The organism is Enterobacter sp. PL1, from assembly GCF_945957325.1.
Taxonomy (GTDB): domain Bacteria; phylum Pseudomonadota; class Gammaproteobacteria; order Enterobacterales; family Enterobacteriaceae; genus Enterobacter; species Enterobacter roggenkampii.
Window position 1 is genome coordinate 55,100 of the sequence record NZ_CAMFKT010000020.1, and the last position, 50,263, is coordinate 105,362.

Genomic DNA, 50,263 nt, shown 5'->3' on the forward strand with positions numbered 1-50,263 from the left:
ACGGCACTCGATGCGCGCACCGTGCAGATCCGTACCTCTACCGGCAGCAGCAATCAGGTGCGCATGCTGGCCGATATCCAGAATATGGAAGTGAACGTTCCGGTCCAGGATGCGAAGGTGATCATCAACTCCCGTACGGGCTCGGTGGTGATGAACCGGGAAGTGTCGCTCGACAGCTGTGCCGTGGCGCAGGGGAACCTGTCGGTGACGGTAAACCGCTCCGCGAACGTGAGCCAGCCGGATACGCCGTTTGGCGGTGGTCAGACGGTGGTAACCCCGCAAACGCAGATTGATTTACGTCAGAGCGGTGGGTCTTTACAGAGCGTGCGATCAAGCGCCAACCTGAACAGCGTGGTGCGCGCCCTGAACGCCCTGGGGGCAACGCCGATGGATCTGATGTCCATCCTGCAATCGATGCAAAGCGCGGGCTGCCTGCGCGCCAAACTGGAAATCATTTAATGCTGACCGATAGCAAATTGTTGACCAGTGCAGCCTGGGACGCCCAGTCGCTCAACGAACTGAAAACCAAAGCAGGTAAAGACCCGGCGGCGAATATCCGCCCGGTCGCCCGCCAGGTGGAAGGGATGTTTGTACAGATGATGCTGAAAAGCATGCGCGAAACCCTGCCGAAAGACGGGATGTTCAGCAGCGATTCAACGCGTCTCTACACCAGCATGTATGACCAGCAGATTGCGCAGCAGATGACCGCCGGGAAAGGCCTCGGTCTGGCTGACATGATTGTCAAGCAGACCGAAGCGGCGCAGGGCATTCAGCCTCAGGAGCAGCCGCAGCAGGTACCGATGAAATTCGACCTGGAAACGGTGACCAGCTATCAGAACCAGGCTCTGACGCAAATGGTGCGTAAAGCCATGCCGAAAGCCACGGGCAGCGGCGATGAGCCGCTCTCCGGTGACAGCAAAGACTTCCTGGCGCAGCTTTCTCTGCCTGCGCGCCTTGCCAGCGAACAGAGCGGCGTGCCGCATCACCTGATTCTGGCGCAGGCCGCGCTGGAGTCGGGCTGGGGTCAGCGCCAGATCCGCAAGGAAAACGGCGAACCGAGCTTCAACATCTTCGGTGTGAAAGCCACCTCCAGCTGGAAGGGGCCAACTACGGAGATCACAACCACCGAATACGAGAACGGTGCGGCGGTGAAGGTCAAAGCCAAATTCCGCGTCTACAGCTCGTATCTGGAAGCCTTGTCCGATTATGTTGGCCTGCTGAGCCGAAATCCGCGCTATACCGCCGTGACGCAGGCGGCGACGGCGGAGCAGGGCGCTCAGGCGCTGCAAAACGCGGGCTACGCGACCGACCCGAACTACGCGCGCAAGCTCACCAGCATGATCCAGCAGCTGAAATCCATGGGCGAGAAGGTCAGCAAAGCCTATAGCACAGATATTGAAAATCTGTTCTGAAAGTTCTCAAGTCCCGGTGGAGGTTGCCGATAACCTTCATCAGGACTCGTGTCTGAACGTATAAAAGGAACCCCCATGTCCAGTTTGATTAACAGCGCCATGAGTGGCCTCAGTGCTGCGCAGTCGGCACTCAATACCGTCAGTAATAATATTTCAAGCTATAACGTGGCAGGCTATACCCGCCAGACCACGGTGCTGGGCGCATCTAACAGCACGCTGACCGGCGGTGGCTGGGTGGGTAACGGGGTGTATGTCTCCGGTGTCCAGCGTGAGTATGACGCCTTCATCACCAATCAGCTGCGCGCCGCGCAGACGCAGAGCAGCGGCCTGACGACGCGCTATCAACAGATGTCAAAAATCGACGATGTGCTCTCCGATACCACCAACTCGCTCTCCACCACGCTGCAGGACTTCTTCAAAAGCCTGCAAACGCTGGTGAGCAACGCGGAAGATCCGGCAGCGCGTCAGACGGTGCTGGGTAAAGCGGGCGGTCTGGTCAATCAGTTCAAAACCAACGATCAGTATCTTCGTGACCAGGATACGCAGGTGAACACCGCGATTTCAACCAGCGTGTCGCAGATCAACAACTATGCCAAACAGATTGCCAACCTGAACGATCAGATTTCCCGTCTGACCGGCGTCGGTGCGGGCGCATCGCCTAACGATCTGCTTGACCAGCGCGATCAGCTCGTCACTGAGCTGAACAAAATCGTCGGCGTGGAAGTGTCTGTTCAGGATAGCGGCACGTATAACATCTCTTTCGGCAACGGTTACAGCCTGGTGCAGGGCAGCAAAGCTAACCAGCTGGCGGCCGTGAAGTCCAGCGCCGATCCGTCCCGTACCACCGTGGCCTATGTCGATGACGTGGCCGGGAACGTAGAGATCCCGGAAAAGATGATCACCACCGGTTCTTTGGGCGGTTTACTGACCTTCCGCACGGAAGATCTGGATAAAGCTCGTAACACCCTGAACCAGATGGCGCTGGCCTTTGCCGATTCGATGAACACGCAGCATGAAGCCGGCTTTGACGCTAACGGTGATGCGGGCGGTAAGCTGTTCAACTTTGGTTCTCCGGCGGTGCTGTCCAACAGCAAGAACGGCGGGTCGGCGGTTGTTACGGCCTCTGTGACCGACAGCAAACAGGTCCAGGCGACAGACTATAAGCTGCAGTTCAACGGCACTGACTGGACGATCACCCGTACATCAGACAAAACCAGCTTTACGATGAGCCCGGATGCTAGCGGCAACCTGTCGTTTGATGGTCTTAACGTCAACGTGAGCGGCACGGCAAATACCAAAGACAGCTTTACCGTGAAGCCAGTTTCCGACGTCATCATGAACATGGATCTGGCGATCAGCGACGAGTCCAAACTGGCGATGGCGTCAGTGCAGAACGGCGGCGAAAGTGATAACCGTAATGGCCAGAAACTGCTTGATCTTCAAAACGCGAAAGTTGTGGGTGGGAATAAAACCTTTAACGATGCGTATGCCTCTCTCGTCAGTACAGTCGGTAGCTCAACGGCGTCACTGAAGGTGAGCAGCCAGACGAAAGCGAATGTGGAAACACAGTTAACCAAACAACAGCAGTCCATCTCAGGGGTAAACCTCGACGAAGAGTATGGCAATTTGCAGCGTTATCAGCAGTATTACCTTGCCAACGCGCAGGTGTTACAAACTGCTAGTACGCTCTTCGACGCAATTATCAATATTCGCTAAGGTTGAGGTGAACAATGCGTATTAGCACCCAAATGATGTACGACCAGAACATGCGGGGGATCACCGATTCCCAAAGCAAATGGCTAAATTTCGGGGAACAAATGTCCACCGGTAAGCGCGTTAATCGTCCGTCGGACGATCCTATCGCGGCGTCGCAGGCGATTGTTCTATCACAGGCTCAGGCGCAGAATAGCCAATTCGATCTTGCGCGTACCTTTGCAACGCAGAAAGTATCGCTTGAGGAGAGTGTCCTTTCACAGGTTACAACGGCCATTCAGAGCGCTCAGGAAAAAGTCGTTTATGCGAGGAATGGGACATTAAGTGACAGCGATCGGGCATCTCTGGCGACAGACCTGCAAGGCATACGCGATCAGCTTATGAACCTCGCCAACAGCACTGACGGTAATGGACGATATATCTTCGCAGGGTACAAGACGGAGAATGTCGCTTTTGACCAAACCAGCGGCAATTATATCGGTGGTACTACCCCAGTTAACCAACAGGTGGATTCTGCACGAAATATGCAAATCAGCCACACTGGCACAGAGGTTTTCGCCACGTTTACCAGCAATGCAACACCGGAGCCGGGTGGTGGAACACCTGAAAAGAATTTATTCAAGATACTGGATAATGCTATCACCTCGTTGAACACACCGGTCGGTGACGATCAAGCGAAGGTCGATCAGGAAAATGCAGCCATTGATGCTGCGAACCGGGGGTTGCGTAACTCGCTTGATAATGTATTAACTGTACGGGCCGATTTGGGTACCAAACTTAACGAACTGGATAAACTGAACACACTGAGTAACGACCGGTCACTCGCACAGACTTCGCAAATGAGTGACCTTGTGGACGTTGACTGGAATGCGGCAATTTCCTCTTACACCATGCAGCAGGCGGCCTTGCAGGCGTCTTATAAAGCGTTTAGCGATATGCAGGGCATGTCTCTGTTTCAGCTGAACAAATAACATCTTGACCTCTTAGAACATGTCTTGAAACTGTGCATGTTTTGCTGCCCAATCCGTCTGGATTGGGCATTTTTTTTATGCGACTTCTACCGTTACTGAGGCGACACGCGCGCTTTCTATCAGACGGATGACCAGCGCAATGACGCCACAGACGGTGGCCAGTGCGACCACACCCGTCCAGCCAGCCAGCGAGTAGATATTGCTGCCTAACGCGGACCCCAGCGCCATCCCGATAAAGACGACCGTAAAGAGCAGGGCGTTGAGACGACCACGCGCCTGCGGTTCAAGGCTGTACACCAGGTTCTGATGGGCGACCAGGCTGGACTGCAGGCCCAGGTCGAACCCGACGGCAGAGATGGCGATCAGCATCAGCTGCCCATGAACGCCCAGCGCGGGCATCAGGAACATCAGGGCGAAAGAGACGGTCACAAGAACGGCACCAAGCTGCGTGACTTTTCCTGCCCCCAGTTTGTCCGCCAGCCCCCCCGCCAGTGGGGCAGCTAACGCACCCGCGGCACCGGCAATACCAAAACCACCTGCGACGGCACTACCCAGGTGATAGCGTTCCAGCAGCATGACCGCAAGCGTTGACCAGAAGGCGCTAAAGGCAATCGACAGGAAACCCTGAGCCAGCGCCGCGCGGCGCAGCGCCGGGTAGCGACGCCACAGGTGTTCCATCGAGCGCATCAGCGCGGGGTAGCTCAGCGTGGAGTGAATGGCAAAACGGGGAAGTACAAACCACATCATTACCCCGATGAACGCAATGCTCGCCGCTGCCAGCTGGTACATGACGCGCCAGCCAAACGCTTCGCCCACCACGCCGCTCACGGTTCTTGATAATAAGATACCCATCAGCAGCCCGGTCATTACCGTGCCCACGGTTTTCCCCTGTTTACCTTCCGGCGCAAGGATGGCCGCGGCAGGGACGATATCCTGTGCCATGGTGGCGGCCATGCCGATAAGCAGGCTTGCCAGCAGCAGGGAATGGATCTGCCCGGTCAGGCTACAGCCGAGAAGAAACAGCGCCAGCGCCGCGCTTTTGATCAAAATTAACGTCCTGCGGTCGTGGCGATCGCCCAGAGGAAGCAGGAACAGGATGCCAAGCGCGTAGCCTGCCTGCGTTAATGTTGGCACCAGGCCCATACCTTCAATACTCAAATGCAGGTCGGCACCCATCAGCGGCAGCAGGGGCTGCGCGTAATAGATTGATGCCACGCTGAAGCCAGCCCCCAGAGCCAGCATAAAGATCACCCAGCGGCTTACAGCATGGGAAGTCGTTGTTGTGTTCATAATTTGTTCCTCATTCATCGTGTGAGGCTATTTTTTATCAGTACGCCTTGCGACGGTAGCGGGCCCGGTGGTAAAACGCTTATACGTTGAACGTATAAATGAAAATGCGATGAAAAGAGTTGAGCGTATAGACAGGGTAGAGCTAATGCGGACGTTTGTCCGCATTGTCGAGGCGGGTTCGCTCTCAGCGGCGGCGCGACAGCTGGCAACAACCCAGGCCACGGTAAGCCGACGGTTGCAGTCGCTTGAAACCATGCTGGGCGTGCGCCTGTTGTTGCGCACCACCCACACGACGCGGCTAACGGATGACGGCGAGCGCTGCTATCAGCACGCCCGTCGGGTGATTGACAGCTGGCTGGCGCTGGAGGATGAGGTAGGGCAGACGGAAGATGAGCCGGTAGGCGTGCTGCGGGTGCGGGCGCCGCACGCGTTTGGTCAGGATCAGCTTCTGAAACCCGTAACCGAATTTTTGCAACGCTATCCGCAGCTTTCGATTGAGTGGATGCTCAACGATCGGTCGGCGGATTTCCTCGGCGACAACCTTGACTGTGCTATTCGGGTGGGCGTGGAGGTCGATCCGGCAACCGTATCCGTACTGCTGGCGGAGGTGCCGCGCTCGGTGGTGGCTTCTCCGGCACTGCTGGCCCGCTTCCCGGCGGTGAATACGCCGGAGGATTTGCAGCAGTTTCCCTGGATAGCCATCAGCTCTTTCTACCAGCGCCACGTGGAGCTTTTTCACGATGCCACGTCCGCCACCGCGCGGATTGCTATTACGCCACGGCTCAGCACCGACAGCCTGTATGTCGCACGCAATACGGCACTTACCGGCCTTGGCGTGGCCGTGGTATCCAGCTGGACGGTACAGGACGATATTCGGGAAGGGCGGCTGGTGCATTTGCTGCCCGAGTGGCAGCCCGCGGCGCTACCGGTACATCTGGTCTATCCCTGGTCCCGTTATTATCCGGCACGCTTGCGGCGATTTCTGGAGTTGATGCGGCAGGTCATGCCGGAGGTGACCGGGATGAGAAAGCCTGTTCAGCAACCATAAAAAAGCCGACCCAAGGGTCGGCTTTTTACTTCAGTGTCGTTTGTCGTTATTCGACAGACTGTGGACGCGTTGCCGGTGCAGTCGCCTGATGCGTTGCACTGTGACCACCGGCTGCGCCTTTACCTTCGAAGCTGAAGGCCGGGCGAACCCAGTCGCTGTGACGCGGCGCTTCAGGCACGTAATCCGGCGCCGGGGCGCGGGTCATCGGTGCAGTCGCCACGTGGGCAGCGGCTGGCGCAGAAACAACCGGCTCAGGCTTCACTTCTGGCGCTTTCGGCTCTTCAACAACCGGTTCAACCTGAATCTCAACATCCTGAACGACCTCTTCAGCGGTGGTTTCGACGAGGGTTTCAGCGGCTTCTTCTACCGCGGCTACAGGTTCAGCCTCTTCAGCAATTTCCTCAGCCACCACGACATCTTCTTCAGCAATAAGCTGCGGTGCGGCATCAACCGGCGCGGCAATCACTTCCGGATGCGTGGTTTCGACGTCCGCGGCCTGAGGTGCTTCAGTTTCAACAACCTGAGGTTCAACCACGGTTGCCGTTTCAGTCACGACCTCTTCTACCGCTGCTACAGGTGCAATGACCTCTTCCGTTACCGGCTGTTCTTCAACAACCTGCTCCGGGCGAGCAACAGGGTAGCGGATCCAGACTTTGCCGGAAGCCATTTCTGGTGAAGCACAGGCAACGGTCAGCGGCATTGGAGACTGAGTCGGGTACCGCTCGTCACGATAGCGACGACGGCGCTGACCGCTGACGCGCAGATGACGTGGGGAACGACGTGAACGGCGCGGCATACCGGCGTTATCACGGTTTTCACCGTTTTCATCCTGCTCAATGTTGTTATCAACGACCGCTGGCAGGTCAACTTTTGCCAGCTGCGTACCGGTTGCGCTCTCGCGAGTTTCAACCGCAACGTTTGCTGTCTCTTCGGTTGCTTCAGAGGCGAAGCGGACTTTCTGAGCAAGCTGGCGCTGCTTACGGCGCGGCATGACCTGAGTACGTTCTTCCTGCTCGCCGTCCTGCTGCTCAACAGGCTCTTCGCGGTTCAGGTTTTTGACTTCCTGCTGTGCCTGACGCTTCTCGTCGTTACGACGACGGTTGCGTTCACGGCGCGGCTGCTGGTCGTCACGCTGTTTGCTCTTCTCAGACTCATCGCCCGCCTGCTGGCGAATTTCACGATCTTCAACATTCTGCTGCTGTTTCTCGCGACGGTTGCGACGGTTGTCTTCGCGTTGCTCACGGCCTTCGTTATTGTCAGAGCGGTTGTCACGGTTGTCACGACGCTCGTTGCGCTCATTACGATCGCTACGGTCATTACGGTCGCGGCGGTTGTTCTGACGCTTACGGCGGTCCTGCTGACGTTCAGGCTTGGCCGCTTTTGGCTCTTCTTTCGGCTGCTCTGGCTGAACTTCCTCACCGGCAAACATCTTCTTCAGCGCGCCGAAGAAGCGGCTCAGCAGACCCGGCTGCGCTGGCTGTGCTTTCGCTGCCGTCGCTTCTGGTTTCTGCGCCGCAGGTTTGGCCGCTGGTTTTTCCAGGGCGGCTTCCGGTGGGGCTTCTGGCATGATGAAGGTCGCTAACGCAGGCTGCTCTGGCAGCTTACGCTCTGCTGGCTCGTCATCAGATGGCAGGGCCATCTCTTCTTCGTGCAGCTTCGGCAGCAGGTAGCTGAGCGTTGACGTCTCTTCGCCTTTACGGACACGCAGCACGTGGTAGTGCGGGGTTTCCATCTGATCGTTTGGCACGATGATGCAGCGAACACCACCCTGACGTGCTTCAATGGCACTGACCGCAGCACGTTTTTCGTTCAACAGGTAGGACGCAATTGGCACAGGCACAATCGCGTGAACCTCTTTGGTATTCTCTTTCAGCGCTTCTTCTTCAATCAGACGCAGGATAGAGAGGGACAGCGACTCGTTATCACGCACGGTGCCGGTGCCGGAGCAGCGTGGGCAGACGTGATGGCTGGACTCACCCAGCGATGGGCTCAGACGCTGACGGGACATCTCCAGCAGGCCAAAGCGTGAGATATGGCTAATCTGAATACGCGCACGATCCTGACGCACCGCTTCGCGCAGACGGTTTTCTACCGCACGCTGGTGACGAACAGGGGTCATGTCGATGAAGTCGATAACAATCAGACCACCCAGGTCGCGCAGGCGGAGCTGGCGGGCGATTTCATCAGCGGCTTCAAGGTTGGTGTTGAAAGCGGTCTCTTCGATGTCGCCGCCGCGGGTTGCACGCGCGGAGTTGATGTCGATAGCGGTCAGCGCTTCAGTGGTATCGATAACGATAGAACCGCCGGATGGCAGACGCACTTCACGCTGGAAGGCGGACTCAATCTGGGATTCGATCTGATAGTGGCTGAACAGCGGGATTTCACCGGTATACAGCTTAATTTTGCTGGTGAAATCCGGACGGCCCAGCGCGGCGATGTGCTGGCGTGCCAGCTCAAGCACTTTCGGGTTATCGATCAGAATCTCACCGATGTCCTGACGCAGGTAGTCACGGAAGGCACGCACGATCACGTTGCTTTCCTGGTGGATCAGGAACGGAGCAGGGCGGCTTTCCGCTGCTTTCTGGATGGCTTCCCAGTGCTTCAGACGGAAGCTGAGGTCCCACTGCAGCGCTTCGGCGGATTTCCCGACGCCTGCGGTACGCACGATAAGCCCCATGCCGTCAGGCAGTTCAAGGCTTGCCAGTGCTTCTTTCAGCTCGGTACGGTCATCACCTTCGATACGGCGAGAGATACCACCCGCACGCGGGTTGTTTGGCATCAGCACCAGATAGCTCCCCGCCAGGCTGATAAAGGTTGTCAGTGCGGCACCTTTGTTGCCACGCTCTTCTTTATCAATCTGAACGATAACTTCCTGACCTTCACGCAGAACATCTTTGATGTTTGGGCGGCCATGGGCGTTGTAGTTTGCAGGGAAATATTCGCGGGCGATTTCTTTCAGAGGGAGGAAACCATGACGCTCAGCACCGTAATCGACAAATGCAGCTTCAAGGCTTGGTTCAATGCGGGTGATTTTGCCTTTGTAAATGTTCGCTTTTTTCTGTTCGTGTCCAGGACTTTCGATATCCAGATCGTACAGGCGCTGCCCATCCACAAGGGCGACACGCAACTCTTCTTGCTGAGTTGCGTTGATTAACATTCTTTTCATCGTAACTTACTCGTTATTCTTACATTGACGACAAAGCTGCGGGCAAGGTGACGCTTTCCGGGGTATGAACCGATGGCCTCGTGTCTGTTCACGTCGCCAACCTCACGGTTGTCGCTCGCTTAAGAGGCGCAGAGTGTCGGTTGCCTGTGTTTCATACGGAAACACAGCGCAATTATCAGGGGAATTGCCTGGGTAGAACTCTCCAGAGAACAATCCTTATACCGGGAAGTACTGCAACCCGCAGCCCGCTAACTGCCTGAAAGATCAATACGTCTTACGCCATTGCTGCGTGGATGATCGGTCAGACAAAATTGGTCATTCCGTCGACATCCTTACAAAACCCGGATTTAACGCGGAAAACGACCTCATTATTCCACTGCTCGCCGGGTTATAGCAAGATGACTTTTACCAATTATCACCCGGTTACTCACAGTTTCTTCACCTCAAGGTGGTGATTGGTTTAATAACCACCAAATCGATTGCGTGAAACGGGGCGCAGGCCGGATAAAAGTAAATATAAGCATAGAAAAATGAGTGGCGCTAATGGCTGACGATATTTAGAATCGCCAACCATGAAAACAGAGACTCCAGCCGTAAAAATGGTTGCCATCGCCGAAGATGAAGCGGGGCAACGTATCGATAACTTCTTGCGCACCCAGTTGAAAGGGGTGCCAAAGAGCATGATTTACCGCATCCTGCGTAAGGGCGAAGTGCGGGTGAACAAAAAACGCGTGAAGCCCGAGTACAAACTCGAGGCGGGCGATGAAGTGCGTATTCCGCCGGTGCGCGTGGCAGAGCGTGAAGAAGAGACCGTTTCACCGAAGCTACAGAAAGTGGCGGCCCTGAGCGATGTCATCCTTTACGAAGATGACCACATTCTGGTGCTGAATAAACCGTCAGGAACGGCAGTCCATGGCGGTAGCGGCCTGAGCTTCGGTGTGATTGAAGGGCTCCGCGCCCTGCGCCCGGAAGCGCGTTTCCTTGAACTGGTGCACCGTCTTGACCGTGACACCTCTGGCGTGCTGCTGGTAGCGAAAAAACGTTCTGCGCTGCGTTCCCTGCATGAACAGCTGCGTGAAAAAGGGATGCAGAAAGACTACCTGGCGCTGGTGCGCGGCCAATGGCAGTCCCATGTAAAAGTGGTGCAGGCGCCGCTGCTGAAGAACATTCTGCAAAGCGGCGAGCGTATTGTCCGCGTCAGCCAGGAAGGGAAACCGTCTGAGACGCGGTTTAAGGTTGAAGAGCGCTATGAGTTTGCCACGCTGGTGCGCTGCAGTCCGGTGACCGGTCGTACCCACCAGATCCGCGTACATACGCAGTTTGCAGGGCACCCCATCGCGTTTGATGACCGCTATGGCGACCGCGAGTTTGATAAGCAGCTGACGGGGACTGGGCTATCGCGTCTGTTCCTGCATGCGGCAGCGCTGAAATTTACCCACCCAAATACCGGTGAAGTCATCCGTATTGAAGCGCCGCTGGATGAGCAGTTGAAACGCTGCCTGAAGGTTCTGCGCGGCTGATTTTGCCCGGCGGCGCTGCGCTTGCACGGGCCTACGGTTTTGTAGGCCGTGTAAGCGCAGCGCCACCCGGCGAAGGTCACATCGTCAGCGGATTACACTCTTCTCGCCGTAACATCTGACACAAGGCAATCAGCGGTAACCCCACCAGGGTGTTCGGATCCCGACCGTCCAGCTTGTCGAACAGCGCAATCCCCAGCCCCTCACTTTTAAAGCTCCCCGCGCAGTTCAGCGGACGCTCACGACGCACATAATCCATAATCTCTTGCTCGCTGAGATGACGGAAGTGTACGTCGAACGGCTCGCACTCGGTTTGCAGATGGCCTGACGCGGCGTTATAGAGGGCGAGGCCCGTATAGAAGGTCACGATAGTACCGCGCGCGCGCAGAAGCTGCTGGCAGGCATTTTCCTCTGTATGCGGCTTGCCGGTGATTTCGCCGTCCAGTACGCAAACCTGATCCGAGCCTATAATCAAATGCGAAGGATAGCGTGCGGCCAGCGACTGCGCCTTCTCCTTAGCAAGACGCGTCACCAGATGGCGCGGTGACTCGCCCGGCAGTGGCGTCTCATCCACGTCTGGTGCAGCGCATTCAAACGGGATCCCGAGCTTTTCCAGCAGCATTCGGCGGTAGGGAGACGTGGAAGCAAGGACGAGATTTGGCATATTTTTATCACCAGATATAGCGTATCGATGCCAGCCATTTTAAACTACAGGCCGCAATGTGTGCGAATAATTGGCAAAAGGCAGCTCTGGTTGCCTTTTTCTTTGACTCTATGACGTTACAAAGTTAATATGCGCGCCCTATGCAAAAGGTAAAATTACCCCTGACTCTTGATCCGGTACGTACGGCTCAAAAACGCCTCGATTACGAAGGTATCTATACTTCCGATCAGGCTGAGCGTATTGCCGAATCCGTAGTCAGTGTGGACAGTGATGTAGAATGCTCCATGTCGTTCGCTATCGACAACCAGCGCCTCGCCGTGTTAACCGGTGATGCAAAGGTGACGGTAACGCTCGAGTGTCAGCGTTGCGGGAAACCGTTTGTACAGCATGTTCACACAACGTATTGTTTCAGTCCGGTTCGTTCTGACGAACAGGCTGAAGCACTCCCGGAAGCGTATGAGCCGATTGAGGTTAACGAATTCGGTGAAATCGATCTTCTGGCTCTGGTTGAAGATGAAATCATCCTCTCCTTGCCAGTCGTTCCGGTGCATGATTCTGAACACTGTGAAGTGTCCGAGGCGGACATGGTCTTTGGGGAACTGCCTGATGAAGCGCAAAAACCAAACCCATTTGCCGTATTAGCCAGCTTAAAGCGTAAGTAATTGAGGAGTAAGGTCCATGGCCGTACAACAGAATAAACCAACCCGTTCCAAACGTGGCATGCGTCGTTCCCATGACGCGCTGACTGCAGTTACCAGCCTGTCTGTAGACAAGACTTCTGGTGAGAAACACCTGCGTCACCACATCACCGCTGACGGTTTCTACCGCGGCCGCAAGGTTATCACTAAGTAATCACGCGTCAGCGTGATTAGGCTTAGTGAGGAGCTCCCCGTGCAAACGGGGAACTTACCGAACCAGGCTGCGACGATACCTTGACACGTCTAACCCTGGCGTTAGATGTCATGGGGGGAGATTTTGGCCCTTCCGTGACAGTGCCTGCAGCATTGCAGGCACTGAATTCTAATTCGCAACTCACTCTTCTTTTAGTCGGCAATCCCGACGCAATCACGCCATTACTTGCAAAAGCTGACTTTGAACAACGTTCACGTCTGCAGATTATTCCTGCGCAGTCAGTTATTGCCAGTGATGCCCGACCCTCGCAGGCGATTCGCAACAGCCGCGGCAGCTCGATGCGGATAGCGCTGGAGCTGGTGAAAGAAGGACGAGCCCAGGCTTGCGTCAGCGCGGGTAATACCGGCGCGCTGATGGGACTGGCGAAATTGTTGCTCAAACCGATTGACGGTATTGAGCGCCCGGCGCTGGTGACGGTGTTGCCGCATCAGCAGAAGGGCAAGACGGTGGTGCTTGATTTGGGCGCGAACGTCGATTGTGATAGTACAATGCTGGCTCAGTTTGCCGTAATGGGATCGGTGCTGGCAGAAGAAGTGGTCGGGATCAATACTCCCCGTGTTGCGTTACTGAACATTGGTGAAGAAGAGACCAAAGGCCTGGACAGCATTCGCGAAGCAGCTGAATTGCTCAAACAGGTTCCCTCCATCAACTATATTGGTTATCTCGAAGCCAATGAGTTGTTGACGGGTAAAACGGATGTTCTGGTCTGCGATGGCTTCACCGGAAACGTAACGTTGAAGACCATGGAAGGGGTCGTGCGGATGTTTCTTTCTCTGCTGAAATCACAGGGAGAGGGCAAAAAAAGCGCCTGGTGGCTGATTTTATTGAAGCGTTGGTTACAAAAGAGCCTGACGCGGCGATTCAGTCACCTCAACCCCGACCAGTATAATGGCGCCTGTCTGTTAGGATTGCGTGGCATCGTGATTAAGAGTCATGGCGCCGCCAATCAGCGAGCATTTTCTGTCGCCATTGAACAGGCAGTGCAGGCGGTGCAGCGACAAGTCCCTCAGCGGATTGCCGCTCGCCTGGAATCTGTATTAGCTAAAAGTGACTGAGCGTACATGTATACGAAGATTTTAGGTACCGGCAGCTACCTGCCAAAACAAGTGCGTACCAACGCCGATCTGGAAAAAATGGTAGATACGTCTGACGAGTGGATTGTCACGCGCACAGGTATCCGTGAACGTCGTATCGCCGCGCCAGACGAAACCGTGTCCACCATGGGTTACGAAGCCGCACAGCGTGCTATCGAGATGGCGGGCATTGATAAAGAACAGATCGGTTTGATCGTGGTGGCCACGACGTCTGCTACACATGCTTTCCCAAGCGCGGCATGCCAGGTGCAGAATATGCTCGGCATTAAAGGTTGCCCGGCGTTTGACGTTGCCGCTGCGTGCGCAGGTTTTACCTATGCGCTGAGCGTTGCCGATCAGTACGTGAAGTCCGGAGTCGTCAAATATGCGCTGGTGATCGGTGCTGACGTGCTGGCGCGTACCTGCGATCCAACCGATCGCGGAACGATCATTATTTTTGGTGATGGTGCGGGCGCGGTGCTGCTGGGGCAGTCCGAAGAGCCGGGTATCATCTCTACGCATCTGCATGCTGATGGCAGCTACGGTGAGCTTTTGACCCTGCCTAACGCCGATCGCGTTAATCCGGACAACTCGATTTACCTGACCATGGCAGGGAACGAGGTGTTCAAGGTGGCGGTGACTGAGCTTGCGCACATTGTTGATGAAACGCTGGAAGCGAATAACCTTGAGCGCTCCGCGCTCGACTGGCTGGTGCCGCATCAGGCGAACCTGCGTATCATCAGCGCGACCGCGAAAAAGCTGGGCATGTCGATGGATAACGTTGTGGTGACGCTGGATCGCCACGGCAACACCTCTGCGGCGTCAGTACCGTGCGCATTTGATGAAGCGGTACGCGACGGGCGAATCAAACGGGGCCAGCTGGTCTTGCTTGAAGCCTTCGGTGGCGGGTTCACCTGGGGTTCCGCGCTGGTTCGTTTCTAGAATAAGGGTTAAAAAATGACGCAATTTGCTTTTGTGTTCCCGGGTCAGGGCTCTCAAACCGTTGGGATGTTGTCTGAAATGGCAGCACACTATCCGGTCATTGAAGAGACTTTCCGTGAAGCTTCTGATGCACTGGGTTATGATTTATGGGCGCTGACCCAGCAGGGTCCGGCCGAAGAACTGAACAAAACCTGGCAGACACAGCCAGCGCTGCTGACAGCGTCCGTTGCGCTGTGGCGTGTCTGGCAGCAGCAGGGCGGTAAAGCGCCAGCGCTGCTCGCGGGCCATAGTCTGGGTGAATACTCAGCGCTGGTCTGTGCCGGTGTGATCGCGTTTGCTGACGCCGTACGTCTGGTGGAACTGCGCGGTAAATTCATGCAGGAAGCGGTGCCGGAAGGCACAGGTGGCATGTCTGCTATCATCGGTCTGGATGATGCTGCGATTGCAAAAGCGTGTGAAGAATCTGCTGAAGGGCAGGTGGTTTCACCGGTTAACTTCAATTCGCCGGGCCAGGTGGTTATCGCTGGTCATAAAGAAGCGGTTGAGCGTGCCGGTGCTGCCTGTAAAGCTGCTGGCGCGAAACGCGCGCTGCCGCTGCCGGTCAGCGTGCCGTCCCACTGTGCGTTAATGAAGCCAGCCGCCGAGAAACTGGCGGTTGAGCTGGAAAAAATTACGTTTAACGCACCGACGATTGCCGTTGTGAACAACGTCGATGTGAAATGCGAAACCGCGCCGGAAGCTATCCGCGACGCACTGGTTCGCCAGCTCTACAGCCCGGTACAGTGGACCAAAACCGTTGAGTTTATGGCCGCTCAGGGCGTTGAGCATCTGTATGAAGTCGGCCCAGGGAAAGTCCTCACCGGTCTGACGAAACGTATTGTTGACACCCTGACAGCCTCGGCGATTAACGAGCCGGAAGCGATGTCAGCGGCACTCTCGCAATAAAAGAGGAATACCATGAGTTTTGAAGGAAAAATCGCCCTGGTGACTGGCGCAAGCCGCGGTATCGGGCGTGCAATTGCTGAAACACTGGTTGCGCGCGGCGCGAAGGTGATTGGTACAGCAACCAGCGAGAATGGCGCGCAGGCCATCAGCGAGTATCTGGGTGCGAACGGTAAAGGTCTGGTACTGAATGTGACCGAACCAGCATCTATCGAATCTGTTCTGGAAAATATTCGCGCAGAGTTTGGTGAAGTGGATATTCTGGTCAATAATGCCGGGATCACTCGCGACAACCTTCTGATGCGAATGAAAGATGACGAGTGGAACGATATTATCGAAACCAACCTGTCATCTGTATTCCGTCTGTCAAAAGCGGTAATGCGCGCTATGATGAAAAAGCGTCATGGTCGTATTATCACTGTTGGTTCTGTGGTTGGTACCATGGGAAATGCTGGTCAGGCTAACTACGCTGCGGCGAAAGCAGGTCTGATCGGTTTCAGTAAATCGCTGGCGCGTGAAGTCGCGTCCCGCGGGATTACTGTAAACGTTGTTGCTCCGGGCTTTATTGAAACGGACATGACGCGTGCGCTGACCGATGAGCAGCGTGCGGGTACACTGGCGGCAGTTCCGGCGGGTCGTCTTGGCGACCCTAAAGAAATCGCCAGTGCGGTTGCATTTTTAGCCTCTGACGAAGCGGGTTACATCACTGGTGAGACCCTCCACGTCAACGGCGGGATGTACATGGTTTAATCACGATCGAAAATATTTGCGTTATTAGGGCAAATGGCCTCAAAATAACGTAAAATCGTGGTAAGACCTGCCGGGATTTAGTTGCAAATTTTTCAACATTTTATACACTACGAAAACCATCGCGAAAGCGAGTTTTGATAGGAAATTTAAGAGTATGAGCACTATCGAAGAACGCGTTAAGAAAATTATCGGCGAACAGCTGGGCGTTAAGCAGGAAGAAGTTGTGAACTCCGCTTCCTTCGTTGAAGACCTGGGCGCAGATTCTCTTGACACCGTTGAGCTGGTAATGGCTCTGGAAGAAGAGTTTGATACTGAGATTCCGGACGAAGAAGCTGAGAAAATCACCACCGTTCAGGCTGCCATTGATTACATCAACGGCCACCAGGCGTAAGTGAACATCTCCAGGCGGTCATTCGACCGCCTGAGTTTTATCTTTTTTAGTCCCACGAATCTCTTTTTTTATCCCTCCCTGGAGGACAAACGTGTCTAAGCGTCGTGTAGTTGTGACCGGACTTGGCATGTTGTCTCCTGTCGGCAATACCGTAGAGTCCACCTGGAAAGCTCTCCTTGCCGGTCAGAGCGGCATCAGCCTAATCGACCATTTCGATACTAGCGCCTATGCAACGAAATTTGCTGGCTTAGTAAAGGATTTTAACTGTGAAGAGATCATCTCGCGCAAAGAACAGCGCAAGATGGATGCCTTCATTCAATATGGAATTGTCGCTGGCGTTCAGGCCATGCAGGATTCTGGCCTTGAGATTACGGAAGAGAACGCAACCCGTATCGGCGCTGCTATCGGCTCCGGGATTGGCGGTCTTGGCCTGATCGAGGAAAACCATACATCGCTGATGAATGGCGGACCGCGTAAGATCAGCCCGTTCTTCGTTCCGTCCACGATTGTTAACATGGTGGCAGGTCACCTGACCATTATGTTCGGCCTGCGTGGGCCAAGCATTTCTATCGCTACCGCGTGTACGTCTGGCGTGCATAACATCGGCCAGGCCGCGCGTATCATTGCGTACGGCGATGCAGATGCTATGGTTGCGGGCGGTGCTGAAAAAGCCAGTACCCCATTGGGTGTTGGTGGCTTTGGTGCAGCGCGTGCGCTTTCTACCCGTAACGATAATCCTCAGGCGGCGAGCCGTCCGTGGGATAAAGACCGCGATGGTTTCGTGTTGGGTGACGGCGCAGGTATGCTCGTGCTGGAAGAGTACGAACATGCGAAAAAACGCGGTGCGAAAATTTATGCTGAAGTCGTTGGTTTTGGTATGAGCAGCGATGCTTATCACATGACCTCTCCTCCGGAGAACGGTGCGGGTGCTGCGCTGGCGATGGAAAACGCGATCCGTGATGCGGGTATTACCCCAGCGCAGATTGGCTACGTTAACGCTCACGGTACCTCTACGCCAGCAGGCGACAAAGCTGAAGCGCAGGCTGTGAAGTCTATCTTCGGCGAGTCTGCCAGCCGCGTACTGGTTAGCTCCACGAAATCTATGACCGGTCACCTGCTGGGTGCTGCGGGTGCAGTAGAGTCCATCTACTCTATCCTTGCGCTGCGCGATCAGGCTGTTCCGCCAACCATCAACCTGGATAACCCGGATGAAGGTTGCGATCTGGACTTCGTTCCTCATGAAGCGCGCCAGGTTAGCGGTATGGAGTACACCCTGTGTAACTCCTTCGGCTTTGGCGGCACGAATGGTTCTCTGATCTTCAAAAAGGTCTGAGCCTGACGGCCCGAAAGCTATAAAAAAAGGTCCGCTTGCCGGGCCTTTTTTATTAAGCCTAATCTTCTTGTCGGTTGCATGGCATCCTGCCAGACGAAACGCCCACGCATAAGGAGCCACCATGTTTTTAATTAATGGCCTTGAGCAAGACACGCTGCCGGCAAGCGACAGGGCGACGCAGTTTGGCGATGGCTGCTTTACGACTGCGCGTATTCTGGAAGGCGACGTGTGCTTGCTTGATGCACACCTCCGCCGTTTACAAGACGCCTGCCAGACGTTACTGATCCCTTTTACGCAGTGGGAAATTCTTGAACATGAGATGCGTCAGCTGGCGTCAGGTAAAACCAGCGGTGTCTTAAAAGTTATCATTAGCCGAGGCAGCGGTGGGCGGGGGTACAGCGGTGCCGCCTGTCAGCATCCAACACGTATTCTCTCTGTTTCAGCTTATCCTGCTCACTATGCGCGCTGGCGTGAAGAGGGCGTGACGTTGACGCTGAGCCCGGTGCGGCTGGGGCGAAACCCGATGCTTGCCGGACTAAAACATCTTAATCGCCTGGAACAAGTGCTTATTCGTACTCATCTTGAACAGACGGACGCCGATGAGGCGCTAGTCCTTGACAGTGAAGGGTTCATTACGGAATGCTGTGCGGCTAATTTATTCTGGCGTAAGGGGCGCGACGTCTTTACGCCTTCGCTGGCGCAGGCTGGCGTTAACGGCATCATGCGCCAGTTTTGTTTGCAACAGCTGGCACATGCAGGCTTTCGCGTTGTCGAAGTAAACGCGAAGGAAGAGGCGCTGCTGTCCGCCGATGAAGTTGTGATCTGCAATGCCTTGATGCCTGTTATCGCCGTCCGTGCGTATGACCAACAGCGCTGGTCTTCGCGCGAGCTGTTCCAGTTTTTAGCCCCGATATGTGAGCAAACCAGATAGTCATGAAGAAAATGTTGCGTTTTGTCCTTCTCCTTATTATTGCGCTGGGCATTGCTGGCGGAGCGGGAGTATGGAAAGTCCGCCAGCTGGCGAACAGTAAAATCTTGATTAAAGACGAGACGATTTTTACCCTGAAAGCCGGTACCGGGCGGATGGCGCTGGGCGAGCAGCTTTACGGGGATAAAATCATTAACCGTCCTCGTGTGTTCCAGTGGTTATTGCGTATTGAGCCTGACCTATCTCACTTCAAGGCTGGTACCTACCGCTTTACGCCCGGCATGACAGTCAGAGAGATGCTGCAACTGCTGGAAAGCGGTAAAGAAGCCCAGTTCCCGCTGCGTTTTGTCGAAGGGATGCGCCTGAGCGATTACCTCAAACAGCTGCGCGATGCGCCGTATATCAAACATACCCTGAAGGACGACAGCTACCAGACGGTGGCCGACGTGCTCAAGTTTGAGCATCCTGAATGGGTGGAAGGCTGGTTCTGGCCAGATACCTGGATGTATACCGCAGGCACGACCGATGTGGCGATTCTGAAGCGGGCGCACAAAAAAATGGTCGCCGCCGTGGATGCCGCCTGGGAAGGGCGAATGGATGGTTTACCTTATAAAGATCAAAATCAGTTTGTTACCATGGCCTCGATTATCGAGAAAGAGACCGCCGTTGCCGCCGAGCGCGATCGGGTGGCGTCAGTATTTATCAATCGTCTGCGCATTGGTATGCGCCTGCAAACCGACCCTACCGTTATCTACGGCATGGGTGAGAGCTATACCGGCAAGATTTCCAGAAAAGATCTGGAAACGCCAACGGCGTATAATACCTACGTGATTAGCGGTTTACCGCCTGGCCCGATTGCCACGCCGAGCGAGGCTTCTCTCAAAGCCGCCGCGCACCCGGCGAAAACACCGTATCTCTATTTTGTGGCTGATGGAAAAGGGGGGCATACCTTTAACACCAACCTTGCCAGCCACAATCGCTCTGTTCAGGACTATCTGAAGGCACTTAAGGAAAAAAATGCGCAGTAAATACATTGTCATTGAGGGACTCGAAGGGGCGGGTAAAACCACTGCCCGCAACGTAGTGGTGGACACGCTGAAATCGCTTGGCGTCGCCGACATGGTCTTCACCCGCGAGCCGGGCGGTACGCAACTTGCGGAGAAACTGCGCAGCCTGGTGCTGGATATTAAATCCGTTGGCGACGAAGTTATCACTGACAAAGCCGAAGTGTTGATGTTCTACGCGGCGCGCGTACAGCTGGTTGAGACGGTGATCAAACCCGCGTTGGCCGAGGGTAAATGGGTGATCGGCGATCGCCACGATCTGTCGACTCAGGCCTACCAGGGCGGGGGACGCGGTATTGACCAGACGATGCTGGCAACGCTGCGCGATGCCGTACTGGGTGATTTTCGCCCCGACCTGACCCTCTATCTGGATGTTACGCCGGAAGTGGGCCTCAAGCGCGCCCGCGCGCGCGGCGAGCTGGACCGCATTGAACAAGAGTCCTTTGATTTCTTTAACCGCACCCGTGCGCGCTATCTTGAGCTGGCGGCACAGGATAGCGCTATTCGTACCATCGATGCGACGCAGTCGCTGGATGACGTCACGCACAACATCCAGCAGACCGTTACGCAGTGGGTACAGGAGCAGCAGGCATGAAATGGTATCCATGGTTGCGTCCGCACTTTGAGCAGCTGATCGGCAGCTATCAGGCGGGGCGGGGGCATCATGCGTTACTGATTCAGGCATTGCCAGGGATGGGGGATGAGGCGTTAATTTATGCCCTCACCCGTTTTCTGATGTGCCAGCAGCCGGAAGGGCACAAAAGCTGTGGTAAGTGCCGCGGCTGCCAGCTGATGCAGGCGGGCACACATCCTGACTACTACACCCTTGAGCCTGAGAAGGGCAAGAGCGCGCTGGGTATTGATGCCGTGCGTGAGGTCAGTGAAAAATTGTACGAACATGCGCGTCTGGGTGGCGCTAAGGTCGTCTTGCTCAAAGACGCCACCCTGCTGACCGAGGCGGCGGCTAACGCCCTGCTTAAGACTCTTGAAGAGCCGCCGGAAAAAACGTGGTTTTTCCTCTCGTGCCGCGATCCGGGACGATTGCTGGCGACGTTGCGCAGCCGCTGCCGTCTTCATCACCTTGCGGTGCCTCAGGAATCATGGGCGCTGAGCTGGCTGGAGCGAGAGGTGACAACGTCACCTGAAAGTGCGCTGTCCGCCTTGCGCCTGAGTAGCGGCGCGCCCGCGGCGGCGCTGGCCTTGCTGCAACCTGACGTCTGGTCACAGCGAGAAGCGCTCTGCCGGGCCGTTGAAGCGGCGCTGAATAACAACGACTGGCTAAGCTTACTCCCGACACTTAACAGCGATAGTGCCGTTGAGCGTCTGCACTGGCTGGCCGCGTTGCTGCTGGATGCCCTTAAAATTCAGCAAGGGGCAACGCTGCTGACTAACCCTGACGCGTGGCCACTGGTGAGTACGCTGGCGAACCGCCTCTCCGGCGCGATTCTTCACGCGATGCTTCATGAAGTTTGCCAGAGCCGCGAACAGCTTTTAACCGTGACGGGTCTTAATCGCGAGCTTTTACTGACCGACCAGTTACTGCGTATTGAACATTACCTGCAACCCGGCGTCACACCGCCAGTTTCCCATCTCTGAGAGAGACATTATGTTTTTAGTCGACTCACACTGCCATCTTGATGGCCTGGATTATCAATCCCTGCATAAAAACGTGGATGACGTGCTGGAAAAAGCCGCTGCCCGCGATGTGAAATTCTGCCTTGCGGTGGCGACGACGCTGCCGGGTTATCGCACCATGCGTGAGCTGGTGGGCGTTCGCGACAACGTGGTGTTCTCCTGCGGCGTGCATCCGCTGAATCAGGACGAGGCGTATGACGTTGATGAACTGCGCCGACTGGCAGCAGAAGAGGGCGTGGTGGCGATGGGGGAGACCGGCCTGGACTATTTTTACACGCCGGAAACGAAACCGCGACAGCAGGAGTCCTTCCGCCATCATATCCGTATTGGCCGCGAACTGAACAAGCCGGTCATTGTGCATACCCGCGATGCGCGTGCCGATACCCTGGCGATCCTTCGGGAAGAAAACGTGACGGATTGCGGTGGCGTACTACACTGTTTCACAGAAGACAGAGAAACGGCGGGTAAACTGCTTGATTTAGGGTTTTATATTTCGTTTTCCGGGATTGTGACGTTCCGTAACGCTGAGCAGCTCCGGGATGCCGCGCGTTATGTTCCGCTCGATCGCATTCTGGTGGAGACAGACTCTCCGTATCTGGCCCCGGTACCGCATCGCGGTAAAGAGAACCAACCGGCGATGACGCGAGACGTGGCTGAGTACATGGCCGTACTGAAGGGCGTCAGCATCGAAGAGCTGGCCCGCGTGACCACGGAAAACTTCTCAACGCTGTTCCATATTGACCCCGCCCGCCTGCAATCTGTCTGATACACCTGTTTTTTTTAGGCTCGTAATTAATAAATAAAACGAGTAAAGTTCACCGCCTCATTTGGGGCGGTGAGGGTGTTTTTAGACACATCCGGACATGCTTTTTGTAAATAACTGAAAGTTTTTCGACCGCCTTAAGCTGAAACGTGATAGCCGTCAAACAAACTCAGAGGGAATTATTTTACTCTGTGTAATAAATAAAGGGCGCTTAGATGTCCTGTCCACGGCACGGTACTCCCCCCGGGCCAATGCGTGAAAGCGTAAAAAAAGCACAAATACTCAGGAGCACTCTCAATTATGTTTAAGAATGCATTTGCTAACCTGCAAAAGGTCGGTAAATCGCTGATGCTGCCAGTATCCGTACTGCCTATCGCAGGTATCCTGCTGGGTGTCGGTTCTGCTAACTTCAGCTGGCTGCCAGCCGTAGTGTCCCATGTGATGGCCGAAGCAGGCGGTTCTGTCTTTGCTAACATGCCACTGATCTTCGCGATCGGTGTGGCTCTGGGCTTCACCAATAACGACGGCGTATCTGCGCTGGCTGCAGTGGTTGCTTACGGCATCATGGTGAAAACCATGGCTGTGGTTGCGCCGCTGGTTCTGCATTTACCGGCAGAAGAGATCGCCGCGAAACACCTGGCGGACACCGGTGTTCTGGGCGGTATCATTTCCGGTGCGATTGCAGCGTACATGTTCAACCGCTTCTATCGCATCAAGCTGCCTGAGTACCTGGGCTTCTTCGCGGGCAAGCGTTTCGTTCCGATCATCTCTGGTCTGGCAGCGATTTTCACTGGCGTGATCCTGTCCTTCATCTGGCCACCAATCGGCTCCGCTATCCAGACCTTCTCTCAGTGGGCTGCTTACCAGAACCCGGTTGTGGCGTTTGGTATCTACGGCTTCATCGAGCGTTGCCTGGTGCCATTCGGTCTGCACCACATCTGGAACGTTCCATTCCAGATGCAGATTGGTGAATTCACCAACGCAGCAGGCCAGGTATTCCACGGCGATATCCCACGTTACATGGCGGGTGACCCAACTGCAGGTAAACTGTCTGGTGGCTTCCTGTTCAAAATGTACGGTCTGCCAGCAGCGGCGATTGCTATCTGGCACTCTGCTAAGCCAGAGAACCGTGCAAAAGTGGGCGGTATCATGATCTCCGCAGCACTGACCTCGTTCCTGACCGGTATCACCGAGCCGATCGAGTTCTCCTTCATGTTCGTTGCGCCGATCCTGTACGTTATCCACGCGATTCTGGCGGGCCTGGCGTTCCCAATCTGTATTCTGCTGGGTATGCGTGACGGTACGTCCTTCTCTCACGGTCTGATCGACTTCATCGTTCTGTCCGGTAACAGCAGCAAACTGTGGCTGTTCCCAATCGTGGGTGCGTGCTATGCCGTTGTTTACTACACCATCTTCCGCGTGCTGATTAAAGCACTGGACCTGAAAACCCCAGGCCGTGAAGATGCGACAGAAGACAGCAAAGCTGGCGCGACCAGCGAAATGGCCCCGGCACTGGTTGCCGCGTTCGGCGGTAAAGAGAACATCACTAACCTGGACGCGTGCATCACTCGTCTACGTGTGAGCGTTGCCGACGTCGCGAAAGTAGACCAGCCGGGTCTGAAAAAACTGGGCGCAGCGGGCGTGGTTGTTGCAGGTTCTGGTGTACAGGCAATTTTCGGTACGAAATCCGATAACCTGAAAACCGAAATGGATGAATACATCCGCAACAACTAAGCTGTGACCTGGGGAGACTAAGGCAGCCGAATGGCTGCCTTTTTTATTTCTGTCTTAAAAAAATGCAGCAGCACGCTTTAACGGTCACTCTTCGTTCAGCTGATGAACATTCAGGAAAGAAATCGAGGGAGGAGGTTGAAAGGACAGGAGAAACTCGCTCATACTCTTGAATTGTGTCACGCACTCAACCAGAGCGTGTGTTAACAGCAATTGCTCGCGCCAGATTAAACAAAAAAGGAAAAGGTCATGGCTGAAGAAACGATTTTCAGTAAAATTATCCGTCGCGAAATCCCGTCGGATATCGTCTATCAGGATGAACTGGTAACGGCTTTCCGGGATATTTCCCCTCAGGCCCCGACGCACGTCCTTATCATTCCCAATATTCTGATTCCGACCGTAAACGACGTAAAAACCGAGCATGAAGTGGCGTTAGGTCGTATGCTGACGGTGGCCGCGAAAATCGCTGAACAGGAAGGCATTGCAGAAGACGGTTACCGTCTGATCATGAACTGCAACCGTCATGGTGGCCAGGAAGTTTATCATATTCACATGCATCTGCTGGGTGGACGTCCTCTGGGGCCGATGCTGGCACATAAAGGTCTTTGATATGCGTAAAGGGCGTATTGCAGCGCTGGTATTGACGATGATGATTGTGGGGTGCAGCTCGCGCCCGGCGATCCCCGTGAACGATGAACAGACGCTGGTGATGGAATCCTCCGTGCTTGCCGCGGGCATCACGGCGCAACAACCCGTGCTGACCATCAGTGAAATCAATTCCTCTGCCTCCTCTACGCTCTTTAATGAAAGACATGAACCCGTGACGGTCCACTACCGTTTTTTCTGGTATGACGTAAGAGGTCTTGAAATGCATCCGCTGGAGGCGCCGCGCAGCGTCACCATTCCGGCCAGATCGTCGGTAACGCTCTATGGCAGCGCCAACTATCTGGGTGCGCATAAGGTGAGACTTTATCTTTATCTCTAAGGGGTGAACCTTGATTAAAAACTTGAGCCGCTATGCGCTCGTGACAGCTTTCGCGCTGTTCCTGGCGGGGTGTGTGACCCGAACTGAACAGCCAGCGCCTGTGGAAGAGGCGAAACCGGGCACTGAACAGCCGACACAGCCAACGCAGCCGCAGCCAACCGTGCCGTCTGTGCCGTCTATTCCGTCACAACCTGGCCCGATTGAGCATCCAGACCAGACGTCACAGCCCACGCCTCGCGTGCGCCATTACGACTGGAACGGCGCAATGCAGCCCATGGTCGGCAAAATGCTGCAGGCACAGGGCGTGACGGCAGGTAGCGTGTTGCTGGTTGATAGCGTGAACAACCGTACCAACGGTTCGCTGAACGCGGGTGAAGCGACGGAAACGCTGCGCAATGCGCTGGCAAACAACGGTAAGTTTACGCTGGTCTCGGCTCAGCAGCTCGCGGTAGCCAAACAGCAGCTGGGCCTGTCGCCACAGGACAGCCTCGGCACACGCAGCAAGGCGATCGGCATTGCCCGTAACGTTGGCGCACAGTATGTGCTGTACTCTAACGCCACCGGTAACGTGAATACGCCGGCCCTGCAGATGCAGCTGATGCTGGTTCAGACAGGCGAAATTATCTGGTCAGGTAAAGGTGCGGTTACGCAACAATGACAGCACGCGTGAAGAGATTCTGACGCGCTATTTTCCTCAGTACCGCCTTATCGCGCCGCAGGCCCACTCCGGGCTTGGCGGCGCGAGTTGCATTATAGCGCAGGGGGAACGACGCCTGGTCTTGCGGCAACATCACGACCCCTATGCGCCTGCCTCCCATTTCCGTCGTCAGTTTCGCGCCCTGAGGCGTCTTCCGTCAGATCTCGTGCCTGCCCCCCGTTTTTTCAGAGAGAGCTGGATGGCCGTCGACTATCTGGACGGTGACGTGAAAAGCGCGCTGCCGGACACGCCGGCGCTCGTGGCATTGCTGTATCATCTGCACCGGCAGCCACGTCTGGGATGGCGAATCACGCTATACCCGCTGCTTGAACGCTACTGGCAGCAGGCCGCGCCTGACAGACGCACTCCAGTGTGGCTGGCACATCTCAAGCGGTTGCGTAAAGCAGGCGAGCCGCAGCCGATTCGGCTATCGCCGCTGCACATGGATGTTCATGCCGGAAATATTGTGCATACGGCAGAGGGCATCAGGCTCATCGACTGGGAATACGCCGGAGATGGCGATGTGGCGCTGGAGCTGGCGGCAGTCTGGACGGAGAGTGACGACGCGCGGCAGAGGCTTATCAGGGACTACGCCGAGGTGGCGCACATTGACGCCGACGCGCTGAGGCGTCAGGTCAAACGCTGGCGGCCATGGGTCGTCATGTTAATGGCTGGCTGGTTTGAAATGCGCTATCAGCAGTCAAGAGACAAACATTTTATTGCGCTGGCAGACGATGCCTGGCGTCAGTTATAAACGAAAGGATAAGAGAGGTGGATGTGGGTCCAGTCATGTTGGATGTAGAAGGGTTTGAACTGGATGCGGAGGAGCGTGAAATTCTGGCGCATCCGCTGGTGGGGGGCCTGATCCTGTTTACCCGCAACTATCACGATCCGGCGCAGCTGCGCGAGCTGGTGCGTCAGATCCGCGCCGCGTCGCGCAATCATCTGGTGGTCGCCGTCGATCAGGAAGGCGGACGCGTGCAGCGCTTTCGCGAAGGGTTTACCCGCCTGCCGGCGGCCCAGTCTTTTGCCGCGCTGCTCGGCACGGAAGAGGGCGGGAAACTGGCGCAGGAGGCCGGCTGGCTGATGGCCAGTGAAATGATTGCCATGGATATCGACATCAGTTTTGCCCCGGTTCTGGACGTGGGGCATATCAGCGCCGCCATTGGCGAGCGCTCGTACCATGACGATCCGCGCATTGCGCTGGCCATGGCGACCCGCTTCATTGACGGCATGCACGATGCCGGGATGAAAACCACCGGGAAACACTTCCCTGGCCACGGGGCGGTAACGGCGGACTCGCATAAAGAGACCCCGCGCGATCCGCGCCCGGAAGCGGAAATTCGCGCCAAAGATATGTTGGTGTTCAGGTCGCTTATCACCGACAACAAGCTGGATGCCATCATGCCTGCGCACGTGATTTACAGCGACGTTGATCCGCGTCCTGCCAGCGGCTCTCCGCACTGGCTGAAAACCGTTCTGCGTCAGGAGCTGGGCTTCAATGGCGTGATTTTCTCTGACGATCTATCGATGGAAGGGGCGGCGATTATGGGCAGCTACGCTGAACGCGGTCAGGCGTCGCTGGATGCAGGTTGCGATATGATCCTGGTCTGCAATAATCGTAAAGGTGCCGTTAGCGTGCTGGATAACCTGTCGCCGATCAATGCAGAGCGTGTTACACAATTGTATCATAAAGGTTCATTTAGCCGTCAGGAGCTGATGGATTCGGCGCGCTGGAAGACGGTCAACGCCCGGCTTGAAGACCTGAATGAGCGCTGGCAGGCACATAAAGCCAGCCTGTAAACCCTCCCGGAAGGCGTAGCGTGGTGAAAAGACGATGATCATCTATTTACACGGTTTTGACTCAAACAGTCCTGGTAATCATGAGAAGGTGCTGCAGCTGCAGTTTATCGATCCGGATGTCCGGTTGATCAGCTACAGCACGCGCCATCCGAAGCATGATATGCAGCACCTGCTCAAAGAGGTGGACAAGATGTTGCAGCTCAACGTCGACGATCGGCCGTTGATTTGCGGCGTGGGGCTGGGCGGCTACTGGGCGGAGCGGATTGGCTTCCTGTGCGACATCCGCCAGGTCGTATTCAATCCCAACCTTTTCCCGAACGAGAACATGGAAGGCAAGATTGACCGCCCGGAAGAGTATGTCGATATTGCGACCAAGTGCGTCAGCAATTTTCGGGAGAAAAATCGTGACCGCTGCCTGGTGATCCTGTCGCGTAACGATGAGGCGCTCAACAGCCACCGGGCTGCAGAACTGCTGCATCATTACTATGAAATTGTCTGGGACGAAGAACAGACCCACAAGTTTAAGAATATCTCCCCGCACCTCCAGCGCATCAAAGCCTTTAAAACGCTGGGCTAAACCACAGCCTGCCGCTTCAGAAACCCGGTCGCGAACGCGCACCGGGTTTCTTTTTGTCCAGAATTGTCTACTTTTAAGCCATCAAAACTTGATGCATATCAATTTTGGTATGACCAATGCGCCTGACGTGGTATTCTCAATACACCTGAATGGTTTCAGTGCTGTAACCTGTTGTTAATTAAGGGTTATTTTTATAACTTTTAATTAACAATTGGTTAATAATTTGAGGGGGTCACGTTGACTACGCCATTGAAAAAGATAGTGATTGTAGGCGGTGGTGCTGGCGGGCTGGAGCTGGCGACACAGTTGGGTAAGAAGCTGGGGCGCGGTAAAAAAGCCAAAATCACGCTGGTGGATCGTAACCACAGCCACCTGTGGAAACCGCTGCTGCACGAAGTAGCGACCGGCTCTCTGGACGAGGGCGTGGACGCGCTCAGCTATCTGGCACACGCGCGCAACCACCATTTCCAGTTCCAGCTGGGCTCGGTGGTGGACATCAACCGTGAAAGCAAAACCATCACTCTGGCAGAACTGCGTGATGAAAAAGGGGAGCTGTTGGTTCCTGAGCGCAAGCTGCCGTACGACACCCTGGTCATGGCGCTGGGCAGTACCTCCAACGACTTCAACACGCCGGGCGTGAAAGAGCACTGTATCTTCCTCGATAACCCGCACCAGGCGCGTCGTTTCCATCAGGAAATGCTGAACCTGTTCCTGAAGTACACCAGCAATATGGGTGCGAACGGTAAGGTCAATATCGCCATTGTCGGCGGCGGTGCGACGGGCGTTGAGCTGTCCGCTGAGCTGCACAATGCGGTGAAGCAGCTGCACAGCTACGGTTACAAAGGGTTAACGAACGAAGCGCTGAACGTCACGCTGGTCGAAGCCGGTGAACGCATTCTGCCTGCGCTGCCTCCGCGTATTTCCGGTGCGGCGCACAATGAACTCACCAAGCTGGGCGTGCGGGTGCTGACGCAGACCATGGTGACCAGCGCCGACGAAGGCGGCCTGCACACCAAAGACGGCGAGTATATCAAAGCGGATCTGATGGTCTGGGCGGCAGGTATCAAAGCGCCTGACTTTATGAAAGATATCGGCGGCCTGGAAACCAACCGCATTAATCAGCTGGTCACGGAGCCAACGCTGCAAACCACGCGTGACCCTGAAATCTTTGCTATCGGTGACTGCGCCTCCTGCGCCCGTCCTGAAGGTGGATTCGTGCCGCCGCGCGCCCAGGCTGCACACCAGATGGCAAGCCTGGTCCTGCACAACATTCTGGCGCAGTACAAAGGCAAGCCAATGAAGGCCTATGTTTACAAAGACCACGGTTCTCTGGTGTCTCTGTCAAACTTCTCAACCGTCGGCAGCCTGATGGGCAACCTGATGCGCGGCTCGATGATGGTAGAAGGGCGCATTGCCCGCTTCGTGTACATCTCCCTGTACCGTATGCACCAGATTGCACTGCACGGCTACTTCAAAACCGGGCTGATGATGCTGGTGGGCAGAATCAACCGCGTGATCCGTCCGCGTCTGAAGCTGCACTAATCTTTCACTCCCTCCGGGCTCTCCGGAGGGAGTTTTTAGCATTTCATGCTGTAGATCACAGTTTGACTGCTTAAGAGTTCTCCTAAATAGAATATATCTCCTCGCTATGCCCCTTTTTTGATCCTTTATCTGATTGGCGAAGCCGTGCCTCCATTGCAAAATTGTTACCAATAGCAACAAAGGAGGAAGTCCCGTGAATAAATCAATGTTGGCGGGTATAGGGATTGGCGTCGCGGCTGCGTTAGGTGTGGCTGCCGTTGCCAGTCTCAACGTATTAGACCGCGGCCCGCAGTATGCGCAGGTGGTTTCTGCTACACCGATTAAAGAAACGGTAAAAACGCCTCGTCAGGAGTGCCGCAATGTCTCCGTGACGCATCGCCGTCCGGTGCAGGATGAAAACCGTATCGCCGGTTCTGTTCTGGGTGCGGTAGCGGGTGGCGTGATTGGTCACCAGTTTGGCGGCGGCCGGGGTAAAGATGTAGCGACCGTGGTCGGCGCGCTGGGTGGCGGCTATGCCGGTAACCAGGTGCAGGGCGCGATGCAGGATAACGATACCTACACCACGACTCAGCAACGCTGCAAAACCGTCTATGACAAGTCGGAAAAAATGCTGGGTTATGACGTGACGTACAAAATTGGCGATCAGCAGGGCAAAATCCGCATGGATAAAGACCCGGGCACGCAAATTCCGCTCGATGGAAATGGCCAGCTGGTTCTGAATAACAAAGTGTAAAAAAGATGTTCTCTGAATTTAGCTCCTCATGCGCTCAGGCTGAGGAGCTTTTTTTTTGCTTCAGATTTTGAGTAGCTCAGGCCACAGCCGCAGCGTGGTGTCGCTAATATTCTGCAGTTTTTCCAGCGTTGCCCCTTCACGGGCGCTGATCGACATCCCCTGCAAAATACAGCTCAGGTATTGCGCCAGCAGCTGAGGGTTGCACTGTGCAGGGATTTCACCGCGCTGCTGCCGCTGAGCCAGAAAGGCGCTCAGCGTCTCCTCCTGCATGGCATGACGCGATTTCACCGTATTGGCAATCTCTTTCGAGGACGCCGCCAGGGTGGCAGAGGTGTTAATCATAAAGCAGCCCGCAGGCGTGTCCTTACTGGTGAAGCAGGTCGCGACGGCGGTGAAGTAATCCCGAAGCGCCTGTTCGACGCTTTTCTCTTCACAAAACAGCTGGGCTTCGTGTTTCGCCGCAAAGCGCGAAATGTATCTGTCCAGCACTGCCCTGAACAGCCCCTCTTTATTGGTAAATTCGGCATAGAGCGTCGGCGCTTTGGCGCCGGTGGCTTCTACCAGATCGGAAAGCGAGGTTGCTTCATACCCATGTTGCCAGAAGAGAGTCATGGCCTTATCAAGCGCTGCATCCCTGTCAAACACTTTTGGTCGGCCACGGCTTTTCTTTGCACAACTCGTGACGTCGGTTGTCATGTGCCGTTGGTCCTCTGTTGGTTTGTTGAATGACCATTATAAAAATAAACGCAAGTCACCACCAGCGCTGAATGCTTAAAAATAAATTAATCATATGAGTATGAAAAATAACGACTTTAAAATTAAGTTAACGACCATTATAAAATTATGTTGACGTGTGAGATGGATCACATTTATGATTTACCTATCGATCGTTAACTAAATAGCTAACGACCTCCAAATTCATCTGCTAAAGGTAAACATCATGAAAAACGTAAAAACCCTCATCGCTGCTGCTGTCCTGAGTTCACTCTCTTTCGCAAGCTTTGCGGCTGTACAGGTACAGTCCACCCCGGTCGATCAGCATAAAGTCGGGACGATCTCTGCCTCTGCCGGGACTAACCTGGGTTCACTGGAAGATCAGCTGGCGCAAAAAGCGCAAGAGATGGGTGCAAAATCTTACCGCATCACCTCTGTGACTGGTCCTAACACCCTGCACGGCACCGCCGTCATCTACAAATAAGCCGGGCATAAACCCTCATTTATGCCACTGCAATAAAAAACGCCCTGCTTAGCAGGGCGTTTTTTTATTTATGATTTACATCGATTGCTGGATGACATCGTGATGCCGGGTGACATCGGTCGGCATGCCTGAGCGGGCCTCCATTGCGCGCTCCATCACCTCGCTGTTGGTATTCGCATTCGTTTTAAAGCTTACCATCGCGGCATTCAGGTTAATGGGCAGCGTCTGCGGGTCATCGCCAATGTTTTTCGATAGCGGCTGGTGAATTTCAACCAGCCGCACGCCGCCCGGCTCCTCAGAAACCTTGATCGGCGTATTGATAATATTGACTTTCGTACCCGGCGTAACGACGTTAAACAGCGTTTTGATATCGTCATCGCGCAGACGAATGCAGCCGGAGCTGACGCGCATGCCGATGCCAAAGTCCGCATTCGTTCCGTGCAGCAGATAAACGCCGCCGTAGGCCGCCAGACGGATCGCGTGGTGACCCATCGGGTTATCCGGGCCTGCTGGCACCACGGCTGGAAGATCGATGCCCTGAGCTTTATACCGTGCACGAATATTGGCCGTTGGTGTCCAGGTTGGATTCGCGCGTTTATCCGAGACGGTCGTGACCATCGTCGGCGTCAGGGTGTCGCCGCCCAGCTGACCAATACCAATCGGGTAGACGGTCACCTCATTTTTACCCGGCGGGTAATAGTACAGACGCAGCTCAGCCAGATTTATGACGATCCCCTCACGCGGAGCGTCCGGCAGGATAGTCTGTAACGGGATAGTCAATACGCTGCCCGCGCGCGGGACGTAGGGGTCGACGCCAGGGTTCGCCTGCAGCAGGGCCAGAAAACCAACGTTATATTTTTTGGCAATGGCTTCCAGCGAACCGCCATTATTTTCAACCACATGAAAGCGGTTTTCCCCCACCACCTTGCTGCCGGGCGGAGGAAGGGGCCAGGTATTTGCGCGAGCGGGAAGCGCAACCGCAACGGTGGCTGCCAGCGCAAACAGGGTTAACCAGCGAGTCATACGCGAAGAGATCATCACCATAGTCCATATAAATGATAAGGTTATTGTTTTATAAAGCGTTAAAGATAATTATGGCGAATGGGTGTGTCGGGAAGATCGGGTGAAGTGCAAAGAGTTTGTAAATTGTCCCCCGTTAGCGCTGGGCTAACGGGGGAAGGGAGGTCAGGCGATCGCGTTCTCTTCCAGCTGGCGCATAAAGCTACGCACCCAGTCCATGCGGGTTTTGCGCTCCGTCAGCTCCTGGGTAAATTTCAGACGCGTTGGGCCATCCAGACGGAAATGCTGCGGCTGTTTTTGCAGCAGACCGATGAGCCACATCGGGTTGACGTGGTTCTTCTCGGCGAACTCAATCACGCCGCCTTTTTCGTTGCCTTCAAGCTTGCGAATGCCCAGCTTCTGCGCCTGCTGGCGCAGGCGAGCGATATCCAGCAGATTTCGCGCCGCATCGGGCAGCAGACCAAAGCGGTCGATCAGCTCAACCTTAATCTCTTCCAGCTCGTTTTCCGTCTTCGCACTGGCGATGCGCTTGTAGAACGACAGTCGGGTATTTACATCTGGAATGAAATCATCCGGCAGCAGGGAAGGCATACGCAACTCGACCTCGGTCTGCTGGCTGGTGAGATCTTCCAGCGACGGCTCGCGCCCGGCCTTCAGGGCATCAACCGCGTTTTCCAGCAGTTCCATATAGAGCGAGAAGCCGATGGTCTCCATCGAGCCGCTCTGGTCCTCACCCAGCAGTTCACCGGCACCGCGGATCTCGAGATCGTGCGTGGCCAGCGCGAAGCCTGCACCGAGGTCTTCCAGCGAGGCGATGGCTTCCAGACGCTTCTGCGCATCGGTGGTCATCGCTTTCGGATGCGGCGTCAGCAGCCAGGCGTAGGCCTGATGGTGCGAACGCCCGACGCGGCCGCGCAGCTGGTGAAGCTGCGCCAGGCCAAAGTGATCCGCACGTTCAATGATGATGGTGTTCGCCGTCGGAATGTCGATCCCGGTTTCGATGATGGTGGTACACACCAGCACGTTAAAGCGCTGATGGTGGAAGTCGTTCATCACCCGTTCCAGCTCGCGCTCGCGCATCTGCCCGTGACCGATAGCAATGCGCGCTTCCGGCACCAGCTCCGCCAGCCTGTCGGCCGCTTTCTGGATGTTTTCCACGTCGTTGTACAGGTAATAGACCTGACCCCCGCGCAGCACTTCACGCAGAATGGCCTCACGCACCACCAGATTATCGTATTCGCGGACGAAGGTTTTTACCGCCAGACGGCGCGCCGGCGGCGTGGCAATAATCGACAGATCGCGCATGCCGCTCATTGCCATGTTCAGGGTTCGCGGGATCGGCGTCGCGGTCAGGGTCAGGATATCGACGTCGGCGCGCATCGCTTTGATGCGTTCCTTATGACGCACCCCGAAGCGGTGCTCTTCGTCGACGATCAGCAGCCCCAGATCTTTCCACTTCACGTCGCTTTGCAGCAGCTTATGGGTGCCGATCAGAATATCGATCTTGCCTTCGCTGGCCTGCTCCAGGATCTGCGTCTGCTCTTTGGCGCTGCGAAAACGCGACAGCATCTCGATGCGTACCGGCCAGTTGGCGAAGCGGTCGCGGAAGTTGTCGAAGTGCTGCTGAGCGAGCAGGGTGGTCGGCACCAGTACCGCCACCTGCTTGTTGTTTTCCACCGCAAGGAAGGCGGCGCGCATCGCCACTTCGGTTTTACCGAAGCCGACGTCGCCGCACACTAAGCGGTCCATTGCCAGCGGCTGGCACATGTCGCTCAGCACGGCGTTGATGGCCTGAGCCTGATCCGGCGTGGTTTCAAACGGGAAGCTGTCGCAGAACAGCTGATACTGTTCCTTATCATGCTTAAAGGCGAAGCCCTCTTTGGCCGCGCGCTGGGCGTAGATATCCAGCAGTTCGGCGGCCACGTCGCGCACTTTTTCCGCGGCCTTCTGGCGCGCGCGCGCCCAGGCATCGCCGCCCAGCTTGTGCAGCGGCGCGTTCTCTTCGGCCCCGCCCGCGTAGCGGCTGATCAGATGCAGGGACGACACCGGGACATACAGTTTGGCGTCGTTGGCGTAGGTCAGCATCAGGTATTCACCTTTGATGCCGCCCGCCTCCAGCGTGGTCATCCCCTGATAGCGTCCAACGCCATGCTCCAGGTGAACAATCGGCTGGCCCGGATGCAGCTCGGCCAGGTTGCGGATCAGCGTGTCCGGGTTGATGGTTCGACGGCTGTCCTGACGACGGCGCGCGACGCGCTCGCCCAGCAGGTCGCTTTCGCAAATCAGCGCCAGGTTGTTGAGCGTGTCGATGAACCCATGCTCGGCGGCGCCAATCATCAGGTAACGGCCGTTTCCGGTCGCTTCGCTCAGGCGCAGGATGCGCTTCGGCGCCACCTTAATGCGTCCCAGCAGCTCACCTAACGCTTCGCGACGGCCTTCACTCTCAACGGAGAACACCACCGGGCCGGTAAAGGACTCCAGGAACTTGCGCAGATTATCCAGCGGGGATTTCTGCTGCGCCTGGACGGCCAGGTCCGGCAGCGTCCGGAAGGCGAGGTTGGTGTTAGCGGCCTTATTGGCAAGCGAATCGGTTTTCAGCTGCATGCGCGGCCAGCGCTTCAGCTCGGCGTTGAGCTCGTCGGTACGCAGCCACAGCGCTTCCGGCGGCAGCAGCGGACGCATCGGGTCAACGCCCCGGTTTTCGAAGCGAGCGCGGGTTTCGCTTTCAAAGCGGCTGGCGCTGGCGTCGATATCCCCGGTGTTAACAATCAGGGTATTCGCCGGGAAGTAGCTGAACAGGGCAGGGAGCGGCTCGCTGAAGAACAGCGGCTGCCAGTATTCGATCCCGGCAGGCAGCGTGCCTTTGCTGACCTGCTGATAAATATGTTCCGCGTCGCGCTTCACCTCGAACTTATCGCGCCACTGGCTGCGGAACAGTTCGATAGCGGTTTTGTCCGTCGGGAACTCATGTGCGGGCAGTAAATTGATGGACTCCACTTCCTCCAGCGTGCGCTGCGTATCGGCGTCGAAGACGCGCAGGCTGTCGATTTCATCATCGAAAAAGTCCAGACGATACGGCTGGTCGCTGCCCATCGGGTAAAGGTCGAGCAGCGCGCCGCGGGTCGCATATTCCCCGTGCTCCATCACCTGATCGACGTGGCGATACCCGGCGCCGTCAAGCTGCGCCCGCAGGGCATCACGGGACAGGCGCTGGCCTTTTTTCATTACCAGCGCATGGCCATGCAGGTAGCTGTGCGGGCAGACGCGCTGCATCAGGGTGTTTACCGGCACAATCAGCACGCCGCGCTGCATGGTCGGGAGTTGATAGAGCGTCGACAGGCGCGAGGAGATGATCTCCTGGTGCGGGGAGAAGCTGTCATAGGGCAGCGTTTCCCAGTCGGCCAGGCTGAACACCAGATTATCGGTGAACTGGCGAATTTCATCGTGCAGGCGCAGGGCGTTTTGCATATCTGGGGCAACCAGGATCACCGGGCCAGGATGACGCTCAGCAATTTCCGCCACCAGCGTGGCGCACGCTGCGCCCGTGAGTTCACCCAGCTGGCGCTGGTCGCCCGCTTTGACAGGCAAGGAATAACGATAGTGTTCAGGCATGGCTATGTCAGAGTCTCTTATGGATATACCAACAGTATTGGGGCATATCACTGATACGCAATGTCTTTATTATCCTCGATCGTTTTACATAAGCAAATCGTAACCGCACGGCGGGGTTATACGCCCCCGAAAGGGGGCGGAGAGGGCATTAACGGGTGGTCGGCGAGAGCGTAAGCGTCGAAGGCGGAGAAAAGAAAATGTCCCCGAACAGCGCGGTGGAGAGTTTACGCACCCCCAGCCCGGCCAGGGTACAGATAAGCAGGCTGGCAAACGGGTAGACCAGAATTAAGGTGAGTTCAGCCCAGAGCGGCCAGTACGCGGCATTCATCTCGCCAATCAGGAACAGGCTAAAGGCCTCAATGAGGATGCGGTGGGTGGTATAAATCGCAATGGTATTGGAGCCAATCACGTTCAGCAGGTTGTCAGGGTGAACGGCATAGCGCTGCTCAACGCTGTAGAACAGCTTCATGATCAGCACAATCGACAGCAAGGAGAGCAGCAGCGGAACGTTAGCAAACCACAGCACCACGGAGACGGCGGCGAAAGCGCCCGTTGCCAGCCAGGTGCGGCGCAGGTTTAGATTTTTCATCCATGCCATCAGCTCAGCGCCATACCACGCCCCGAGGCTGTAGTAGATCATGTTGCGTACCACGCTGTTCATTCCCCACCACGGCAGCGGCAGGAAGTTGATCGCGATGCTTGCCAGCGCCAGCAGTCCCAGCATCGGCAGCTTCCAGCGGCTCAGCAGTTTACACAACGTGAAGTAGACCACCAGGGCATACAGATACCACAGGCTGGTGCTGGCGGTGAGCATCCCTTGCACAAATCCCAGGAGCGAATCGGCGTAGGCCGCGTTCGACGAGGTGGCAACCTCGCGATCGGGCGCCAGCCAGGCGTTCAGGTGGGTCAGCGCCTGCCATTGCAGAATCCCCCACAGCGCCAGAACCCAGACAATGCTCCAGATTCGCTTGTCGAGGCTGGTTCGCCAGTCCACCTCGTCAATATAACGACGGATCAGATAGCCGGAGATAAAGAAAAAGACCGGCATACGGAAGGGGGCGAGATAGAGATTAAAATAGATCCAGCATTTGGCGAGAAGGCCAGAGAGCGGGTGTTGCAGCCCGATCAGGTGCGGATAAAACGTGATAACTGAATGGTAGATAACCACCAGGCAGATGCACAGCCCTTTTATCTGGTTAATCCATAATGCTTTTTGCTTCATTGTTCGCAACTACCTTATTGCCATAGACGAACGAGCAATTGTTGTTAAACGAAACCGGGCTGTAATGGGTAACAGTCTGTATCAGGAGGTTTTTCGGAAAAGGTGGAGGTTGCGAGGGGCGGTTTCAGATATTAGTATCCTGATTTATCTGAATTTTTTGGAAAAATGATTACCAAAGCTTACGGTTTCAGTCATTTACGCTTAACGGATTCGCTTATATACTCGTGGGTCTGCTATCAGCAAACAGACGGACTTCATGTATCAACCTGTCGCACTCTTCATAGGCTTACGCTACATGCGTGGGCGCGCCGCGGACCGCTTCGGTCGCTTTGTCTCCTGGCTTTCGACTATTGGCATTACGCTTGGCGTGATGGCACTGGTGACGGTGCTTTCCGTCATGAATGGCTTCGAGCGCGAGCTGCAAAACAACATCCTGGGGCTGATGCCGCAGGCCGTACTCACATCCACTAACGGTTCGGTTAACCCGCAACAGCTGCCGGAAAGCGCGGCGAAGTTACAGGGCGTCACGCGCGTTGCGCCGTTGACCACCGGTGACGTGGTGCTGCAAAGCGCCCGCAGCGTGGCGGTCGGCGTGATGCTGGGTATCGACCCGGCGCAAAAAGATCCGCTGACGCCGTATCTCGTTAACGTGAAGCAGACCGATCTGGAAGCCGGGAAATACAACGTGATTCTGGGTGAGCAGCTTGCCGGTCAGCTTGGCGTCAACCGCGGCGACCAGCTCCGCGTGATGGTGCCTTCAGCCAGCCAGTTTACGCCGATGGGGCGCCTGCCAAGCCAGCGCCTGTTTACCGTGGTTGGGACCTTTGCCGCCAACAGCGAAGTCGATGGCTACCAGATGCTGGTTAACATCCAGGACGCGTCACGCCTGATGCGCTACCCGGCCGGCAATATCACCGGCTGGCGCCTGTGGCTCGACGCGCCGCTGAAGGTCGATACCCTCAGCCAGCAAAAACTGCCGGACGGCACCAAATGGCAGGACTGGCGCGAGCGTAAAGGCGAGCTGTTCCAGGCCGTGCGGATGGAGAAAAACATGATGGGGCTGCTGCTGAGCCTGATCGTCGCCGTGGCTGCTTTTAACATCATCACCTCGCTGGGGCTGATGGTGATGGAGAAGCAGGGCGAGGTCGCTATCCTGCAAACCCAGGGGCTGACGCCGCGGCAGATCATGGCCGTGTTTATGGTGCAGGGGGCCAGCGCCGGTATCATCGGCGCGCTGCTCGGGGCGGTGCTGGGTGCGCTGCTTGCCAGCCAGCTCAACAATTTAATGCCGATCATCGGCGCGCTGCTTGACGGCGCGGCGCTGCCGGTGGCCATCGAGCCGCTGCAGGTGGTCGGTATTGCGCTGGCCGCGATGGCCATTGCGCTGCTTTCTACGCTTTATCCTTCCTGGCGCGCTGCCGCCACTCAACCCGCTGAGGCTTTACGTTATGAATAAGATCCTGTTGCAATGCGACAACCTGTCCAAACGCTATCAGGAAGGCACTGTGCAAACCGACGTGCTGCACAATGTGAGCTTTAGCGTGGGCGAAGGCGAGATGATGGCGATTGTCGGCAGCTCCGGCTCGGGCAAAAGTACGCTGCTGCACCTGCTGGGCGGGCTGGATACCCCAACCAACGGCGACGTAATTTTCTCCGGCCAGCCGATGAGCAAAATGTCCTCAGCGGCGAAGGCCGAGCTGCGTAACCGCGAGCTGGGCTTTATCTACCAGTTCCACCACCTGCTGCCGGATTTCACGGCGCTGGAAAACGTGGCGATGCCGCTGCTGATTGGCAAAAAGAAACCGGCAGAAATTAACGCCCGCGCCAGCGACATGCTGAAAGCGGTAGGGCTGGGCCATCGCGGAAACCACCGTCCGTCGGAGCTGTCCGGCGGCGAGCGTCAGCGCGTGGCGATTGCCCGTGCGCTGGTCAACAACCCGCGTCTGGTGCTGGCGGATGAGCCTACCGGTAACCTGGACGCGCGCAACGCGGACAGTATTTTCCAGCTTCTGGGCGAGCTGAACGCCTCGCAGGGCACCGCGTTTCTGGTGGTGACCCACGATCTGCAGCTGGCAAAACGCATGGGGCGCCAGCTTGAGATGCGCGACGGCCATCTGAACGCGGAACTGACCCTGATGGGAGCAGAGTAATGGCGTCACCGTTATCGTTACTCATCGGTTTACGTTTTAGCCGCGGCCGCCGTCGCGGCGGCATGGTGTCGCTGATCTCCGTTATCTCGACCATCGGTATTGCGCTGGGTGTGGCGGTGCTGATCGTCGGCCTGAGCGCCATGAACGGCTTCGAGCGCGAGCTGAATAACCGTATTCTGGCGGTCGTGCCGCACGGGGAGATCGAACCGGTTAACCAGCCGTGGACGAACTGGAGCGACGCCCTGAACAAAGTGGAAAAAGTGCCCGGCATCGCCGCGGCTGCGCCCTACATTAACTTTACCGGGCTGGTGGAGAGCGGGGTAAACCTGCGCGCCATCCAGGTGAAAGGGGTGAATCCGACGCAGGAAGCGCGCCTCAGCGCGCTGCCGAACTACGTGCAGAACGGCGCGTGGGCCAACTTCAAGGCGGGCGAGCAGCAGATCATCATGGGTAAAGGCGTTGCTGATGCCCTGAAGGTGAAGCAGGGCGACTGGGTGTCAATCATGATCCCGAATGCCAGCGCCGATCACAAACTGCAGCAGCCAAAGCGCGTGCGCCTGCACGTTACCGGTATTCTTCAGCTGAGCGGTCAGCTTGACCACAGCTTTGCGATGGTGCCGATGGAGGATGCACGCCAGTATCTCGACATGGGCGACAGCGTGACGGGCATTGCCATTAAGGTGAACGACGTCTTTAATGCTAACAAACTGGTGCGCGACGCGGGCAGCGTGACCAATAACTATGTCTACATCAAAAGCTGGATCGGCACTTACGGCTATATGTACCGTGATATCCAGATGATCCGCGCCATTATGTATCTGGCGATGGTGCTGGTGATCGGTGTCGCGTGCTTTAATATCGTCTCGACGCTGGTGATGGCGGTCAAAGACAAGAGCGGCGACATCGCCGTGCTGCGTACCCTTGGGGCAAAAGACGGTCTTATTCGCGCCATTTTCGTCTGGTACGGTTTGCTGGCAGGACTGTTCGGCAGCCTGTGCGGCGTGGTGATTGGCGTGGTGGTTTCCCTGCAGCTAACGCCGATTATCAACGGGATTGAAAAGCTTATGGGTCACCAGTTCCTGTCGGGTGATATCTATTTTATTGACTTCCTGCCGTCTGAACTGCACTGGCTGGATGTTTTTTATGTGCTGCTTACAGCACTTTTACTGAGTCTGCTGGCAAGCTGGTATCCGGCGCGTCGCGCAAGCCGAATTGATCCGGCGAGGGTATTAAGTGGCCAGTAATTACGTCACGATCTAGCGGCTTTCGGGTCGCCAGATCGAAAGAGGAATGCGTTATGTATTATGGATTTGATATTGGCGGCACCAAGATTGCGCTCGGCGTGTTTGATAAAGACCTCAAACTGCAGTGGGAAACCCGCGTTCCCACGCCGCGCGACAGCTACGACGAATTTTTAACCGCCATTGCCGCGCTGGTGGCGCAGGCCGATGAACGCTTTGGCGTGAAAGGCAGCGTCGGCATTGGTATTCCGGGCATGCCGGAAACTGACGACGGTACGCTTTACGCGGCCAACGTGCCTGCCGCCAGCGGTAAACCGCTGCGCGCCGATCTCTCCGCGCTCCTTGAACGCGACGTGCGTTTAGATAACGATGCCAACTGCTTTGCGCTCTCCGAAGCCTGGGATGATGAGTTCCGTCGCTACCCGCTGGTGATGGGGCTGATCCTCGGTACCGGCGTCGGCGGAGGAATCGTCATCAACGGTAAGCCCATCACCGGCCGCAGCTACATCACCGGCGAGTTTGGTCATATCCGCCTGCCGGTGGATGCGCTGGAGGTCGTTGGCCGTGATTTCCCGCTGACCCGCTGCGGCTGCGGGCAGCACGGCTGTATTGAGAACTACCTGTCAGGCCGCGGGTTTGCATGGCTTTACGAACACTTCTATCATCAGAAACTTGAGGCCCCTCAAATCATTACCCTGTGGGAGCAAGGGGATGCGCAGGCGCGTGAGCACGTCGAGCGCTATCTGGATCTGCTGGCGGTGTGTCTGGGCAATATTCTCACTATCGTCGACCCGGATCTGCTGGTGATTGGGGGAGGGCTCTCAAACTTTACCGCGATTACGGAACGGTTGTCCGGGCGTTTGCCCCGACATTTATTGCCGGTTGCCCGCGTGCCGCGTATTGAACGCGCGCGACACGGGGACGCAGGAGGCATGCGCGGAGCCGCATTCCTTCATCTCACCGATTAGTTTACGAGGTTTCTATGCTGTCGCGTCGCCAGGGTCGACTCAGCCGTTTTCGCAAAAATAAACGCCGCTTGCGTGAGCGCTTGCGCCAGCGGATCTTTTTCAGAGACAGAATGATGCCAGAAGCGATGGATAAACCCAGAGTGGTGGTGCTGACCGGGGCGGGGATCTCCGCCGAGTCAGGAATTCGAACCTTCCGCGCGGCGGACGGGCTGTGGGAAGAGCACCGCGTGGAGGATGTTGCCACGCCGGAAGGCTTTGCCCGTGACCCGGATCTTGTGCAGGCGTTTTATAACGCCCGCCGTCGTCAGCTTCAGCAGCCTGACGTCGCGCCGAATGCGGCGCATCTGGCGCTGGCGAAGCTGGAAGAGGCGCTGGGCGATCGTTTTCTGCTGGTGACGCAGAATATCGACAACCTGCATGAGCGAGCCGGTAACAGGAACATCATCCATATGCACGGTGAGCTGCTCAAGGTTCGCTGTGCCTGGAGCGGTCAGGTGCTGGACTGGAAAGAGGACGTGCTGCCGGAGGATAAGTGCCACTGCTGCCAGTTCCCGTCTCGCCTGCGTCCGCACGTGGTCTGGTTTGGCGAAATGCCGCTGGGAATGGATGAGATCTACAGCGCGCTGGCGATGGCCGACGTGTTTATCGCTATCGGTACATCCGGCCACGTTTACCCGGCGGCGGGGTTTGTCCACGAAGCGCGGCTGCACGGTGCGCATACGGTTGAACTCAATCTTGAGCCAAGCCAGGTGGGCAGCGAGTTTGAAGAGAAACACTACGGTCTGGCAAGCACGGTTGTTCCGGAATTTGTCGACAAGCTGCTGAAAGGTCTGTAACGCGAATCGCGTGAAAAGGCACCCGCCGGGCGGGTGCCTTTTTATTTAAGAATGAAAGAACGCCAGCGTCTTCTCCAGCGATTTAGCCTGCTCGTCCAGCGAGAGCGCCGCCGCTGAGATCTGCTGAACCAGAGAGGCGTTCTGCTGGGTGGTGCTGTCCATCTGGTTGACGGCGGTACTGACCTGGCTAATCCCCCGATTCTGTTCGTCCAGCGCCTGAACAATGTCGTTGATGACCAGATGCACGTGCGACACCGCTTCAATCACCTGTTTCATCATCACGCCAGTTTCATTGACCAGCTCAACGCCTTTGCTGACGCGGCCTGAGGACTCGGCAATCAGCTGAGAGATCTCTTTGGCCGCGTTGGCGCTTCGCTGCGCAAGGTTGCGTACTTCACCTGCGACTACCGCGAAACCGCGTCCCTGTTCACCCGCGCGCGCCGCTTCAACGGCAGCATTCAGCGCCAGGATATTGGTCTGGAAGGCGATGCCATCGACGATACTGTTAATCTCACCGATCTTGCGCGCGCTCTCATCAATCTCGCCGATCACCACGACCACATCGTTCACCAGCGTTTCGCCATGCCCGGCAAGGCTCGCGGCGCGATCGGTCAGGGTGGTCGCCTTGTGGGCGTTGTCGGCATTGTTCTTCACCGTAACCGAAATCTCTTCCATGCTGGCAGCGGTTTCAACAATCGCCGCCGCCTGTTCCTCGGTACGCGAGGCGAGGTCAAGGTTGCCCGCCGAAATTTCGCTGGTCCCGCCGTGCACGGAGTGGCTGGCTTCGCTGATGTTGTCGACGATGCGCTTGAGCTGCGTCTGCATGGTGTGCAGGGCATAAAAAATGCTGTGGGTATCCCCGGATCGCACCGGGATGGTGTTGTTCAGATCCCCGCGGGCGACGGCCAGGGCGATCCCGGCGGCCTCGGAAGGTTCTCCCCCCACCGGACGATCAACCTTGCGGGTAAAGATCTGGGCCATCACCAGGCTAACCGCAACGATGCTTAACACCATCATGACGATGGCCTTCAGTAAAAATGCGCGCGCTTCGGCCATCACTTCGCTGACCGGGGTGATGATGGCGAGTTTCCACGGCGTCTGGCTATTACCGACGGCGATCGCCTGCCAGGTGATAAACACCTCTTCTTTCAGCAGCGGATCGTTTACCCGAGTGACGTCATGTCCTGCAATTTGACCCGCGTAAGGCTTGCCTGCCGCACCTTTGTCCGGGCTGGACACCACGTTATTGCCCGCAGACAGGAGCAGGGCGTAGCCTGTGCCGTTCCACGGTTTAATGGCGCCAATCATGGACTGCAGCGTGGCGAGCGAGAAGTCAGAGGTGACTGAGCCCAGAAACTGACCGTCACGCATGATGGGGGCGGCAATTGAGGTGAGCATTACGTCCACGCCGTTGTAGGGGTAAATATAGGGTTCGATAATCACATCTTTATGCCGCTGTTTCGGCAACAGATAGTAATCACCGCTGCCGGGCGTTTCGATGTCCGTCAGCAGGTGCAATGTCGGTTTGCCAGTGGCATCGCGGTCGACGTAGCGGGCGTAGCGCCCGGCAGGATCTTCGCCGCTCTGACCGGCAAAGACGGCATCTTTATCGTCAAACGCGTTGGGCTCAAAGGCCATCGACATGGAGAGAAACGACGGGTGAGCCGAGAGGTAGTGGACGAGCAGCTGGTTCAGGCTCTGGCGGTCGGAAATGCCCGCTTCGCGCAGCGCGAGGGCGCTGTTGCCCATATCCCGGGCGGCAGTCAGGGCAGAATCCAGCTGTTTGCTGACCTGTAAAGCGTGTACCTCGGCTATCTGGCGAATATGGTTTTTGGCCAGCACCTCTTGCTGCGCCATCCATTGCCACATCATAAACCCGATCGTTGCCGTAAAGCCCACCGTCACGGTGAGGAAAATGGACAATAGCATCAACGTCTTGACTCTTATTTTTTGTCTTCGGACCATGGCGTCTTTCATTCTCATCTCCCGTAATGTCGTGCATGTCGGGCAGGCACAAAGTACTTATCGGATATTTCATCCCCTTTCTGTAGAGCGAAGGATATATTTAATTTAAATCCAGACGATTAATTCCCGTTAATTAGTGTGGATGCTTTTATTTTGTGCATTCAATCAAAATAGTGCTCGATAAAACTCGTTATCGTCGTGTAGAAAGAGGATGCTAATAAATATAAAGTGGTAGAGGAGGATGGGATATGTACGGATTTATCGCGCGACAACCCATTTTTAACCCTGAAATGAATACCGTAGCCTATGAGCTGCTTTTCAGAGACGGGATGACAAATCGTTTTCCGGATGTGTCGGCAGAATATGCCACGTCCAGGATGATATCAGATCAGTTCTTATGTGTGCCGTCCCAGCGCATTGCCGGGGCACATACGTCGTTTATTAATTTCCCTTCAAGGATGGTTATTGACCGCAGTGGAGAAGCGCTTGATAAAGAGAGCGTGGTGATTGAAATCCTTGAAGATGCTGTGCCGGGGGCCGAACTGCTGCAGGCCGTCAGGGAGATGAATGCGCACGGCTATCAGTTTGCGCTTGATGATTTCACCCTTGCGCCAGAATGGGATGTTTTTTTACCCTATATTTCAATCCTGAAATTTGACGTCAGAAATTATACCTTAGCGCAAATTAAAGCGTATCTGAAAGTACGTAAACATCTGACCGGTCATATTAAATATCTTGCTGAAAAAATTGAGACTAAAGAGGAATTCAACCAATACAGAAACGAGGGATTTTCCCTTTTTCAGGGCTATTTTTTCTGCCGTCCGGAGGTCATTAAATATAAACGGCTGTCGCAAAATCAGCTGGCGATTTTTCGGCTGCAAATGGAGGTCGGACGCAATAAACCTGATTTTCGAATTATCGAGTCGTTGATAAAAACCGATCTCACGCTCTCTTATAAAATCATGCGCTATATGAAGCATACGGCGTTTAAACATGTCGGCGCCTGTAATTTCAGTAAGTTAACCCTGAGCGAGGTGCTCAGGTATCTTGGCGAAAACCAGCTCCGACGGTTTGTTGCCGTCGTGGTCCTCGCCAGTGCGGGCAATGACACCGTCAGCGAGCTTTACCCGCTGAGCATGATGCGCGGCAAATTTTGCGAACTGCTGGCTGAGACGATGAACGAACCTACTCTGGCTGAAAATGCGTTCATGTGCGGCCTGTTTTCTCTGCTCGATACCCTCCTGGAGCTTCCGATGGCAGAGCTGATGAAGCAAATTGCGGTACCGCAGAGCGTGAGCAACGCGCTGTGCCACCAGGAGGGACGGTTAGCCGACATGATTAACCTCTGCCGTTACTATGAACAGCAGCGGTGGGACGAGGCGACCCGGGTTCGTCAGGCGCTGGGCCTGTCAGATGAAGAGGTGGTTGAGGCGATGCGAAAAGCGACGCTCTGGGCTGGAGAGAATACGGTCAGTTAATCCTTCCTCACGCCGCGCAGGCGGCGTGAGGAAGAACGCGATACCGGTTAGCGGCCCGCTTTCAACTTCTGGTAATACTCTTCGTAGAGGCGGCTGGCGTCGTCGACATCGTTCTGCCACTCACCTTTGCTGATGGTTTCCGCATCCGGGTAGAGCGACTTATCGCTTGCCACTTCAGGCTTCAGCAGCTTGCGTGCGGCCAGGTTTGGTGTCGGGTAGCCAATCGTCTCGGCAACCTGTTTCGCCACATCCGGGCGCAGCAGGAAGTTAATCAGCTTCAGCGCCCCATCCACATTTTTCGCGTTAGCCGGAATGGAGAGGCTGTCCATCCAGAAGATCCCGCCTTCTTTTGGCCAGACTACCTCAAGCGGCGTACCGGCCTGGCGGGCCACATACGCGGAGCCGTTCCACACCATCCCCAGGTTTACTTCGCCTTCCATATACGGGTTTGCAGGGTTATCAGAGTTGAATGCCGCCACGTTAGGCATCAGCTTTTTCAGCTCGGCATATGCCGCTTCAATCTCTTTAGGATCCGTCGTGTTGCCAGAGTAGCCAAGCTTGCGCAGCGCCACCTGGAAGACTTCGCGCGCGTCGTCGGTCAACAGCAGGCTGCCTTTGTATTGCGGTTTCCACAGATCGGCCCAGCTTGTCACCGATTTCGGATCGACGGCCTCGCTGTTAACGCCAATCGCGGTTGCCCCCCAGATATACGGAATGGAGTAGTCGTTATTTGGGTCAAACGGCTTGTTGAGCATCTCAGGATCGAGGTTTGAAAAATGGGTTAGCTTCGTTTTGTCGATCTTCTGGATCATGCCCTCTTTGCGCATTTTGTCGACAAAATAGGTGGACGGAACCACCAGATCGTACGCGCCATCTTTATAGGTTTTGAGCTTGGCGTACATGGTTTCATTCGACTCGTAGGTCGAGTAGATCACCTTGATGCCCGTCTCCTTGGTGAACTGCTCCAGCAGGCCCGGCGGCACGTACTCGGTCCAGTTGTAGAAGTAGAGCGTTTTGCTGTCATCAGCGTGTGCGGCACCCATACCAAGCACCAGCGCCGCAGCGGCGAGCATTTTTTTCATTTCATTGTCCCCTGAGATTTTGTTTTATCACGAGCAATAACCTGGCTGGCGATCACCAGAACCAGCGAAAACACCAGCAGAATGGTCGCCAGCGCGTTCACCTCAGGTGAAACGCCGACTTTCACCATCGAATAAATTTTCAACGGCAGAATTTCATAGCTCGGCCCGGTCACGAAGGAGGAGACCACCACGTCATCCATCGACAGGGTAAAGCTCAGCAGCCATCCGGCCGCCACGGCGGGCATCGCCAGCGGCAGGATGATTTTGCGCAGGATGGTCATTTCGCTGGCGCCCAGATCTTTCGCCGCCTCCAGCATGCGCACGTCGAACCCTTTCAGGCGCGCAAAGACGGTCACCACCACAAACGGCAGGCAGAAGGTGATATGGGAAAACAGCAGCGACCAGAAGCCAAGCTGTACGCCCAGCAGCATAAACAGCACCAGTAGCGAAATCGCCATCACGATATCCGGCGACATCATCACCACAAACAGCATGCCGCTGACGAACGGCTTACCGCGAAAGCGATAGCGGTAGAGCGCAACGGCGGTCAGGGATCCAATCAGCGTGGCGAAGGTGGCGGATAAGATCGCCATCGTCAGCGAGTGCTGCGCGGCCTGCAGCAGGCTGTCATTGTTCATCAGCAGGCTGTACCAGTCGGTGGTAAAGCCCTGCCAGTTAATCCCAAAGCGCGAGCTGTTAAACGAGTTCACGATCAAAATAATGATCGGGATATACAGGTAAGCGTAAATGGCGGTCATAAAACCGCCGCGAAGCAGTCGACCGATCATTCGAGTTCCACCTTCTTGTTCAGCAGCCGTGAGGCGCGCCAGTAAACCAGCAGCATCAGACCCATCACCACCGTCAACGTAATGCTGGTGGCGGAGCCGAACGGCCAGTCGCGAATGTTGAGGAACTGACTCTTGATCACATTCCCAATCAGCAGGTTTTTCGCGCCACCCATCAGGTCCGAAACGTAGAACAGCCCCATGGCCGGAAGCATGACCAACAGACAGCCCGCGATAATGCCGGGCATGGTCAGCGGAATGATAATGCGGATAAAGGTCTGGAACTTGCTGGCACCCAGATCTTTTGCCGCTTCCAGCAGCGGTTTATCCAGCTTTTCAATGCTGGAGTAGAGCGGCATCACCATAAACGGCAGCAGGATATAGACCAGACCCACAATCACCGCGCTCGGGGTAAACATGATGCGGATCGGCGTATCAATCACCCCCAGCCACAGCAGAAATTCATTGAGGTAGCCTTTGGTGCTGAGGAAGATTTTCAGCCCGTAGATGCGAATCAGCGAGTTGGTCCAGAACGGCACAATCAGCAGAAACAACAGCAGCGGACGCACCTTTTGCGGCAGACCCGCGAGGAACCATGCGAACGGATAACCCAGCACCAGGCAGGCAATGGTGGCAATCAGCGCCATATTGAGCGAATGCAGCAGCACGTCAAAATAGAGCGGATCGAGCAGGCGCGCGTAGTTGTCCAGCGTAAAAACCAGCGAAACGAAGTTTGCGTCGTCACGGGTCAGGAAGCTGGTGGCGATGATCATCAGGTTGGGTAAAAAGACAAACAACACAAGCCAACCGACGATCGTGGCAATCACCACATTCTGGAACTTACTTGTGTTCTTCATCAGCCAGTACAACCTCCCAGCTTTCTACCCAGTTGATAACCATTTTCTGGTCGAGAGAGTGGTCGAAGTCCGGGTCGTCCTCGTTAAAGAACTCGCTGACCATCACCATTTTGCCGTTCTCCAGCTCGACGACAGACTCCAGCGTCATCCCTTTGTAGTTGCGCTCGCGGATATAGCCGATTAACCCTTCGGCCTCGGTATTGCCGTGAATTTCCTCGACGCGCAGATCTTCCGGGCGCAGCAGGACGTTAAGCTTTTGTCCCTTTTCAACGGGGAAATTCACCGCGATAGTGCACTCTCGGCCTTCAACGCTGGCGCGCAAACGCTGGTCGTCCAGGCGTTCAATCACCGTGGCGTCGAAGATATTGATCTCACCGATGAAACTGGCGACAAACAGATTCTTTGGCTCTTCGTAGATTTCGCGCGGCGTGCCGTCCTGCTCGATTTTTCCGTCACGCATCACCACGATGCGGTCGGACATGGTCAGGGCTTCTTCCTGGTCGTGGGTCACAAAAACAAAGGTAATGCCCAGCTTACGCTGTAAGGCTTTCAATTCGTTCTGCATCTGCTTGCGCAGCTTGTAATCCAGCGCGGAGAGGGATTCATCCAGCAGGAGCAGACGCGGCTTGTTGACCACGGCGCGGGCGATGGCCACGCGCTGCTGCTGGCCGCCGGAAAGCTGATGCGGTTTTCGCTGGGCGAACGTCTCAAGCTGCACCATGCGCAGGGCTTCGGTGACGCGCGGTTCGATTTCATTCGCCGGGGTTTTTTGCATCCGCAGGCCAAACGCCACGTTTTCAAACACGGTCATGTGCGGGAAGAGGGCATAGCTCTGAAAGACAGTGTTGACGTGGCGGTCTTCGGCGGGAACCTGGGTGATGTCCTGACTTTCAAGATGGATATGGCCGTTATCGACGCTTTCCAGCCCGGCGATAAGGCGCAGTACGGTGGTTTTGCCGCAGCCGGAGGGGCCAAGCAGCGTCAGAAACTCACCGTCATTGATGGTGAGAGTGAGGTCGGAAATGACGTCCTTGCCATCAAAACTTTTACGAATTCGTTCCAGTTTCACCAGCGGTGAACGGGTTTGTGTATTCAATTTTTGCGCTGTCCCATATAGACGCCTCAGGCAGCAGACTGAAGCGGGGTTTGTGTGTAACCACCTTGGTGACTCGTAATGAGGGCGGACATTCTACGGCAATCCCCTGCAATCGCCAATCCTTGTCACTGATTCATAAGCTACATTTACTAACGCATAACGATATAAACG

General features: G+C 55.9%; 47 protein-coding genes (1 of these 47 only partly in view). 35 read left to right on the forward strand and 12 right to left on the reverse strand.

The genetic code is table 11. From position 1 onward, the window contains the following. From N6P30_RS17580 to flgL, 4 genes are all read left to right on the forward strand, one after another. On the forward strand, window positions 1-459 hold the 3' portion of the coding sequence (locus N6P30_RS17580; RefSeq protein ID WP_008500808.1) for a flagellar basal body P-ring protein FlgI. The gene continues 639 nt to the left of window position 1, outside the view; the window shows 459 of its 1,098 coding nt (coding positions 640-1,098); its start codon lies off the left edge, out of view; the stop codon is at window positions 457-459. Continuing rightward, on the forward strand, window positions 459-1,412 hold the full coding sequence (gene flgJ / locus N6P30_RS17585; protein WP_023292791.1) for a flagellar assembly peptidoglycan hydrolase FlgJ: 954 nt from the start codon (window positions 459-461) through the stop codon (window positions 1,410-1,412). Before N6P30_RS17580 ends, flgJ begins: the two co-directional genes overlap by 1 nt. Window positions 1,413-1,487: 75 nt before the next feature. Further along, window positions 1,488-3,128 carry a flagellar hook-associated protein FlgK gene (gene flgK / locus N6P30_RS17590; RefSeq protein ID WP_021240766.1) on the forward strand — a complete coding sequence of 547 codons (1,641 nt, stop codon included), beginning with the start codon at window positions 1,488-1,490 and terminating at the stop codon, window positions 3,126-3,128. Window positions 3,129-3,142: 14 nt separating this feature from the next. Continuing rightward, window positions 3,143-4,096, forward strand: a complete 954-nt coding sequence (gene flgL, locus N6P30_RS17595) for a flagellar hook-associated protein FlgL (protein ID WP_023292790.1) — start codon at window positions 3,143-3,145, stop codon at window positions 4,094-4,096. Window positions 4,097-4,171: 75 nt separating this feature from the next. On the opposite strand, the gene N6P30_RS17600 is transcribed toward flgL, so the two are convergent. Next, entirely contained in the window at window positions 4,172-5,386 is a 1,215-nt protein-coding gene (locus N6P30_RS17600; RefSeq protein WP_023292789.1) for an MFS transporter, read from the reverse strand. A 145-nt stretch (window positions 5,387-5,531) separates the two neighbouring features. On the opposite strand from N6P30_RS17600, the gene N6P30_RS17605 reads away from it, so the two are divergent. Continuing rightward, window positions 5,532-6,434: a LysR family transcriptional regulator gene (locus N6P30_RS17605; protein ID WP_072204902.1), complete on the forward strand. Its 903-nt coding sequence runs from the start codon at window positions 5,532-5,534 to the stop codon at window positions 6,432-6,434. Between the two features lie 46 nt (window positions 6,435-6,480). On the opposite strand, the gene rne is transcribed toward N6P30_RS17605, so the two are convergent. Beyond that, a complete protein-coding gene (gene rne, locus N6P30_RS17610) occupies window positions 6,481-9,600 on the reverse strand; it encodes a ribonuclease E (RefSeq protein ID WP_023292787.1) in 3,120 nt (1,039 codons plus the stop codon). A gap of 572 nt (window positions 9,601-10,172) precedes the next feature. Here rne and rluC point away from each other — a divergent pair. Next, window positions 10,173-11,120 (forward strand): 23S rRNA pseudouridine(955/2504/2580) synthase RluC, encoded by a 948-nt coding sequence (gene rluC / locus N6P30_RS17615; protein ID WP_032663822.1) that lies wholly within the window; start codon window positions 10,173-10,175, stop codon window positions 11,118-11,120. Window positions 11,121-11,196: 76 nt separating this feature from the next. On the opposite strand, the gene N6P30_RS17620 is transcribed toward rluC, so the two are convergent. Next, a complete protein-coding gene (locus N6P30_RS17620) occupies window positions 11,197-11,781 on the reverse strand; it encodes a Maf family protein (protein ID WP_032676812.1) in 585 nt (194 codons plus the stop codon). A 140-nt stretch (window positions 11,782-11,921) separates the two neighbouring features. Between N6P30_RS17620 and yceD the strand changes: the two genes are divergently transcribed. The 22 genes from yceD (at window position 11,922) to N6P30_RS17730 (ending at window position 30,582) form a co-directional block, all read left to right on the forward strand. Further along, window positions 11,922-12,443 carry a 23S rRNA accumulation protein YceD gene (gene yceD, locus N6P30_RS17625; protein WP_021240759.1) on the forward strand — a complete coding sequence of 174 codons (522 nt, stop codon included), beginning with the start codon at window positions 11,922-11,924 and terminating at the stop codon, window positions 12,441-12,443. 16 nt (window positions 12,444-12,459) lie between these two features. Beyond that, window positions 12,460-12,633 (forward strand): 50S ribosomal protein L32, encoded by a 174-nt coding sequence (gene rpmF / locus N6P30_RS17630; RefSeq protein WP_003857964.1) that lies wholly within the window; start codon window positions 12,460-12,462, stop codon window positions 12,631-12,633. Between the two features lie 80 nt (window positions 12,634-12,713). Next, on the forward strand, window positions 12,714-13,748 hold the full coding sequence (gene plsX / locus N6P30_RS17635; RefSeq protein ID WP_021240758.1) for a phosphate acyltransferase PlsX: 1,035 nt from the start codon (window positions 12,714-12,716) through the stop codon (window positions 13,746-13,748). Window positions 13,749-13,754: 6 nt separating this feature from the next. After that, window positions 13,755-14,708: a beta-ketoacyl-ACP synthase III gene (locus tag N6P30_RS17640; RefSeq protein ID WP_023292784.1), complete on the forward strand. Its 954-nt coding sequence runs from the start codon at window positions 13,755-13,757 to the stop codon at window positions 14,706-14,708. 15 nt (window positions 14,709-14,723) lie between these two features. Next, the gene (gene fabD / locus N6P30_RS17645) at window positions 14,724-15,653 is read left to right on the forward strand and encodes an ACP S-malonyltransferase (protein ID WP_008500796.1); all 930 of its coding nucleotides are present in this window, start codon (window positions 14,724-14,726) and stop codon (window positions 15,651-15,653) included. A 12-nt stretch (window positions 15,654-15,665) separates the two neighbouring features. Beyond that, window positions 15,666-16,400, forward strand: coding sequence for a 3-oxoacyl-ACP reductase FabG (gene fabG, locus N6P30_RS17650; RefSeq protein ID WP_008500795.1), 735 nt, complete (start codon window positions 15,666-15,668; stop codon window positions 16,398-16,400). A 154-nt stretch (window positions 16,401-16,554) separates the two neighbouring features. Then, on the forward strand, window positions 16,555-16,791 hold the full coding sequence (gene acpP / locus N6P30_RS17655) for an acyl carrier protein (protein WP_003857954.1): 237 nt from the start codon (window positions 16,555-16,557) through the stop codon (window positions 16,789-16,791). 91 nt (window positions 16,792-16,882) lie between these two features. Continuing rightward, a complete protein-coding gene (fabF, locus tag N6P30_RS17660) occupies window positions 16,883-18,124 on the forward strand; it encodes a beta-ketoacyl-ACP synthase II (RefSeq protein ID WP_008500794.1) in 1,242 nt (413 codons plus the stop codon). Between the two features lie 121 nt (window positions 18,125-18,245). Next, the gene (pabC, locus tag N6P30_RS17665; RefSeq protein WP_023292783.1) at window positions 18,246-19,055 is read left to right on the forward strand and encodes an aminodeoxychorismate lyase; all 810 of its coding nucleotides are present in this window, start codon (window positions 18,246-18,248) and stop codon (window positions 19,053-19,055) included. Between the two features lie 2 nt (window positions 19,056-19,057). Then, the gene (gene yceG, locus N6P30_RS17670; RefSeq protein ID WP_023292782.1) at window positions 19,058-20,080 is read left to right on the forward strand and encodes a cell division protein YceG; all 1,023 of its coding nucleotides are present in this window, start codon (window positions 19,058-19,060) and stop codon (window positions 20,078-20,080) included. Further along, complete coding sequence (tmk, locus tag N6P30_RS17675; RefSeq protein WP_008500791.1) at window positions 20,070-20,711, forward strand: dTMP kinase; 642 nt, start codon at window positions 20,070-20,072, stop codon at window positions 20,709-20,711. Before yceG ends, tmk begins: the two co-directional genes overlap by 11 nt. Continuing rightward, complete coding sequence (gene holB, locus N6P30_RS17680; protein WP_008500790.1) at window positions 20,708-21,712, forward strand: DNA polymerase III subunit delta'; 1,005 nt, start codon at window positions 20,708-20,710, stop codon at window positions 21,710-21,712. The genes tmk and holB overlap by 4 nt, the downstream gene beginning before the upstream one ends. A gap of 10 nt (window positions 21,713-21,722) precedes the next feature. After that, window positions 21,723-22,517, forward strand: coding sequence for a metal-dependent hydrolase (locus tag N6P30_RS17685; RefSeq protein WP_023292781.1), 795 nt, complete (start codon window positions 21,723-21,725; stop codon window positions 22,515-22,517). Window positions 22,518-22,814: 297 nt separating this feature from the next. Then, the gene (gene ptsG / locus N6P30_RS17690; RefSeq protein ID WP_008500788.1) at window positions 22,815-24,248 is read left to right on the forward strand and encodes a PTS glucose transporter subunit IIBC; all 1,434 of its coding nucleotides are present in this window, start codon (window positions 22,815-22,817) and stop codon (window positions 24,246-24,248) included. Window positions 24,249-24,494: 246 nt separating this feature from the next. Then, window positions 24,495-24,854: a purine nucleoside phosphoramidase gene (hinT, locus tag N6P30_RS17695; RefSeq protein WP_008500786.1), complete on the forward strand. Its 360-nt coding sequence runs from the start codon at window positions 24,495-24,497 to the stop codon at window positions 24,852-24,854. Window position 24,855: 1 nt separating this feature from the next. Further along, window positions 24,856-25,230 (forward strand): YcfL family protein, encoded by a 375-nt coding sequence (locus tag N6P30_RS17700; protein WP_008500785.1) that lies wholly within the window; start codon window positions 24,856-24,858, stop codon window positions 25,228-25,230. A gap of 10 nt (window positions 25,231-25,240) precedes the next feature. Next, entirely contained in the window at window positions 25,241-25,888 is a 648-nt protein-coding gene (lpoB, locus tag N6P30_RS17705) for a penicillin-binding protein activator LpoB (protein WP_008500784.1), read from the forward strand. Continuing rightward, on the forward strand, window positions 25,869-26,681 hold the full coding sequence (gene thiK / locus N6P30_RS17710; protein WP_023292779.1) for a thiamine kinase: 813 nt from the start codon (window positions 25,869-25,871) through the stop codon (window positions 26,679-26,681). Before lpoB ends, thiK begins: the two co-directional genes overlap by 20 nt. A 23-nt stretch (window positions 26,682-26,704) precedes the next feature. After that, a complete protein-coding gene (gene nagZ, locus N6P30_RS17715) occupies window positions 26,705-27,730 on the forward strand; it encodes a beta-N-acetylhexosaminidase (protein ID WP_032676866.1) in 1,026 nt (341 codons plus the stop codon). A gap of 34 nt (window positions 27,731-27,764) precedes the next feature. After that, a complete protein-coding gene (ycfP, locus tag N6P30_RS17720; RefSeq protein ID WP_008500781.1) occupies window positions 27,765-28,307 on the forward strand; it encodes an alpha/beta hydrolase YcfP in 543 nt (180 codons plus the stop codon). A 237-nt stretch (window positions 28,308-28,544) separates the two neighbouring features. Next, on the forward strand, window positions 28,545-29,849 hold the full coding sequence (locus N6P30_RS17725; RefSeq protein ID WP_008500780.1) for an NAD(P)/FAD-dependent oxidoreductase: 1,305 nt from the start codon (window positions 28,545-28,547) through the stop codon (window positions 29,847-29,849). A 193-nt stretch (window positions 29,850-30,042) separates the two neighbouring features. Continuing rightward, entirely contained in the window at window positions 30,043-30,582 is a 540-nt protein-coding gene (locus tag N6P30_RS17730; protein WP_008500779.1) for a glycine zipper 2TM domain-containing protein, read from the forward strand. A gap of 60 nt (window positions 30,583-30,642) precedes the next feature. On the opposite strand, the gene comR is transcribed toward N6P30_RS17730, so the two are convergent. Beyond that, window positions 30,643-31,278: a TetR family copper-responsive transcriptional repressor ComR gene (comR, locus tag N6P30_RS17735; protein ID WP_008500778.1), complete on the reverse strand. Its 636-nt coding sequence runs from the start codon at window positions 31,276-31,278 to the stop codon at window positions 30,643-30,645. 244 nt (window positions 31,279-31,522) lie between these two features. Between comR and bhsA the strand changes: the two genes are divergently transcribed. After that, entirely contained in the window at window positions 31,523-31,780 is a 258-nt protein-coding gene (gene bhsA / locus N6P30_RS17740; protein WP_008500777.1) for a multiple stress resistance protein BhsA, read from the forward strand. A 75-nt stretch (window positions 31,781-31,855) separates the two neighbouring features. On the opposite strand, the gene N6P30_RS17745 is transcribed toward bhsA, so the two are convergent. From N6P30_RS17745 to N6P30_RS17755, 3 genes are all read right to left on the reverse strand, one after another. After that, window positions 31,856-32,821: a L,D-transpeptidase family protein gene (locus tag N6P30_RS17745; RefSeq protein WP_025911795.1), complete on the reverse strand. Its 966-nt coding sequence runs from the start codon at window positions 32,819-32,821 to the stop codon at window positions 31,856-31,858. Between the two features lie 144 nt (window positions 32,822-32,965). Beyond that, complete coding sequence (gene mfd, locus N6P30_RS17750; RefSeq protein ID WP_023292777.1) at window positions 32,966-36,412, reverse strand: transcription-repair coupling factor; 3,447 nt, start codon at window positions 36,410-36,412, stop codon at window positions 32,966-32,968. Between the two features lie 148 nt (window positions 36,413-36,560). Beyond that, window positions 36,561-37,634, reverse strand: coding sequence for an acyltransferase family protein (locus N6P30_RS17755; RefSeq protein ID WP_032663773.1), 1,074 nt, complete (start codon window positions 37,632-37,634; stop codon window positions 36,561-36,563). 256 nt (window positions 37,635-37,890) lie between these two features. Between N6P30_RS17755 and lolC the strand changes: the two genes are divergently transcribed. The 5 genes from lolC to cobB are packed head-to-tail and all read left to right on the forward strand — an operon-like array spanning window position 37,891 to window position 42,829. Continuing rightward, on the forward strand, window positions 37,891-39,090 hold the full coding sequence (gene lolC / locus N6P30_RS17760) for a lipoprotein-releasing ABC transporter permease subunit LolC (protein ID WP_032663771.1): 1,200 nt from the start codon (window positions 37,891-37,893) through the stop codon (window positions 39,088-39,090). After that, window positions 39,083-39,784, forward strand: a complete 702-nt coding sequence (gene lolD / locus N6P30_RS17765) for a lipoprotein-releasing ABC transporter ATP-binding protein LolD (protein ID WP_008500772.1) — start codon at window positions 39,083-39,085, stop codon at window positions 39,782-39,784. Before lolC ends, lolD begins: the two co-directional genes overlap by 8 nt. Further along, window positions 39,784-41,028, forward strand: coding sequence for a lipoprotein-releasing ABC transporter permease subunit LolE (gene lolE / locus N6P30_RS17770; RefSeq protein ID WP_058673346.1), 1,245 nt, complete (start codon window positions 39,784-39,786; stop codon window positions 41,026-41,028). Before lolD ends, lolE begins: the two co-directional genes overlap by 1 nt. 53 nt (window positions 41,029-41,081) lie before the next feature. After that, window positions 41,082-41,993, forward strand: a complete 912-nt coding sequence (gene nagK / locus N6P30_RS17775) for an N-acetylglucosamine kinase (RefSeq protein WP_023292773.1) — start codon at window positions 41,082-41,084, stop codon at window positions 41,991-41,993. Between the two features lie 14 nt (window positions 41,994-42,007). Next, window positions 42,008-42,829: a Sir2 family NAD+-dependent deacetylase gene (gene cobB / locus N6P30_RS17780; protein WP_008500769.1), complete on the forward strand. Its 822-nt coding sequence runs from the start codon at window positions 42,008-42,010 to the stop codon at window positions 42,827-42,829. A gap of 45 nt (window positions 42,830-42,874) precedes the next feature. Here the strand turns inward: cobB and N6P30_RS17785 are convergent, their stop codons facing one another. Further along, complete coding sequence (locus N6P30_RS17785) at window positions 42,875-44,806, reverse strand: methyl-accepting chemotaxis protein (RefSeq protein ID WP_023292772.1); 1,932 nt, start codon at window positions 44,804-44,806, stop codon at window positions 42,875-42,877. 236 nt (window positions 44,807-45,042) lie between these two features. On the opposite strand from N6P30_RS17785, the gene N6P30_RS17790 reads away from it, so the two are divergent. Further along, window positions 45,043-46,272, forward strand: a complete 1,230-nt coding sequence (locus tag N6P30_RS17790; RefSeq protein ID WP_008500767.1) for an EAL and HDOD domain-containing protein — start codon at window positions 45,043-45,045, stop codon at window positions 46,270-46,272. Window positions 46,273-46,319: 47 nt separating this feature from the next. Here N6P30_RS17790 and potD read toward each other — a convergent pair whose 3' ends face one another. From potD to potA, 4 genes are read right to left on the reverse strand one after another with little or no spacing between them, the layout of a single operon-like run. Beyond that, window positions 46,320-47,354 (reverse strand): spermidine/putrescine ABC transporter substrate-binding protein PotD, encoded by a 1,035-nt coding sequence (gene potD, locus N6P30_RS17795; RefSeq protein ID WP_023292771.1) that lies wholly within the window; start codon window positions 47,352-47,354, stop codon window positions 46,320-46,322. Further along, window positions 47,351-48,142 carry a spermidine/putrescine ABC transporter permease PotC gene (gene potC, locus N6P30_RS17800; RefSeq protein ID WP_023292770.1) on the reverse strand — a complete coding sequence of 264 codons (792 nt, stop codon included), beginning with the start codon at window positions 48,140-48,142 and terminating at the stop codon, window positions 47,351-47,353. The genes potD and potC overlap by 4 nt, the downstream gene beginning before the upstream one ends. Then, entirely contained in the window at window positions 48,139-48,996 is an 858-nt protein-coding gene (gene potB, locus N6P30_RS17805; RefSeq protein ID WP_023292769.1) for a spermidine/putrescine ABC transporter permease PotB, read from the reverse strand. The genes potC and potB overlap by 4 nt, the downstream gene beginning before the upstream one ends. Next, window positions 48,980-50,122, reverse strand: coding sequence for a spermidine/putrescine ABC transporter ATP-binding protein PotA (gene potA / locus N6P30_RS17810; RefSeq protein ID WP_170226942.1), 1,143 nt, complete (start codon window positions 50,120-50,122; stop codon window positions 48,980-48,982). Before potA ends, potB begins: the two co-directional genes overlap by 17 nt. Window positions 50,123-50,263: the final 141 nt, after the last annotated feature.

Excerpts from the sequence above, each read along its gene's own strand:
- flgJ (WP_023292791.1), top strand. The coding sequence starts at position 459 with ATGCTGACCGATAGCAAATTGTTGACCAGTGCAGCCTGGGACGCCCAG.
- flgK (WP_021240766.1), top strand. The coding sequence starts at position 1,488 with ATGTCCAGTTTGATTAACAGCGCCATGAGTGGCCTCAGTGCTGCGCAG.
- flgL (WP_023292790.1), top strand. The coding sequence starts at position 3,143 with ATGCGTATTAGCACCCAAATGATGTACGACCAGAACATGCGGGGGATC.
- N6P30_RS17600 (WP_023292789.1), bottom strand. The coding sequence starts at position 5,386 with ATGAACACAACAACGACTTCCCATGCTGTAAGCCGCTGGGTGATCTTT.
- N6P30_RS17605 (WP_072204902.1), top strand. The coding sequence starts at position 5,532 with ATGCGGACGTTTGTCCGCATTGTCGAGGCGGGTTCGCTCTCAGCGGCG.
- rne (WP_023292787.1), bottom strand. The coding sequence starts at position 9,600 with ATGAAAAGAATGTTAATCAACGCAACTCAGCAAGAAGAGTTGCGTGTC.
- rluC (WP_032663822.1), top strand. The coding sequence starts at position 10,173 with ATGAAAACAGAGACTCCAGCCGTAAAAATGGTTGCCATCGCCGAAGAT.
- N6P30_RS17620 (WP_032676812.1), bottom strand. The coding sequence starts at position 11,781 with ATGCCAAATCTCGTCCTTGCTTCCACGTCTCCCTACCGCCGAATGCTG.
- yceD (WP_021240759.1), top strand. The coding sequence starts at position 11,922 with ATGCAAAAGGTAAAATTACCCCTGACTCTTGATCCGGTACGTACGGCT.
- rpmF (WP_003857964.1), top strand. The coding sequence starts at position 12,460 with ATGGCCGTACAACAGAATAAACCAACCCGTTCCAAACGTGGCATGCGT.
- N6P30_RS17640 (WP_023292784.1), top strand. The coding sequence starts at position 13,755 with ATGTATACGAAGATTTTAGGTACCGGCAGCTACCTGCCAAAACAAGTG.
- fabD (WP_008500796.1), top strand. The coding sequence starts at position 14,724 with ATGACGCAATTTGCTTTTGTGTTCCCGGGTCAGGGCTCTCAAACCGTT.
- fabG (WP_008500795.1), top strand. The coding sequence starts at position 15,666 with ATGAGTTTTGAAGGAAAAATCGCCCTGGTGACTGGCGCAAGCCGCGGT.
- acpP (WP_003857954.1), top strand. The coding sequence starts at position 16,555 with ATGAGCACTATCGAAGAACGCGTTAAGAAAATTATCGGCGAACAGCTG.
- pabC (WP_023292783.1), top strand. The coding sequence starts at position 18,246 with ATGTTTTTAATTAATGGCCTTGAGCAAGACACGCTGCCGGCAAGCGAC.
- yceG (WP_023292782.1), top strand. The coding sequence starts at position 19,058 with ATGAAGAAAATGTTGCGTTTTGTCCTTCTCCTTATTATTGCGCTGGGC.
- tmk (WP_008500791.1), top strand. The coding sequence starts at position 20,070 with ATGCGCAGTAAATACATTGTCATTGAGGGACTCGAAGGGGCGGGTAAA.
- holB (WP_008500790.1), top strand. The coding sequence starts at position 20,708 with ATGAAATGGTATCCATGGTTGCGTCCGCACTTTGAGCAGCTGATCGGC.
- N6P30_RS17685 (WP_023292781.1), top strand. The coding sequence starts at position 21,723 with ATGTTTTTAGTCGACTCACACTGCCATCTTGATGGCCTGGATTATCAA.
- ptsG (WP_008500788.1), top strand. The coding sequence starts at position 22,815 with ATGTTTAAGAATGCATTTGCTAACCTGCAAAAGGTCGGTAAATCGCTG.
- hinT (WP_008500786.1), top strand. The coding sequence starts at position 24,495 with ATGGCTGAAGAAACGATTTTCAGTAAAATTATCCGTCGCGAAATCCCG.
- N6P30_RS17700 (WP_008500785.1), top strand. The coding sequence starts at position 24,856 with ATGCGTAAAGGGCGTATTGCAGCGCTGGTATTGACGATGATGATTGTG.
- ycfP (WP_008500781.1), top strand. The coding sequence starts at position 27,765 with ATGATCATCTATTTACACGGTTTTGACTCAAACAGTCCTGGTAATCAT.
- comR (WP_008500778.1), bottom strand. The coding sequence starts at position 31,278 with ATGACAACCGACGTCACGAGTTGTGCAAAGAAAAGCCGTGGCCGACCA.
- bhsA (WP_008500777.1), top strand. The coding sequence starts at position 31,523 with ATGAAAAACGTAAAAACCCTCATCGCTGCTGCTGTCCTGAGTTCACTC.
- mfd (WP_023292777.1), bottom strand. The coding sequence starts at position 36,412 with ATGCCTGAACACTATCGTTATTCCTTGCCTGTCAAAGCGGGCGACCAG.
- N6P30_RS17755 (WP_032663773.1), bottom strand. The coding sequence starts at position 37,634 with ATGAAGCAAAAAGCATTATGGATTAACCAGATAAAAGGGCTGTGCATC.
- lolC (WP_032663771.1), top strand. The coding sequence starts at position 37,891 with ATGTATCAACCTGTCGCACTCTTCATAGGCTTACGCTACATGCGTGGG.
- lolD (WP_008500772.1), top strand. The coding sequence starts at position 39,083 with ATGAATAAGATCCTGTTGCAATGCGACAACCTGTCCAAACGCTATCAG.
- lolE (WP_058673346.1), top strand. The coding sequence starts at position 39,784 with ATGGCGTCACCGTTATCGTTACTCATCGGTTTACGTTTTAGCCGCGGC.
- nagK (WP_023292773.1), top strand. The coding sequence starts at position 41,082 with ATGTATTATGGATTTGATATTGGCGGCACCAAGATTGCGCTCGGCGTG.
- cobB (WP_008500769.1), top strand. The coding sequence starts at position 42,008 with ATGCTGTCGCGTCGCCAGGGTCGACTCAGCCGTTTTCGCAAAAATAAA.
- N6P30_RS17785 (WP_023292772.1), bottom strand. The coding sequence starts at position 44,806 with ATGAAAGACGCCATGGTCCGAAGACAAAAAATAAGAGTCAAGACGTTG.
- N6P30_RS17790 (WP_008500767.1), top strand. The coding sequence starts at position 45,043 with ATGTACGGATTTATCGCGCGACAACCCATTTTTAACCCTGAAATGAAT.
- potD (WP_023292771.1), bottom strand. The coding sequence starts at position 47,354 with ATGAAAAAAATGCTCGCCGCTGCGGCGCTGGTGCTTGGTATGGGTGCC.
- potC (WP_023292770.1), bottom strand. The coding sequence starts at position 48,142 with ATGATCGGTCGACTGCTTCGCGGCGGTTTTATGACCGCCATTTACGCT.
- potB (WP_023292769.1), bottom strand. The coding sequence starts at position 48,996 with ATGAAGAACACAAGTAAGTTCCAGAATGTGGTGATTGCCACGATCGTC.